Raw genomic sequence first — 45,586 nt, 5'->3', positions numbered from 1 at the left:
CACCCCAACCCCTCCCTTGAAAGGGAGGGGCTTTGAACAGTCAAAGCTTGCTCACGAAATCCTGGTACGCGGCCTCATCCATCAGCGCGTCGAGTTCGCCGGCGTCGGCGAGCGTCAGCTTGAAGAACCAGCCCTCGCCCTCGGGGTCCTCGTTGACCAGGGCCGGATTGTCGGCGAGCGCGGCATTGCCTTCGATCACCGTGCCGGCGACCGGCGCGTAGACGTCCGACGCGGCCTTGACGCTCTCGACCACCGCCGCGTCGTCGCCCTTGCTGACCGTCTTTCCCTCTTCGGGGGTCTCGACGAACACGATGTCGCCGAGCTGGCTCTGGGCATAGTCGGTGATGCCGACCGTCGCGGTCTCGCCGTCGACGTCAATCCACTCATGATCTTCGGTGAAATAGCGCATGTCAGGCTCCCTTTCTGACGTAACGATGGGGCACGAAGGGCATGGTTGCGACCTCCGCGTGATGAACCTTGCCGCGCTGGGCGAGCGTGATGCGCGTCCCCGGCACGGCGAGCGCGACCGGCACATAGGCCATCGCGATCGGCTTCTGGACGGAAGGCGCGAACCCGCCACTGGTGACCTTGCCGACTTCGCTGCCGTCGGCATCGACCACCGCGGCGCCTTCGCGCACCGGCTGGCGGCCTTCGACGATCAGTCCGACGCGCTTGACGATCGCGGCGCCCTCGCGCTCGGCGATGATCCGGGCGTGGCCGGGGAAGCCGCCTTCCTCGCGGCGGCGCTTCGACAGCGCGAAGCCGAGATCGGCGGCGACCGGGGTGGTCTCGAGATCGAGATCGTGCCCGTAGAGCGGCAACCCCGCTTCGAGCCGCAGCGAATCGCGCGCGCCGAGCCCGATCGGCTTGACCTCGGGCTGCGCGCACAGGGCCTCCGCGAACGCTTCGGCGGCCTCGCCTGGCAGCGAGATCTCGAACCCGTCCTCGCCAGTATAGCCCGAGCGGCTGATCCAGAGCGGATTGTCGTTCCACTCGAAAGCGGCGGCGGTCATGAACACCAGCGCGGAGACGCCCGGCACGACGCGCTCCAGCGCGGTCACAGCCTCGGGTCCCTGCAGCGCAAGCAGCGCCTGCTCGTCGAGATGGCTGATGCCGATCTCGTCGGGGAGCAGCTCGCGGAACACGCCGATATCATCCCATTTGCACGCGCCGTTGACGACCATGTAGAAATCGCCGGCTTCGCTCTCGAAGCCATTCTCGGCGGGGAGGCGCGTGACCATCAGGTCGTCGTGGATTCCGCCATTGTCGGCGAGGAGCAGCGAATAGCGCATCCGCCCCTCGCCCAGGCCCTTGATGTCGCCCGGCAGCAGGGTTTCGAGCTGCGCGTCGACCTCGGGGCCGGAGAACAGCAACTGCCCCATATGGCTGACGTCGAACAGCCCGGCATGGTCGCGCGTCCAGAGATGCTCGGCCATGATGCCTTCATACTGAACCGGCATCTCATAGCCCGCGAACGGCACCATCCGCCCGCCGCGCGCGCGGTGCCAGCTGTCGAGCGGAAGCTGCAGGATCTCCGGCGCTTCTTCGGTTTCGGGAACGTCCACGCTCATCAAAAGGCACTCCGCACGAAAGGAAACGAGAGTCGCAGCGCACCCGCGGCACGCCTGGTCCCTCGCCCCCTCTGTCACGGAACCTGAGAGCTTTCCTCCGGACGTGCCGGAGTTACCCCTTCGGTGGCCGCTTCCGGAGCGGCGCTTTCCAGAGTGTCACAGTGCGCGCGGTCCCTGTTGCCTGAGAGATTCCGGGGCGGTTGCTCCTTCGGCGGGCAGCCCTCGAAGGACCGCCACTCTCCCGCGCGTACCTATGGCGATTCCCCGCCATCGACGCCGCGAGCCTTGGCCGGGGCCGCGGATCGAGTCAATTGCGAAACGCTTCTCCCCTCCCGCTCGCCGGAGGGGAGAGCTTAGCGCGTGACGTTGTACTTCAGCTGGTCCTCGGTGAGCTGGAAGCCGACCAGCGCCTCGAAGGTCGAAGCGAGCACCGCCGAGCGGACCGCCGGATCGGCGAGCGGGTCCATCGCCGCGGCCTCGTCGCCGGCCTTGCGCTTTTCGGTGAGGCGCTTGCGCACTTCCTCGGGCAAGGTCGCCGCGGCGCGATCGATATTGGCGGTCCCCTGCCCGCTCGCCTGCGCGCGCAGCTGACCGTCGGCGAAGCGGACGGTGACCTGGCCGATGCGCTTGGCCGTGACGTTGGTGCCGCCGCGCACCACCGTGATGAAATAGGGCAAGGTCACGTCGCGCGCCGGCCCCGGCTGGTTGCGCCGCGCGAGCACGTCGAAGGTCACGTTGGTCAGGATCTGCGGGCCGGTCTCGTCGCAGGTCGACTGGACGTTGGTCATCGTCGCGGTCACGTCGATCGCGCTCGCATCACGGCTGTTCGCCGGATTGAACAGAGTCACGTCGCCGGTGCCGGCGGGAATGCCGATATGCGGGCAGGCCGAGCGCACCGCGGTGATACCGCCCTCGGCGATCTCGCCGGTGCGGGAGCAGCCGCCGGCGGCCAGTAGGATCATGGCAGGGACGGCGAACTTGGCGAGCGACACGGGCGGTACACCTTTCAGACGGAACAACGGGCCGCGCACGCGCGGCCCGGAAACGGCGGCACCATAGGAACCGCCTTTCGCCCGCGCAAGCAATCGCGTAGAGCGCGGGTGCCATGGACGTGACCGCCAAACCGCCGCTCGAACTGCTCATCGCCGCCCCGCGCGGCTTCTGCGCCGGGGTCGACCGCGCGATCCGCATCGTCGAGCTGGCGATCGAGAAATACGGCGCGCCGGTCTATGTCCGGCACGAGATCGTGCACAACAAATATGTCGTCGACACGCTGCGATCGAAGGGCGCGATCTTCGTAGAGGAGCTCGACCAGGTACCCGACGGCGTGCCGGTGGTGTTCTCCGCACACGGCGTTCCCAAGGCGGTGCCGGCCAAGGCGGCCGAGCGTGGCCTCTCCTATCTCGACGCCACCTGCCCGCTCGTCTCCAAGGTCCACCGCCAGGCCGAGCGCCTCGTCGCGGCCGGGCGGCACATCCTGTTCATCGGCCATGCCGGCCACCCCGAAGTGATCGGCACCTTCGGCCAGGTGCCCGCAGGCGCAATGACGCTGATCGAGACGGTGGAGGATGCGGAGGCGATCGCAGCCCCGGATCCGGACAACCTCGCCTTCTTGACGCAGACCACCTTGTCGGTGGACGACACGGCGGCGATCCTCGAGGTGCTCAAGCGGCGCTTCCCGGCGATCCTCGCGCCTGGTCCCGACGACATTTGCTACGCCACGTCGAACCGCCAGGGCGCAGTCAAAGCGCTCGCCGGGCAGGTCGACCTGGTGCTGGTAATCGGCTCGCCCAAATCGTCCAATTCGCTGCGGCTGGTCGAAGTCGCAGTGCGGGAGGGCACCTGCGCGACCCTGATCCAGCGCGCCGACGATATCGACTTCGCCTGGTTCGACGGGGTGACCAGGGTCGGGCTGACCGCCGGTGCCTCGGCGCCCGAATTGCTCGTGCGCGAAGTGGTCGAGCGGCTGGGCACGCGCTTCGCCGTGACCGAGCGCGAAGTCGAGACCGTGGCCGAGAACATCGCCTTCAAGCTGCCGCGCGGCCTCGAAGCGGCTTGACCGATTCCACTCCTCTCCCGAAAGCGGGGATGACGTTGGGGGACGAAGATGGCGGTCTACACACAGGTATCGGCGGAGGCGCTGGGCGACTTCCTGGCGCGGTTCGACGTTGGCGAGCTGGTCTCGGCCAAGGGTATTGCCGAGGGCGTCGAGAATTCGAACTATCTCGTCGACACCACCAAGAGCCGCTTCATCCTGACGCTCTACGAGAAGCGCGTCGCGGCGGACGACCTGCCCTATTTCATGGCGTTGCTCGACCACCTCGCCGCGAAGGGTTTGCCCGTCCCACCCGCGGTGCCCGACCGCGACGGCACACTGATCCACGAGCTGGAGGGCCGGCCCGCCTGCCTGATCCAGTTCCTGTCGGGCGTATCGGTGTCGCACCCCACCCCCATGCAGGCGCGCGCCGCCGGCGAGGCATTGGGCAAGCTGCACCAGGCCGCCGCTGATTTCGCCGAGGTTCGCGCTAATACGATGGGCGCGGACGCCTGGCCCGAACTGGTCGAGCGGATCGGATCGGACTTCGAGACAATCGCACCCGGGCTCACCGCCAAGGCGCAGCAGGCGCTGAACCGAATCCAGCGCCATTGGCCGCGCGACTTGCCGACGAGCGCGATCCACGCCGACCTCTTCCCCGACAATGTGCTGATGCTCGGCAACCGCGTCACCGGCCTGATCGACTTCTATTTCGCCTGCACCGACATCCGCGCCTACGACCTTGCAGTGATGCACGGCGCCTGGGCGTTCGACGGCAATGGCGAGAATTACGCGCCCGCGGTCGGCGATGCGCTGATCGAGGGCTATTCCGCGAGCTTCGGCCTGTCCGATGCCGAGCGCGCCGCGCTGCCGATCCTCGCCGAGGGTGCCGCGCTGCGCTTCTTCCTGACGCGCGCCTGGGACTGGCTCAACACGCCCGCCGACGCGATGGTCACGCGCAAGGACCCGCGCGCCTATATTCGCCGGCTGGACTTCTACGCCGCAAACGGCGACGCGCTCTTCGCATGACCGAGCTGCAACATGTCGAAATCGCCACCGACGGCGCCTGCAAGGGCAATCCCGGGCGCGGCGGCTGGGGCGCCGTGCTGCGGATGGGCGGAGTCGAGAAGGAATTGTCGGGCGGCGAGCCGCACACCACCAATAACCGCATGGAGCTGATGGCCGCGATCCAGGGGCTCAAAGCCCTCAAGCGCCCGTGCCGCGTCACGCTGTCGACCGACAGCCGCTATGTCATGGACGGGCTGACCAAGTGGATCCATGGCTGGATGAAGAACGGCTGGCGGACCGCCGACAAGAAGCCGGTCAAGAATGCCGAGCTCTGGCAGGAACTGCTAGCCGCGTCGAAGCCGCACCGCGTCGAATGGGTCTGGGTCAAGGGCCATGCCGGCCACCCTGACAATGAGCGCGCCGACAAACTGGCGAGCGACGCCGCACTGGCGCAGCGTTAGCCGGGCGGGAACCCTCACGGCATCGAAGCGGGCGGGAAGCTTTCAGCCGAAGAGCGGATAAGCGGACGTTCCCTTCAGCATCGCTTGAAGCATCTCAAGAGGAGAGGAGGACGCGCTCATCCAGCGTCACCCGAACACAGCATCCAGGGCCAGCATCCTCCCGCTCGACATTCCCCCCGAGCTGCTTTGCCAGCAAGCGGACCAATTTGGAGCCCAGGCCGGGATTTGCATCAGTGGGGCAACCCACTCCGTCATCGATCACCGTCGCGACGATATTCGTGCCATCCGCTGCGATATCCACTTTGATAATCCCGCCCCGCTCGGTGGGATAGGCATATTTCAGGCTGTTCGTCACGAGCTCATTGACGATCAATCCAACATGGACTGCGACGGAACTCGGCACGAAGATAGGAGCGCAATTCACGCGGACCGCTATCGGCCGAACGTCGCGCAGAAGGTCGCCGAGCCCGTGACATAGAGCCGTGACATAGTCCGACAGGCCAACCATCCCACCCCTGCCATCACCTCTGAGCCGCTCTTGCGCTTGTGCTACCACGAGCACGCGGGCGTTGGCAGCGGCGAGGGCCTCGCGGACGGCAGGCTCTTGGCTGGCATTCATCTGAAGAGTGATCGCCGAGCTTATGATCGCGAGATCGTTCTTGGTTCGGTGCGCCAGTTCTTCCAGGAGCAGCGCCTTGGCCGCTTCGCTCTCGTCCAGGTGCCGAATGGATTCCCGCAGAGCTTCGGTTACCCCGGACATAATGAAGCCGATCATCACGAACAGAAACAGAGCGAAGGCATTTTGCAGCCCGATGGCAAAGGAGAAAATTGGCTCGATGAAAAAATAGGCAGATATCGTCGCGCTCAACACCGTGGCGAAGATGCCTGACCCCCGGTCGAACAACAGGGCGCAGAGAAACACCGCGGGTATGAACAGCAACAACGGGAAATGCTGAAGCGGATCACTAAGGGAATAGCGAAGCAAGGCCGTGGTGGCGATGATCGCACCCGTCGCGCCGTACCGTAACGCCACACCAAACTTTCGCCGAGGCAGCAGACGAACGAGCATGTTTTCCATGGGTCTTGAACTTGATGCCATTCCCATGGTTCCCGCCGCTAAAGGCGCCTCGCGAACTGCCGGATAACACTAACTTATCTTGGCTTCGAAATGCTTCGGCCGTTCGCTCTAGGCCAATCGCGCGGCAAAGCGTCCTCCCCTCAGCTGTCCGCCCAGCTGCGCAGGAGGTTGTGGTACACGCCGGTCAGTTCGATCACCGAGCGGTCGGCGCCGCCGAGTTGGCCGGTCAGCCGCTGCACCGCTTGGTCGAGGTCGAAGAGGATGCGGCGATTGCCGTCGTCGCGGACCATCGATTGGAGCCAGAAGAACGACGCGACGCGCACCCCGCGGGTGACCGGCGTGACGTGATGCAGGCTCGACGAAGGATAGAGCACCGCGTGCCCGGCGGGCAGCTTGACGCGCTGTTCGCCGAAATGGCCCTCGATCACCAGCTCGCCGCCGTCATAGGCGGCGGGGTCCTCGAGGAACACTGTCATCGACAGGTCGCTGCGGATGCGGAATTCGGTGCTGCGTTGGATGCGTATGGCGTTGTCGACATGGGTGTCGAAGGCCTGGCCCTCGCCATAGCGATTGAACAAGGGCGGGAAGACCTTGAGCGGCAGCGCGGCGGCGAAGAACAGGGGCGAATTGCCGAGCGCGTCGAGCAGGATCGCGCCGGCCTCGCGGTGCGCGGCGCTGCCCTCGGGAAGCTGCTCGTTGCGCTTGGCCAGCGCCGATTGCGCACCCGAGGTAGCATTGCCGTCGATCCATTCGGCGGCGTCGATGATCGCGCGTACCCGCGCCAGCGTCTCCGGCGACAGCAGATCCGGGATCGCGATCAGCACAATGCCTCCTCCAGCGCCGGCCAGGACGCGCGCAGCCATAAGCGGGCTTTCTCGACAAAGGCCGGGGTCGCGGTCTCTCGGCACCGGGCGAGCCAGTGCCGTGCTTCGTCGACATGGCCGGCATCGAGCAGCAGACGGGCGTGATTGAACGCGCCGCGGAAATCGCCGCCTTCGGCCGCCCGCGCATAGCATTCGGCCGCCTTCTTCATGTCGCGCTCGACCACCCAGCCATCCTCGTGGAAGCTGCCGACATAGTTGATCGCCTTCGCATTGCCCATCGCCGCGGCCTTTTCGAACCAGGCGAATGCGGCGGGCCTGTCCTCGGCGACGCCCTCGCCCAGCGTCAGCGCAGTCGCGTAATTGTACATGCCCCAATCGAGCCCACGCGTCGCGGCGATGCGGAAACATTCGGCGGCGCGGACCTTGTCGACCGCGACGCCCCAGCCGAGATCGTAGCACCGCCCGACCATGTTGAGCGCCATCAGATGGCCCTGCGCCGCGGCCTTGTTGAACCAGGCGAAGCCGGCGCGGGCATCGCCCGCATCGAGCAGCATCTGGCCATGGACGGCCTGCGCCTCGGCGACGCCGGCCTCGGCGCCCTCGCGAATTAACGCCGCCCGCGCCTCCGGCGAACCGGAGAGGCGGGCGACGATCTCCTGGGGGGAGATTCGGTCTAGTGCTTCAGACAAATGTCAGAACTTGAACCCGATCGTCGCGAAGGCCGAGCGGCCCGGCGCGATCGCGGCATAATGCGAGGTATAGGCCTGGCTGAAATAGGTTTCGTCGGTGATATTGTTCACGTTGACGCTCAGATCCACTTGCTCGCTGATCTTGTAGCCCAGCCGGGCATCGAAGCGCCAATATTCGGGGATCGTGCGCAGGATAATTTTGGTCGCCGGGTTCACCGTGACGACGCCCGCGGCGTTTTGCGTCGCGCTGCGGTTGTCCTGATATCCGCCGAATACGCGGCTGGTGTAGAAGGCGCCGCCCCCGATGCTGAGACGGCTGGTCGGCTTGAGATCCGCCCAGAGGGTGAAGCTGTCGCGCGCGGTCTGGGTCGCCTGGCGGCCGGTGTTGACCGAGGGAACGAGCACGACCTTGGCCGGCTGGAGCGTCACGCCGCCGACCGTGATCGCCGGAGCGGTGAGCGCGGTGAACCCGCCGTCGATGATCTTGGGGTCTAGATGGGTGTAGCCGCCGAACACCGTCAGCCACTTCGTGACATTGCCGTTGAAGTTGAACTCGATACCGCGGATGCGGCGCTTGCCGATGAACTCGATATTGTTGTCGGGTCCGGTAACGCGGGCATTGTCGGTGTCGGTCTGGAAGGCGGCGAGCGTCAGCGACAATTGCTCGTCGAACAGATTCGCCTTGGCACCGACTTCGTACGACTTGGTCTTCTCGACCTTCAGCGCCTCAAGGATCGCCAGCGCCTGCGCGGTGTTGGTCGTGCCCAGGCCGTTGCCTTCCTGGCCTTCGCCCAGGACGCTGTTGGGCGGCGTAGCCGCGGTGGCATAGCTGGCGTACAGGCTGGTGTTCGCGGTCGGCTTGAAGACCAGACCGGCCTGCCAGTTGAACAGGTTATTGTCCTTCTCCAGCGTGAAGGTACCGGTCGCGCCGGCGACCAGCGGCGGCGTCACACGGCTTTCGAAACGATCGTAGCGTGCGCCCAGGTTGAGGATCAGCGACGGCAGCAGCGTGATCGAGTCGAACGCGTAAGCCGAGAGCGTATGCGCGTCGTTCTGGGTCTCGGACGTGGGCGCACCCTTGACGATCGGCACCACCGTGTTCGACGTGTCGCTGGCATAATTGACCCAGGGATCGTTCGGGTTCGGGTTGAACAGGCTGGTGCAGTAATAGCGGGCGATGGTCGCCGCGTTGCAGCGCGGGGAGATCGTCGAGCCGGAGGCCGAGACGAATGCGCCGCGGCGCGACTTTTCCCAGCTGATCTCCGTCCCGATCGCGAAGCTGTGCTTGATCGAGCCGGTATTGACCACGCCGTAAAGGTCGGTCTGGTTCGATAGCGCCTCGGTATAGCCGTAGCGCGTGTTGCCGCGCCGCCAGACATAGCCGCCGGTCAGCACGTCGCCGCGGGCGCCCGCTGCGCCGGTGGTCGGATTGGTCGGCGCGGTGCCGAATACATTGCCCTGGCTGTCGTCGGGCAGGAGGAAGATATAGGCTTGGTCGTTGCGGGTGTAGCGCGCGCTGTTGCGCAGCGTGACCCCGCCGAAATCGTGCTCGACGCGCAATGTCGCCTGATTGGTCGTGGCATCGCGGAAATCGCGCGCCTTGAGGCCGTAGAAGGTGCTGCGGTCGACATGGCCCTTGACCCCGCCGATCGTGGTGATGTCGCCGATCGCAGGCTCCGAATAGATCTCGCCGGTGCCCGGCGCGTTGGCCAGCGTGTAGAGGAACGGGATGCCGCTGTCGGGCAGCTCGTGGCTCTCGAGATAATAATAAGCGATCGTCAGCCGCGTGTCGGTGCCGAGGCCCAGCGTCAGCGAGGGCGCGAAGCCCCAGCGGCGCGACCAGATCGCGTCGCGTCCCGCGACGTCCTGATCGTGCCACATCGCCGCCAGCCGCACGCCGATAGTATCGGTGACCTGCTGATTCACGTCGAGCGTCGCGCGCTTGTAGTCGGCAGTGCCGACACTGCCCGTCGCCTGGACGAAATTGCCCGCGACCGGCAGCTTGGTGATGATGTTGATCGAGCCGCCAGCGCTGCCGCGCCCGCCGAGCGTCGAATCCGAACCGCGGACGATCTGGACCTGCTCGACCGCGAATACTTCGCGAGTCTGTGCCGCGACGTCGCGCACGCCGTCGACGAAGGTCGAGCCCTGGCTGTCGAAGCCGCGGATGAAGGGGCGGTCGCCGATCGGATTGCCGCCCTCGGCCGCGCCGAAGGTGATGCCGGGGACAGTGCGCAACGCGTCCGCCAGGGTGGTCGAGCCGGTCTGCTCAATCACGTCCTTGGGAAGCACCACCACCGAGCGCGGCGTGTCGACGACCCGCGCGGTGGCTTTGGGGCCGACCAGCTCGGCATTCTTGGCGCCGGTGACGATGACGTCGTCACGGTCCTGCGCCGTCCGCTCCTGGTCCGTATCGGTATCCGGCGCGTCGGTGGCGTGCGCTGGCGCCGAGCTGATGAACCCGACGCAGGCAAGCGCCAGGAATGCCGGCGACGCGGCGCTGTTCGAACGACTCACTGATTGGCCCCTTTGCTCTTAGCAGTGTCGGGCTGTCAGCTATTGCGAATGAGTCACAACGTCAATGCTATTGCGAATAAATCTCAAGTTGGTCTCGTCTCTGGCTAGGCGGGCGCGAGCGCGGGACAATAAGAGCGTATGAAATCCCGGTGGTTAGGCATTTTCGCGACCAAGGCCCGCACCTCGTTACGCATGCGATCGAGTTGGCCATGCAATTCCTCGGGCGGCATCAGCTGGGCGAGGCGGTGATAGCCCTGCGGGGCAAAACGCTGTCCGAGCAGCACCATCGCCCAGCTCTCGACGCGGAAGAGTTCGTGATCGAGCTTGTAAGCGCGCGCGTCCTGGCGCCACAATTGCAGCCGCTCCTTCAGCGAAGCGGGGATCTCCATCGTGCGGCAGCGGCGCCAGAATGCAGAATCGTCGCGTTCGGTGACGTGATAATGGAGGATGATGAAGTCGCGGATGCATTCGAACTCCAGCCGCGACTTCTCGTTGAAATGCGCGATCAGCGCGTCGTTGCAGCCGTTGAACGGAAAGTCTTGGATGAGGCGCGTCACGGCGGCCATCATCAAATGGATGCTGGTCGATTCCAGCGGCTCGATGAATCCGCCGGCGAGCCCCAGCCCCACGCAGTTTCGGCTCCACGTTTTGACCCGCATGCCGGTCTTGTAGCGCAGCAGCCAGGGCTCGACGGTTGGCTCGCCCTCGATCTCGGCCAGCAGCCGCGCACGCGCCTCGTCGTCGGACATGAACTCGTTGCAGAAGACGAAGCCATTGCCTTCGCGGCCCTGGAGCGGGATGCGCCAGCGCCACCCCGCCTCGTGTGCGATGGCCGATGTGTAGGGCTGAAACGAATCGGGCGAGCGCGACTGCACCGCGACCGCGCTGTTGGTGGAGATCCAATGGCCCCAATCCTCGAATTCCACGCCCAGCGCCTGGCCGAGGAGCAGCGAGCGAAACCCAGTGCAGTCGACGAACAGATCGCCTTCGATGCGCGCGCCCGATTCGAGCGCCAGCGCGTCGATGAAGCCGCTCTCAGGGTTGAGCTCGACCGTCTGGATCTTCCCCTCGATCCGCCGGACCCCGGCCGGCTCGGCGAGGCTGCGGAGGAAGCGCGCGTAGCGGGTCGCGTCGACATGATAGGCATAGCCGATATAGGGGGCCGCATCGAGCGCCATCCGGCCGGCCTCGCCCGCCACCCATTCGAGGCAATATTCGCCGAGATCGCCGCCGACGCCGAGCGCGCGGGCGTGCAACCAGAAATGATGGAAGTCCGCCATCCACGATGCGCGCGTGCCGATCGTGCCGAACGGGTGGATGTAGCGATCGCCGATCCGGCCCCAATTCTTGAACTCGATGCCCAACTTGAAGGTGGCCTGCGCCGCCGACATGAACCGGGCTTCGTTGATCCCCATCAGATCGTGGAAGCCCTTGAAGGTCGGCACGGTCGATTCCCCGACGCCGATCGTCGAGATCGCATCGGATTCGACCAGGGTCACGTCGATGAGCGGGCCGAGATGCCGTTTCAACGCAGTGGCGGTGACCCAGCCCGCGGTGCCGCCGCCGGCGACCACCACGCGCTTCACCCGCGGCTCGGACGACAAATCATGCTGCATTGTTCATTTCCTGAGATGGGGGGCGGTAGTCAGCGCGCGGGCGCCGCCACGGGCCGCACCGGTGCGCTCTCGTCTTCATCTTCGGCGAGATCGCCCAGCATGCCCGCGGCGCGCGCCCGGCGGCCATAGACCGCCTCGAACAGCGGGGTGGCCATCAGCGTCGTCACGATCGCCATCACCACCAGCATCGAGAACAAGGCCGGCCCGATGATCCCTTTCTGCAGGCCGATGTTGATGATGATCAGTTCCATCAGCCCGCGTGCGTTCATCAGCGCGCCGACCGCCATCGCCGTGGGATTGTCCTGACCGGTCGCGCGCGCGGCGGCCCAGCAGGCCACGCCCTTGGCAAGGATCGACCCGGCGACGACGACCGCGGCGATGCCGGCGATCTGCCAGCTGTTGATCATGGCGAGCTGCGTATTCAGCCCCGAGAAGGTAAAGAACATCGGGACCAGCAGCGCGGTGGTGAAGGGCTCGACCTGCTTCCGGATCTCGCGGCTCAGTACCCCGCGCGGCATGGCGACGCCGAGCAGGAAGCCGCCGAACACCGAGTGAAGCCCGGCCGCATCCATCGCCCAGGCGCTGAGCGCGAACAACATGAGGATTATGGCGAGCAGCTGCGGGGTGATGCGGCCTTCGCGCTCGGCGGCGCGGGCGAGCGGCGCAAGAAGCTTGGGACCGAGCAGCACCATGAACGCTGCGAACGCCGCGCCGCCGATTATGGCCTTGACCGCCACCAAGGGCCCCGCGCCGAAGCTGGCGAGCACGATCGCGAGCACGGTCCACGCCCCGGCATCGTCGATCGCGCCGGCCGAGAGCGACAGCGAGCCGAGCGGCGTGCTGGTGATGCCGCGCTCTTGGATGATGCGGGCGAGCACCGGGAATGCCGTGATCGAGATGCACGCGCCCATGAACAAGGTCGCCTGCACGTTCGTCACGCTCGGCCCGAACAGCTGAAGGCCGAACAGCCAGGGCGTGAGCGCGATCGCGACGAGGAAAGGCGCAGCCATGCCGGAAAACGAGACTGCCACCGCGCTCTTGGCGTTGAGGCGAAAGTGATCGGTGCGGAAACCCAAGCCGACCATGAACATGTAGAGTCCGACACCGAGCTGCGCGGCGACATAGAGGATCGATTTGGTTTCCTTGGGGAAGATCATCGCCTGGAGATCGGGAGCGAACAGCCCCAACAGCGACGGCCCCAGCACCACGCCCGCGATCATCTCGCCGATCACCTGCGGCTGGCCGAAGCGCTTCATGATCAACCCGGTCGCGCGGCACGCGGCGAGGATCACGAATACCTGCATGAAGAACGCGACGCTGAGCTCGCCTGGACTCATTTCCCTCTCCCCGTTCCGTCCGCCCACCGACAACGTTATCATCGCTGTCCGGCGCTGGCGTTCCGGCGGAGGCAAAATGGCCGTTTCGATCGGTGAAGCGCAAGGAAAATCGCGCGGGTCGGGGTCGCGGCTAGCGGCGGCCATCACGCGGGGGCATCGGTCGCTAGAGATGAGATCACCGATCGACGCAAATATCGAGCGCCCAGGCAAGTAAGCGTCAGAATTCGCAATTCATAAACCGGCGCACTGTAGTAGGTTTCCGCAAATAGGGGGCGAGCGGATGGCATTTGGCGACATCTTCAAGCGTGCGAGCTTCGGCAAAAAGGGAGTCGCGCCGCGCGAGGACATGTTTTCGCTCCATCCGGCGATGAGCGCCGAGTTGCGGCGGCTCGATCTCTTCAAGCCGGATCTGGGCGCGCAGGCCATCCGCTACGTCGCGCTGGGTAGCGACGCCGGCGTACTGGATACGATCGCTGCCAGCGGCAAGGCGACGCCGGTGCACACTACGCTATTTTACCGCGACTCCGAGGGGAAGTCCACGGCGGAACGCGCCACCAATCTCGCGCTGGCGCGCGGCGAGATCGATCCTGGCGCGCATGTCGCGCGGCTGATGATGGTGCGTTACACGGTGCAGCCGTCCTATCTGTATCGCTTCGGACAGACTATCGCGCCCGGGGAAGTGCCCGTGATCGCGCTGTGCGCAGCGCTGGACGTCGGAATCCACGCCTCGCAGGTTGGATATTCGACACCGTGGGAAACGATCGTCCCCGTCCACCGTCTGCTCGACCTGATGGTCGGTGTCGGGGGCGGCGTGCGCGACCTGTTCGCGTTCATCCTTCGTCGCACCGGCACGGAATTCATTGTGCCGGGCAGCTGGCAGGAGAGCGAAGCGTTGGCGGCGCTCGCACGCGCGCACCCGGCCGATTTCGCCGCGGCGTTGCTCGGCGAGTCGGAGCGCCGGCGCGCCGCCCTGAAGCTCACCGAGCACCACAAACTGGGTACCCTTCCCGAGGTCACCGCGGCGCTGCTCGCCTTGCTCACAAAGCCCTATCGCAAGGACGATCGCGAACTTGCCGCGATGACACTGGCGCGGATGGAAAGCGCGGCGCTGCTGCGCGTGCTGGAGAATGCGCTGCCGACCGCCGACATCGATACGCGCCTGGGCCTGGTGCAGGCGGCGGGGCGCAACGGCGCGCCCGAACTGGTCGCATTGCTCGGCGAGCGCGATAAGGTCGAGAAGGCGGCCAAGGTGAAAGCGGCGATCCAGGCACTGCGCGAGGCCGCAGGATCGCAGTCCGCGGCACCGGACCAAGGCGCCGGCTATGCCGCGATCGACGACAGCTTCGTCGCGATCCCGCCGGCACCCGAGCTCGGCGGAGTCGGGGCGCCTTCGCCCAGCGACGAAGACTGCGATGCGTTCATGGCGTGCATCGAAGCGATCTCCGCACGCCGCGCGGAGCAGCTGGCGAAGCATGGTTCGGCCAATCCCGAACATGTCAGCCACTTGCAGCCGCTGACCCGCGACGAGATCGAGGCGACGTTCGAGATGCTGACCGAGGGCACGCCCCTCCCCCGCGGGATCACCCGGCTGCTGGCCTGGGAGCTTCGTTCGCTGGCAGAATTCCGCACCTGGTATGACGGCCTACTCGACCGGCTGCCCTTCGCGGTGGCGCTGCGATCGATGCGCGGCGCCGGCTATGGCGAATTGAGCAAGATTGCCGGCTACCAATATTTCTACAATGACGGCGAGCGCTGGGCCACGACCAAGCTGCGCGAGTGGCTGGAAACGGGCCGATGCGGGATACGCGAGATCATCGCGGCCGATCGCTTCGTGCACGAGGCGCTTGTCGCCGGCGGAAATGAATTGCCCCCGTTCGATCCGGTCGCGCCGCTGCGCAAGGAATTTTCGCAGAGCATCTATGGCAACGGACCCGCAACGTACGAAAGCGCGTGGAAGGAGCTGCCGAGCGAAGCCGTATGGCCGTGGCTGGCGAACAATCTGCAGATTTTCGACGAGGCGCTCGGGCTGCGGCCGACCCAGATCGCGATCCCGCTGAACCGCGCGATCGCCGTGCTGGAACTGCTGCCGGCGGTGCCGCAGCGATATCTGGCGCGGCTGATCGAGCTCGCGGTCACCGAAAACCGCGCGTTGCGCCGCCGGATCCGCGCGGTGCTGCGTCCCGCAAAGGGTCTCGACCAGCGCATCGAGGCGTTGCTCGACGATGCGCGCCAACAGGTGCGGGCGAACGCCGCAAGCTGGCTCGCCGACATCCGCGCACCCGGCGGCGAGACGGCGATGCGCAAGCGGCTGAAGAAGGAGAAGTCCGATCCCGTGCGCACCGCGCTGATCGAGGCGTTGAAGCGCCTGGGCGCGGACCTGTCCGACGTGATCGGTCCGGCGTCGCTGATCGCCGAGGCCGCCAAGGCGGCGGAAAAGGGCGTGCCGGAGCTGCCGGAGTGGCTCGCCGGCGCGGGGCTGCCGATCGTCCGCTTCGCCGACGGCGCGACCCTGCCCGAAAGCGTGCTGCGCCATTGGTTGGCGCTGGCGATCCGCCTCAAGGATCCGGGCGCGACGGGGCAGTTCGGCATCTATCTCGACCAGCTCGATCCCGCCGACGCCGCCACGCTCTCCGGCTGGGTGCTGGAAAGCTGGATCAATTTCGACACCCAGACGGCGTCGCTGGAGGATGCCAATGCCTATGCGGCGGCGAACTACACGAAGGACTGGCGCTGGCTATACCAAGCGCAGACAACCGAGCTGCGCGACGAGATCATCGCCGACATGCGCCGCCAGAAACTAGGCGAAATGCTGAACTCGGGCTCGGACACCAAGGGCGTGTTGGCGCTCGCCTGCCGCGCCGATCCCGTCTGGGCGGCGAACCGGGTGCGCTGGTATCTCAAGAAGCACGGCCGGCGATCGAACCAGGCAATGGCGCTGCTCGATCTGCTCGCCGGAATCGGTGCGCCGGCCGCATTGCAGGTGGTGATCGCGGCGTCGGCCCGGCTCAAGCAGAAGAGCACCCAGGCGCGCGCCGCGGAGATCGCCGAGCGCTATGCCGAGGACCGCGGCTGGAGCTTCGACGAGCTCGCCGACCGGACGGTGCCCGCGGCCGGCTTCGATGACGACGGCGTGCTCGAACTGCCCTGCGGCCCCGAGGCCAAGCCCTATAGCGCCCGGCTCGACGCCGCACTGGCGATCCATCTCTTCAACCCCGAGGGCAAGCCGATCAAGGCGCTCCCCGCCGGTGACGACGACACCAGCAACGAATCGCAAAAGGCGCTGTCGGCGGCGAAGAAGGAATTGAAGCAGGTCGTCGAGCTGCAGGCGGCGCGGCTGTTCGAGGCGATGTGTGCCGAGCGCAGCTGGCCGGTGGCGGATTGGCGCGACGCCTTTCACGCGCATCCGGTGATGCGGCGGCTGGTCGAGCGGCTGGTCTGGCAGGGGCTCGACGCGGACGGCGCCCCGCTCGGGCTGTTCCGCCCGACCCAGGAGGGCGACTTCACCGATGCGGCGGACGAGGCCGTGGACGTGGATACCTTCGCGCGGCTGCGGCTGGCGCATGGCGCGCTGTGCGACGCGGCGACCTGCCAGGCGTGGATCGCGCATCTCAAGGACTATGCGGTCTCGCCTTTCCTGTCGCAGTTCGACGCCCTGCGCGCGCCGCTCCCGCGAGAGATGGCAAACGCGGAACAGATCGCCGACCGGCAGGGCTGGGTCGCAGAGAGCCTGACCTATCGCGGCGTTGTCGAGAAGCGCGGCTATGCGCGGGTGATGGGCGATGGCGGCGGGTGCCAGGAATATGTCAAATCCTTCCCGGTCCAGGGCATCTCGGCCACGATCCATCATAGCGGCAGCAACGCGCAGGACGAGAACAACCGGATCGCCTTGAAGCAGCTCAGCTTCACGCGCGTGCGGCACAACCGCTTCCTCGCGCTGCACGAAGTTCCGCCGGTGATCCGCGGCGAATGCTGGGCGGATTATCATGCGACCGCGGCCAAGGGCGCATTCGATCCCGAGTGGAAGAGCTTCTCGTGGTAAGCGGCTAGCGCAGCAGCGGCGCCGAAATCCGCTGCTGCCGCGCGACGAGCAGGCCGTATGCGGCGGCGAGCATGGCCGAGGGGCTCCCCGCCGCGCGCAGGCGCTCGGCGAGCGCCGGCAGCCCGTAATCGTCGAGCCGGCGCGCATGCACGGCGAGACCGCTGGTCTCCGCGCCGTCGAACGGCTGCACCGCTCCGCTTTCCATCTGGTCCAGCAGCTTGCGCCATGCTCCGGCGAGCGCGCGATCGGTGCCACCGCGCGGAACCCGGGCGAAGCGCCGCGCGCCATTGCCCCGCAGTCGAGCGAACCAGTCCTGGACGATCCCGCTCTGGCCGCGCCCGGGGGCGTAGGGACGCTGCCACAAGGTCAGGTCGATCGCCGCGCCGGCGCCGAACAAAGTGATCGGGCGCGCTTCGAGCGCATCGCCGGCGCGTATCAAGCGGACCAATACCATGCCGGTCCAGCCGCTGCGGACATTGGCCTCCAGCGCGTCGATCGCGCTCGCCCCCAATTCGTCGTGATCAAGAGTCAGCGCCAGCCATTCGCCCGTAGCGTCGCGCACCGGCCAGACCAGCTGCTGCGCGAGATCGTCGAACCATGGCAGCGCAGTCGCACTCGGCGCCAGCAGGCACCCGACCGGCGCCTCGGCAGCGTCGAGGCCGAGCCCGGCCTGATCGAGCCATGCCGCGCGCAGTCCCGACCAGTGCCGCACGACGCCAGGCCAGTTGAGATCGGGCCGGACATCGCGCGAGGTGATCGTCGCGCGCGCGCCTGCCGGCGCCGACAAGCGGTCGTCCTCGGAGCGCCCCGCGCCGTCCAGCGCGATCTCGGCATGGGCGAGCACCGCGAGCGGCTCGCTTTGCCACAGAGGTTGGGTCCGCCACGCCTCGCCCGGCTTGAAGCTGGGGTCTTGCCCGGCGCCGCGCGCGAGCGTCGTCGACAGCCAGCGGCCGGTCGCCGGCTCGACGAACCATGCGGTCACGCCCCGCGCGCCGGCATCGGTGCGCCACCGCTCACCGCCACATCCGACCAGGGCCAGCGGCGCGGACGGCGCGAAATCGCGGCGCACCTTGCCCGCGAGCCGAGTCAGTCGGTCGGGATCGCTACCGGCCAGCGCGCGAGTCAGCACAAAGGCAGTGGCGGCAAGCTCGAGCATTCGATCGGGATCGAAGCCGAGCGCACGCTGGCGACGCAACCGCAGCTGCGCAGCGATCGCGCGCAGCATCGCCGCCAGTCGCGGCAGGCTGTCGGCGCGCGAGGAGACCGATAGCGCGAACAACGATTCCTCGAGCGGCAGCGGCGCGAGGTTGAAGCCGAGCAGGGCGACTTCGCCCAGGCTGGCGGAAACGCGGTCGAGGAAAGCGGGGTCGACTTGAACCGCCTCCGCCGGGGCCTCGTCCTCAACGGATTGCGGCGGCGGCGCCCCGAAATGGCGGCGCGCGGCGAGCACCGCGGCGGCATGATAGGCCTTGGCGCGGGTCTTGGGCGCCTTGGAGACGATGCCGTCGAAGCCCTGGCCGCGCAGGATGCGGACGGGCTCGTCGAGATCTGCAAACTGCACCGCAATCACGTTGGAGGACGGCTCGACCATCGCCGCTTCGGCCAGCTCGAGCGCGGCGCGCCAATTGGCCTTGCCTGACCAGCGTTCGAGCGCGGCCGGATTAAGCGCGGTGACGATATCCTCGGCCGCGCCGGCGGGCTCCTCCGCCGTGGCGCTGTCGTCGAGGCTGCGCAGAAACAGGGTGGCGGCGATGCGGTGCCGGCAGACCGCGACCGACTTGCAGGCGCAGTCCGCCGCGCGCGGGCCACGCATGTCGATCGCGACCAATTGGCCGTCGGCCTCGACCGCGGCCTTGCCTTCCCCCGCCGAAAACAGCCGCAATTTGCCTTCGTCGAGGTCGCGATGCGCGCGCCGGACGAGCCCGGGATTGGCGAGCGTCGCCAGCGCGTCGTCGTCAAAAGCGGCGAGGCTCGCCAGAAGCGCCGCGTCGATCATGCGATCACCCCGCCGATCCACTCGGCAAATCGATCGGGGGTGAGCGCCGCGACCTGCATGCCGCAGCCTGCCAGCCGCTCGGCCATGCGCCGATCATAGACTGGCGCGGCATCGTCGCTGAGCGCGCCTAGCCCGAGCATCGTGACTCGCGCCGATGCCATCCGCCGCGCCGCCGCAAGCATGTGCGCGACCGATCCGCCCTCCTCGAAGTCGCTGACCAGCACGAAGACGGTGCGGGTCGGCTGGGTGATCAGTGTCTCGCAATATTCCATCGCGCCCGCGATATCGGTGCCGCCGCCGAGCTGGACCGACATCAGTACCTCGACCGGGTCGTGCGCCTCGCTGCTGAGATCGACGATCGACGTGTCGAACACGATCAGCTTGACGTCGACGGCGGGCAGCGCCGTGAGGATCGACGCCATGACCGCGGCATAGATGGTCGAGGCGAGCATCGAGCCCGACTGGTCGACGCAGAGGATGATCGTCCAGGGAAGGCGGCGCCGGCTGCGCCCGAAGAAGCGCAGGCGATCGGCGACGATCACGCCGCGCTCGGCATCCCAATTCTTGAGATTGTCGCGGATCGTCGCGCGCCAGTCGAAATTCTGCATCGACTTGAGCTGGCTGCGGCGGAAGCGGTTGGGCCGCCCGGCGAGCGCCGCCTCGACCCGCGGGCACAGTCGGCGGACGATGTCGTCGACGATTCTGCGAGTCACTTCGCGGATCTTCTCGCGCATCGCCGGATCGGCGGTGCCCTTGAAGGCGATCAGCGCCTTTAGCAGGTCCTTGTTGGGCTCCAGCGCGTCGAGCACCGTGGGATCGGACAGCAATTCGCGCATCCCGAGATTGTCGATCGCATGCGCCTGGACGGTCTCGCACACCGATTGCGGGAACAGGTCGCGAAGTTCGCCGAGCCAGCCGAGCGGGGTGAGCTGGGTGGGATCGAGCGAGCCCGACCGGTCTTTCGCGTCCTTGCCGCGCCGGAGGCCGCGCCGCTCCATCTCACGGGTATAGAGATAGTCGAGCGCACGGTCGGCGCGGCGTTCGGCCCCGCTCATTCCCTCGGCCGGGAGCGAGCGCTCGGCATAACGCCCAAGCGCCAGCCGCCAGCGGCGCAGGAGGACGGGATCGCTCACGCCACCCTGTCCCGCGTCAGCACCTCGGCCAGCGCGCGATCGAGCGCGAGATTGGCGGCGAACTCGGCTTCGGGAATGTCGATCTGCGCGGCGAGCCCTTCGGGGCGCGCGCCGATATGCGTCGCGACTTCCTCGGCCAGCCGATCGACCTGCCGCGGATCGAGCGGCATCAGCGCGAGGCGCAAATGCGGCAGCAGCGCGTGAAAGCCCGCATCGTCGAGCCCCGCGACGATGTCGTTGAGCGCGGTGATGATCTCGGGCGTGGTCCATAGCAACTCGCGCGCGACCGCGATCACGCCGCCGAGAAAGGCCAGCCGCTCGCCGGGATCGACATAGCCGCTCGCCAGCTCGCCGCGGAGCCGCGCGCCGAGCGCGTCGGGATCGCCCTGGCCGTCGATCAGCGCAAAGGCGGTCACTGCGCCTGCCAGCATCGGCGCGAGCGGCTGTGCCTGCAGCCGGGCGAGCGCTTCGTCGAACAATGCGATCTCGATCGCCGCGTCGGACGCCCGCGCCAGCTCGATCAGCCCGCGCAGGTCCGCCAGCGCGTTGACGGCGTCGCGCAATTGGTCTTCGCCGCTATCCGCCAGCTCGGGCAGCAGGATCATCACGCGCCGCCACGCCGCGCCTATCAGATGGTCGAGCGGGCCCGCGTCGGCGATTCCCAGCGCCTCGCGCCCGCGGCGGAGCAACAGGAGATCGACGAGCGCGGCGACGACGGAACTCAGTTGGGGGTCTTCGATGACCTGGGTTTCGACCAAGGCGAGCACGGCATTGGCGCCCTCGCCGAGCCCGGCGCGGCACGCCGCCGAGAACAGGTCGATCGCGGCCAGCGCGCTGCGCCCCCTGCCCTGTTCGGACAGCGCCGCGAGCTTCTGCGCGAGCACGAAGGCCAGCGCTTCGGGCAAAGTGTCCGCCGCCTCGGACAGCTCGATCAGCCGCGATTCGACGAGCGGCGACCAGCATACCGACCAGACTTCATGCAGCCGATCGAGCGCGACGTCGTTTCGGAAATCGGGGCCGGCGGTGCGCTGGCTGAACGGCGTATCGATCAGCGCCATGGCGTGGCAGAAACGGCTCGCGGCACGGTGGCGCGGCTTGCGGTAGATATCGAGCTCGCGGCTGCGGCGCTCGCCGTCCGCGACGGCGAAACCCAGCGACCGCGCTTCGGCACGCACTGCCTCGACCAAGGGTGGCGAACCCGCCGAGGGTGGCACTTCGCCGATCGCCGATCCGGTGAGCCAGGTGCGCAGCGCATCGAGAAGCGGCACCTGCTCGACCGGGATCTCGTCCTTGATGAAGCTCGATCGGATCGCATCGAGGATGTCGTCGCGGGCGGGAAACGGCCGTCCGCGCAGCGCCGCAAGCCGCTCGGCCTGTTCGACGGCATTGACAATCACCGGGAAGGACGGCGCTTCGATCCCGCTCGTGGCCCTGAGATGCGCCGCGAAGCCGGTGATCAGCGCCAGCGCCAGTCCGGCGCCGCCTTCTGCGCGCGCCTGCCACAGCCGATCGTAGAAGCCCGGCAGCGGCAGCCCGGCGCCATAGCCGCGCAGCGCGTCGAGCTGCCGCATGCCGTAGCGGATCATGTACGACCGGCCCGCGCCCGCTTTTGCCGCGACGGGCTTGGCCAAAGCGGGTTCGAACAACGCAGGCGCATGAAAACCCCCGACCACCGCGACGATCGGCCCGGCGACCGCCGCGCGCGTCTCGGCGAGGATCGCGCGCATCTGCGCCTCGCGCGCCAGGGTGCCGTCGCGCTCCATTTCCGCGGGGTCGGTGGCGGCGCGGATGCAGGCGCAATAGCGCGCGAGATCGGCGAAGAAGCCGCGCCAGTCCGCTTCGGCGATCCGCGCCTCGAACAACTGGTCCCACACTTCATTGCCGTCGCGGCAGCCGAGCGCCTGGGCCAGCGCGGTGACATAGCTGCCGGCATCGAACGGCCGCTCGTCGCCGAGCAGCGAGCGCGCGGGCTCGCCGGTCTCGTCGGACAACATCTCGCGCGATGTCGATGGCAGGTCGATGAAGCGGACCGGCAATTGCCGCGCCGTCGCTGCCTGCAGCGCGATCAGCTCGGGACTATGCGCGCAGAAGGGGAAATAGGCCGCGACGCGCCGCGTGGCGTGGCCGGGCTCGGCGTCGCGCAGCGACACGATCGCGACCGGCGCGCGCGTCCGGGGATCGCAGAGCAGGTCGATCAAGGTGTCGAAGTCACACGGCCCCTCGACCAGGATCGCCGCCGGCTGGACCGCCGCGATCAGCCGATCGAGCTGCGCAGCGCAGGCCGGGCTGTGGTGGCGGACCGGCACCACCCAGAGATCGCGCGCGGGATCGTGGAGCGGAACGTCCTCCACGCTTCAGCCGAGCTTGAGCGACCGCGCCGCCTGGTAGAATTCCTTCCACGCGCCCGAGCGGCCGGCGCGTTCCTTGACGATATGGTCGACATAGGCGCGCAGGCGCTTGCCGTCCTCGGGCGAATCCTTGAGCACGACGCCCTGGATCTGCCGCGCGACATGCGCGCCCGAGAGCCTGCCGTCGTCGAGATAGGCGGCCTCGAGCGCGGCGGCATGGAGCACGTTCACGGCCTCCGCCGTCGACATGACCGCGTCGGGCCGATTGAGGCTGGCGCCCTCGGCGGTGCGGCCGGTGCGCAGGTCCTGGAAGGTCCGCACCAGCACCTCCGCAACGTCGCGTTCACCCGACACCGCGACGCCGGCATGTCCCAGCCGCTCGCCGAGCTGCTTGAGCACCAGTTCGCGCTCGAATTCGGGATCGGCGATCGGGTGGACGGTCTCGAAGTTGAACCGCCGCTTGAGCGCGCTCGACATTTCGTGGACGCCGCGATCGCGCAGATTGGCCGTGGCGATGACGTTGAAGCCGGGCGCCGCGCTGGCCACCGCATCGGGGCGAAGCTCAGGAAGCGCGAGCGCCTTTTCGGAGAGGATCGAGATCAATGCGTCCTGCACTTCGGGCGGGCAGCGGGTGATCTCCTCGAAGCGGACGATCCGGCCGCTGCGCATCGCGTTGAGCACCGGCGAGGGCACCAGCGCACGCTCGCTCGGCCCCTCGGCGAGGAGCAGCGCATAGTTCCAGCCATAGCGGATATGGTCCTCGGTGGTGCCGGCCGAGCCCTGCACGACCAGCGCCGACGTGCCGCAGATCGCGGCGGCGAGGAGCTCGGAAAGCAGGGACTTGGCCGTCCCCGGCTCGCCCACCAGCATCAGTCCCTGCTGGCTCATCAGGCTGACGATCGCCCGGTCGGCCAGCGGATCGTCGCCATAGAATTTGCGCGATATCCCGGCCTTGGCATCGCCGAGCAGGAAGCGGCGCACCGCGCGCGGCGACAGCCGCCAGCCGGCCGGCCGGGGGAAAGTGTCGTCGGCCGCGAGCGTCGCCAGCTCGGCCGCGTAGCGCTGCTCCGCCGGCGGGCGGATCGCGTTGGTATCAGCCATCAGACATAGGCCTTTTTCTGCCACTCGGGATCGAAGCCCGTCCCCTTCTCGGCAATGTCATGCAGGTCGCGCCAGCACTCCGCAAGCAGGACCGGGGGCACGTCGCCCAGCGCGACCTGCCCCACGCCCGTGCCACCGCGCAGCTTGCGGAAGTGCATCGATTGCAGCGCGGTCGGCCGGTTCTCCTCGGGCAGCGGACTGCCGGTGAATTCGATCTCGGCAACCAGCCCCGCTTCGCGATGGGTCTTCTCATAGGTCAGGAACCAGCCGCCGTCCTGCGCCTGGCCGCGCTGATATCCGAGCTTCGTCGCAGCGCCGCGCAGCTTGAAGCTCTCGATCATCCAGCCTTCGCGATCGGCGATCGCGCGCGCCTCGGCCTGCCCGTCCGCCAGTTGCGGCAAGTCGCGGCCGAGCTGGTCGAACGGTGTTGCCACCGCATAATCGGCGAGATGCGTGCGCCACGCCGCGATCGTCGCCGCATCGAGCAGCGAGGAGTGTGCGAGCCGGATCTCGGCGAAGGCGCCAAGATCGACATCGGCGTCGGCGGCGTCGCTATGGCTGCCGTCGCCGAGCGGACGAAAACTGGCGACGGGCTGGCCCTCGGCATCGATTCCCTGCCACACCAGCCGCGCCGCGATCCGCCCGACGATCGGATGCCCGACGACGAAGGTCTCCCATTCGCCGCGGCTCCAGCTGCGCTGCAGACACATCGCCTCGTGCAGCCGCTCGATCTGCGCGGCGAGAACTTGCTTCACTTCCTTGCGCGCATTGGCGAGCTGCTTCTTCGCCGCTTCCACCGCGGGGCGCTCCTCGTCGACGCGCGGCCCCGGCAGCGCCTTCACTTCGCGGCCCTCGGCATTGAGGATCACGACGGCATCCTGTGCGTCGAGCTGGAGACGGTAGCTGCGATTCTCGCCGCAATCGAGTTCCTGCATGCCGTCGGCATCGAAGCCCGCGGTCGGGATGGTGCGGTCGGCGAGCTGGGCCGGACTCCAGCCATTGCGCTCGGCGACCTGCTCGACCAGCGCGGCGGCATGCGCCTGGACGCTGCGCTGCTTGGAGCGATTGGCAGCCGAGAGCAGCAATTGCAGTGCCGAGCCGGTCCCGATCGCGGCCAGCAGATCGAGCAGTGCCTTGGCCTGCGACGTGCGCGCGCCATGATCCTTGAGGAAGCCGCGGATGCGCTGGGCGGCGTCGGCGCCGTTGACCCGCGTCGCCAGCGCGAGCACGCCCTTGCTGTCGGCGGCGCTGCCCAGATAGGTCCCGGCCTTGGCGCGCTTGAGCTGCGCGAACAGCGCCGCGCGGTCGGTCGGCCAATAATCCGCGCTCTGCGGATATTGCCGCACATAGCTCAGATTCTGCCGCAGCGTCGCATCGACATGCTGCGCCGCATAGGCATTGGCCTCCTCGTCGGTCGGCGTGCGGGTGTCCTCCTCGATCCAGCCAGTCAGGATCATCCAGCCGAGCCGATGCGCATCCTCGGGCGACAAGCGATCGAGCCACAGATTGATCAGCGCATTGCCGCCCGGCTGCTTGAGCCGCGCAGCCAGCACCACCCACCATTCGGGCAGGATCGAGTCGACCGGCGTGCCGTCCTGCCAAGCGAGCGCCGGCAGGCGATCGAAGGGCAGCCAGTCGAGCCCCTTGGGCCGCGGCTTGGCGAGGCCCGTTCTCGCTTCCTTCACCAGCGTCGCATGGTCGAAATATTCGGAGACGTCCTCGCCAAGCCGATCGAGCGCAGTGATCATCGCGGCGCGGGCGAGATCGCTGCGCTCCTTGGCCAGCATCTTGCGGATCGCCGGGGCCTGGTCGCGCTCGCCGCGCGCCGCCAGCCAGTCCGCCGCCAGCGCGCGCGTTTCCTGACGTCCGTCCTGAAGTTGGAGCGCGATCGCGTCGCCGAGACCGGGCGTCTGCTGGAGCAGTGCCCGCGCCGTCTGGCGGAGCCGCGCCGAACTGTCGCTGGCGAGCAGCATCAGCGCGCCGCGATAGCGCTCCGGAAGCTTGGGAAACATCGCGAGCAGATCGAGCGCCGGCATGCGCTGCATCGTCTCGGCACCGCTTTGCGGCACCAGGCCCAGCGCCTCGTCGAGCTGGTCGAAACGCTGGCACAATACCGGCCAGAGCGAGATCTCGAGGTCGGGCAGCGGCCAATACCAAGTGCGCGTGAGATGCTCCTTGATATGGTCGTGCCCGCCGGCATCGCGCCATAGTTCGAGGACGGTCCGGATATCCGCGCCGTTGGCGAGGCGGTGCTGCACGGCCGCGCCGATCGGGCCGCTCCAATCGCCGAACAGCCCCTGGATGTGCCCGTTGCTCATCACCACCGCAATGCGGACGAGCTGGTACAGCGACAGACGCGGATCGTGCAGGAACGCGCTCAAGCCCGGGTCCTTGAGCTGGGGGAAGCGCAGCCAATCGACGGCGCGCGTATCGCGGTCGAGCTTGATCGGCTGCGACCCGCCGGCCAGTTGCGCCAGCCGATCGAGGTCGCCCGAATCCTTGGTGCTGTACTGCCGACTCCAGTGCCAGTGCTTCACTTGCTTGGCCTCGGCCCGCCCGGCGGAGAGCAGGTGATTGAACTCCGCAAGCACCGGTGCCAGCAGCTGCAATGCCTCGCGCGACACCGGGCTCGGCTGGGGCAGCGGCTCGGGAGGCGGGAGCGCGACCCAGCTGCCGTCGACCGCGGTATAGCCCTGCGGGCCGTCGATCTGCCAGGGCGACGGCTTGTCCGCGCCGGCACCCGATGCGGGTGCCACGGCCATCGATATTCGGTCGAGCGCGGCCAGCACCTTGGGCGCGCTTTCCGCCGCACGCCACTCGGCCATCAGCGGCGCGGCCGCGTCGCCCATTGCTGCCGCCGCGACCTCGACCAGCATGGCCTTGCGCGCGGGCGGCGCCGTGTCGAACTGCGCGCGAAACGCCGCGACGAGCATTTCCCGATCGGCACCGGTGAGCGCCTGCCGCGCGGCGGTGCGTGCCTTCTTGGAAGGTCCCGTCGCGCCATCGAGCAGCAGGTCGAGATAGGCAGCGTGAAGCTCGAACCGGCCGATCGCCGCGGCGAGCTCCGCTCGCACCTCGGCGGCGAGGCCGGGAAGCGCTGCGTGGATCGCGTCGCGCGCCTCCGCCAGCCATTCGGCGACGCCTGCGAACCGGTCCACGCTGTTGGTCGAAGTATAATTCGCCGGATCGCGCGAGAAAAGGATGTCGAGCATCGCGGCGGTTTTGTCACCGCTCTGCTCCGCCAGGGCGCTTAGCGTTGCGATCGGCTGGTCCTTGCGGCCATAGCCGAGCCAGATCGTCACCACATGGCGGAGCCAATCGGGCGACTTGGCGGTACCGAAATAGCCGTAATTGTAGGTGATCGGCTGAAGCGCCGCGACCGCATCGCCCATCCTCCGCATCTGATCGATGCGCCAGTTTGCGAGCGTCGTGAATACTTTGGCATCGTCGCGGGGAGGATAGCTTTGGGCGCGTTGTTGCCACGCGGTGCGCGCCGCATTGCCCTGCAGCGTCGAGAGCACCGACGAATTGTCGCCCTGGATGACGAAGCGCGCGATTTGCGCGGCCAGCGCCGGCGTTGCCTTGTCGAGCGCCTTGAAGTGATCGGTGATCCTGCCGGCCGGCGGCCCGGAATCGCCCGCTATGCTTTCCGGAAGGCCGAGGCCCTGTCGCAGCCTGCTCAGAAACCCCGCCATCGATCCCCCCTGCTTCGCCTCTTAGCTAGCGGGGTTTCGCGCGCGCAGCCACCGCCGTTCTTCCCGAGAACAAGGCGGCGTATCGCTCAGGTGCGACATGCGTGTGAACATCGGCGAGCTGGTGGCCAGACCGCCCGTAGGCGCGTGTGGACTAGTCGTCGGTCTTGGCGAAGAAATGATCGATGACGTTCTGCGCCAGCCGCGCAGGCCGCAGCGTCTCGGCATCGAGGCAGCACCAGCTCGACTTGACCTCGGCCAGCACTTCGGTGCCGCGCTTGATCACGGTCTCATAAAAGGCACGCGCGCCCTGCACCTTTTCGAGCAGGACCGTCGCGACGACATCGTCGTCAAGAAACGCCGGGCGGCGATAGGTGATCTCGTGCTTGAGCGCGACCCAGAGATGCTGCGCGACTGCATCGGGCGGGGCAATGCCGCGCCAGTGGCTGATCACCGCTTCCTGCACCCATTTCAAATAGCTGGCATTGTTGACGTGCCCCATGAAATCGATGTCCTCGTGAGCGACGTCGATCGGGAATTGATAGGGGCGCGCAGTACCTTGCATGGGCAGTGAAGCTATCATCGGACGCGATTCGCAGCGAGGGAAATCGGCTCGAAGCCGCAGAAATCCTCGGCTTTGCCGCAGAACGCGCTTTCCGTAGCGGAAGGCGGCCTAGGCGGCGAACCGCTCGGGCGAATAGCGTGCCGGATCGATATGCGCGACTTCCGCGCCGGGCGAACGGCCCAGCAGCGCGGCCGCGGCCAGCTTCGCCGCGGCGGGCGCAGTCTGGATGCCGAAGCCGCCCTGCCCCGCGCACCAAAACAGGCCGTCGACCACCGGATCGAAGCCATAAACCGGCAGCCGATCGGGCGCGAAGCTGCGCAGTCCCGCCCATTTGTGCTCCAGCCCGGCGACGCGCCAGTCGACGACGTGCTCGAAGCGGTCGATCGCGAGCGCGACGTCGAGCTCCTCGGGCGCGGCATCGCACGGGTCGCTTGGCGTCTCGTCATGCGGACTCAGCCACAGCCGCCCGCTCCCCTCGGGCTTGAAGTAGAAGCTGCCGCCGATATGCGCCACGTGCGGACAGTGCGGCGGCGGCGCAGGGTCGGTCCGCAACTGGAGCATAGTTCGGCGATAGGGCTGGATGCCGAGCGGCGTCGCCCCCGCCAGCGCCGCGACGCGATCGGCCCAGGCGCCGGCGGCGTTGACCAGGATGTCGGCCTCGAAGGGCCCGGCGCGGGTGTCGAGCAGCCAACGACCTTCGGCGCGAACCGCACGCTCCAGCCCGGCCGACGTGACGAGTTCCGCGCCCGCGCGTCGCGCTGCGGCGAGATAGGCCGCGTGGAGGCCGCCGACATCGATATATTCGCAGCTCGGCTCGAAGACGCCGAGCGTCCATACGGGACGCAGCCCCGGCAGCGTCTCGCGCGGATCGACTGCGCTGAGCACGACCCCCGAACCTTCGAATTTCGCGAGAAAGCCCTGGATCTGCCGCTCCTCACTCACGCGACCGATGTGCAGCGAGCCGAGCGGTTCGAGAAAGCCCCCCTCTTTGAGGAACGGCCCCGACGCAGTGGTCAGCGGCTGCACGTCGGGCCCGCCATAGGTCTCCGACCAAAAGGCCGCCGATCGCCCGGTGGCGTGATAGCCCGGCGCGTCCTCGGCTTCGAGCAGCAGCACGCGCGCGTGGGGCGCGAGCTCGGCGGCGAGGCTCGCCCCGGCAATCCCCGCACCGACGATCGCGACGTCCCAGCGGGTCACGCCTGCGGCGCTCGCTTCGCCAGGAATGCGTCGATTTCGGTCAAAGCGCGATCGCGGACGGGATCGACTTCGCGGAGGATCTCGTGCGCGCTTTCCTTGCCGAAGCGGACGAGCTGGGCATCGGGCAGCCGCGGCGCGAGCGCGAGCGCGGCCCGCCCGTCGATCAGCCCGTCGCGCTCGGCGACAAGCATCAGCGTCGGCACGCGCATCGCCTCCAGCCGCGGATCGGCGGCGAGTTCGCGGATCGAGCGGAAGCCTTCGATCACCCAGCGCCAGCTCGGCGGGCCGGTGAGGATCGACGGATCGTGGGTCTGCCACCAGATCTCGTCGGCGTAGCGATCGGGATCATGGGTCAGCAACGAGGCCCGGGTCTCGGTGGTATAGGGCTTCTCGTTCCCCTTCCACGCCGGACGCGACGGATCGCCGAGGCCGCCGAGCAGGTTCGCGGCGCGCTCCGCGAACGGGCCGAAGATTCCGGGCCTGAACCCCAGCATCGGCGCGACGAGAACCGCGGCATCAGGCGCGATTACGCCCTCGACGAGCGCGCGCAGCACCAGATGCCCGCCCATCGAATGGCCCATCGCGATGCGGGGGCCGGGATTGGTCGCTGACCAGGCAGTCCAGAAGTCGCGGAGGTCCTGGATGTAATGGGCATAATTCTCGATATGCCCGCAATTCCCGGCCTGGGTCAGCCGCCCGGAGCCGCCCTGCCCGCGCCAGTCGAACGACGTGATGTTCCAGCCCGCTGCATGCCAGTGCGCGAAGGTCTCGATATATTTCTCAAAGACGTCGCCGCGCCCGCCCTGGAAGAGGATCGAGCCGCGCGCCGGCGCCTGTTCGGCCCGCCATTCGAACACCCGGTGCTCCCAACCGTCCGGGGCGGCCCAACGATCGATACGCGCTCCGTCGGGATAGGCGCGACGGTCTATACGGGAAGTTGCCATACGGCGTGGTTACGTTTTGATAAGCCATCCCGTCTAGGTCTGAGGCGGGATGGGGAACGTCTTTCTTACCTTGCTGCTGGGCGCGCTCGGCCTGCTCCTGGTCTCGGCCGGGATTGAGGATGCGCGTTCGCGCAACATCGCCAATTGGAAGAATGCCGTCATCGCGCTGCTCGCGCCGCTCTGGTGGTGGGCCAACGGACTGGCTTTGTGGCCGGACATCGCGGTCCAGCTCGGCATCGCCAGCCTGGTCTTCGCCTTCTTCGTCGGCGCGTTCGCGATCGGGCAGATGGGCGGGGGTGACGTCAAATTGATCGGCGCGCTGGCGCTGTGGCTCCCCGGACAGCCGCTGGTCTGGATGCTGATGCTGATGTCGCTCGTCGGCGGCGTGCTGACCGCGGTGATGGTGGCGGAACGCTGGACGCAGCTTCGCGGCGGCCTTCGCGGCCTGCCATGGCGGACGATCGTCCCGCTCGTTGTCGGCGTCGCTGCTTTGGTCGCGCTTGGCTGGGCCGGCTGGCCGCATGTGCTGACACTTCTGGCCGGGCGCCCGCTGACCGCCGCATGCATCCTGCTCGGATTGCTCACTGCGATCGGAATCGGACTGGTCTTCGGGATGCGTGCGGCACGGCGCGGCGGCATCTTGCCGGAGACGCCGTACGGCGTGGCGATCGCGATTTCGACGCTGCTCGTTCTTCGCGAACCGATTTTTAACCAGTTTACGTGATGCTTAACGCCGGCGCTCTTAACCGGCCATGTTATTGAAAAGGCTTGAAGCGAAATGGATGCACGCAAGCTCATTCTGCTCGTAGGCGCGCTCGTCGTGGCCGCGGTGACCGCATTCATGGCGCGCAGCCTCGTGCTCGGCACGCCCGCGCCCACCGCGGCGGCGATCCCGGCTGCCGTGCAGCCGCAGAACACCACCGAGGTGATGGTCGCGACGCGCGAACTCCCCGTGGGGACGATCCTCGATGCCACGTCGTTCAAGTACGTCGCCTGGCCGAAGGAGCTCGTCGAAGGCGCCTATTACATCAAGGGCGAGTCGGAGCCGGCCAAGCTGCAGGGCACCGTCGTCCGTTTCGCGATTCCCGCCGGCCAGCCGATCACCCAGGGTGCGCTGGTCAAGCCGGGCGACCGCGGCTTCCTCGCCGCTGCGCTCGGGCCCGGCATGCGTGCCGTCACGGTTCCGGTGTCGGCGCAGGGCGCCAACGTTTCGGGCTTCGTCTTCCCGGGCGATCGCATCGACCTGGTCCTGACCCAGACGGTCACCGGCGGCGGCGATGGTCCCCCGCTCAAGGCTTCGGAGACGATCATGCGCAACCTGCGCGTGCTCGCCACCGACCAGAAGACCGACAAGCAGACCGACGACAAGGGCAACACCGTCGTCAGCACCTTCTCGACCGTCACCGTCGAGGCGACTCCCAAGATCGCCGAGAAGCTCGCCGTCGCGCAGACGCTCGGTTCGCTCTCGCTGTCGCTGCGCTCGATCGCCGACAATCAGGGCGAGCTCGAGGAAGCGATCGCCAGCGGCGAAGTCGACGTGCCCGCCGACGGCGATCCGAAAAAGGAAAAGGAAATGCTGGCCCGCGCCGCCGCGCGTCCGACGGAAGGCCGTGGCGGCTTCGCCACCGGCGCCGACGTTTCGCGCTTCCAGCGCAGCACGGTGCCCGGCCGCGCCGAGGATCACATGCCGAAGGTCACGACCGACGGCACGGGGGCAGTCGTCGCAGTGGTCCAGAAAAAGGGGCCCGTGGTCAATGTTGCTCGCGGCAACAGCGTGACCGAAGTCGAGGTCGGGGGTAAGAACTAAGATGCGCACCAAGACACTCCTCAACCGGGCGCTCGGCGCCACGGTGATGGCGGCGATGGCGATGAGCCTGCCTGCCGAAGTGATTGCCCAATCGCGCCAGAAGGCGCGCGTGGCGAACCTGCCGGTCGGCGCTCAGCGCCCGACCAGCGAGGTCCTGCTGTCGATCGGCCAGGGCGAGCTGGTCACCCTGCCCGCCAATGTCACCAACGTGTGGACGTCGAACCCGTCGGTGGCCGACGTCTATGTTGCCAATCCGCGCCAGATCCACTTGTTCGGCAAGGATTTCGGCGAAGCGACCGTCTTCGCCACCACCGCGAGCGGCAGCGTGGTCTATTCGACCAACGTTCGCGTCGCGCAGAACATCACGTCGATCGACCGCATGATGAAGGCGGCAATGCCCGACGCGGACATCAAGGTCACCACCGTGGGGCAGCTCGCGGTGCTGACCGGGACCGTCGCCTCGCCCGACGATAGCGAGCAGGCCCAGCGCCTCGTGCTCGCCGCGCTCAACCCGGGGGTCAACATCTCCGATCCGGCGGCGCAGCTGAAGATCCCGGTTATCAACCGCCTCAAGACGGCGACGCCGCTCCAGGTCAATCTGCAGGTGCGCTTCGCCGAGGTGAGCCGCAGCTTCGTCAAGGATGTCGGCGTCAACCTCGCCACCCGCGACCAGACCAGTGGCTTCAACTTCGGCGTTGCATCGGGCGCGCGCGTGCCCGGTACGATCGGCACGCCCAATCTCGCCAATCTGCCGATCCTCGACGCCTCGTCGCGTTTCGGCTTCCCGGCGGGCACGATCCGGCTGCCGTTCGATCCGCAGCGCGGCGACTTCGTCTATCCGGGTACCGGCTCGACCTACAATGTCACCAAGGGCGACAAGTTCAGCACGCTCGGCCTGGCCGGCAAGCTGCTCGGGCTCGACATTCTCGGCGCGCTCGATCTCGGCGAGCGGATCGGCCAGGTGACGACGCTCACTAACCCCAATCTTACCGCGCTCTCGGGCGAGACCAGCACTTTCCTTGCCGGCGGCGAGATCCCGATCCTGGTGAGCCAGGGCCTCGGCGCGATCTCGGTCGAGTACAAGCCCTACGGCGTCAGTCTCGCCTACACGCCGACGGTATTGTCCGACGGCCGTATCTCGCTGCGGGTGCGCCCTGAAGTTTCGTCGCTGAGCACTGCGGGCGCGGTCACGCTGGGCGGCAACACCGTCTTCGCGCTGTCGACGCGACGCGCGGAGACCACGGTCGAGCTCGGCTCTGGCGAGAGCATGGTGATCGGCGGCCTGCTGCAGAACAGCCACGACAATTCGATCGACAAGACCCCCGGGCTCGGCGACGTGCCCGTCCTCGGCGCACTGTTCCGCTCGAACAGCTTCCGCCGCAACGAGACCGAACTGGTGATCGTGATCACCCCGTATCTGGTCAAGCCGGTCAACGCGAACCAGATCGTGCTACCGACCGACGGCTATAAGGCGCCGGACGATTTCGAGCGGCTGATCGGCGGCGACCTCGTCGGCAACAAGTCGAGCGGCGAACGTCCCAAGCCGATGATGGCACCGTCGGGCAGCGCGACGCCGACCGTGGGCGCCTTCGCGCCCGGGCCCGCCGCGCCGTTCACTCCCGCTCCGCCGCCCGCAAAGGCTGCGCCCGTAGCTTCGCGGCCGAAAAAGGGTGGCACCGCCGCCCCCGGCTTCGGCTTCTGATGTCCTGAGGAGATCGCAATGTTGTCGCGCTTCACTCCCCTCCTCCTCGCTCCCGCGCTGCTGCTCAGCGCGTGCGGGACCTATAATGGCGGCGTCGAATCGGTCTATCAGCCGGTCGTCGAGCGGAACGACTATGTGTTCGACGTCCAGACGGCAGGCTATGCCCTCGCGCCCGGCGAAGGCCAAAGGCTCGCCGGCTGGCTGAGCTCGATGGGCCTGCGCTACGGCGACCGCATCGCGATCGACGATGGCGGCCGCGGTACCGGCGGGCGCGACGAGATCGCTGCCCAGGCCAATCGCTACGGGATCATGCTCTCCGACCAGGCGCCGGTCACCGTCGGCCAGATCGCGCCCGGCACCGTACGCGTCGTGGTCACGCGGATGACCGCCAGCGTGCCCAACTGTCCCGACCATTCGCGCGACTACACGCCCGATTGGTCGCAGAGCACCACTTCCAATTACGGCTGCGCGATCAACAGCAACCTCGCCGCTATGGTCGCCGATCCGGCCGATCTCGTCCGCGGCGTCAGCGGCTCGCCGCTGAGCGATCCGGCCAGCGGCAACAAGGCGATCAACGCATTCCGCGGCGCGAAGCCGAGCGGCAGCGGCGGCACCGAAGTGAAGTCGGGAGGCAATAAGTGAACGCGCCCTTCAATCCCTCGCGGACCGCGCATCGCGAGCCGTTCATCGCGTTCGTCTGCGACGAGGCCACCGCCGAGGCGCTGCGCCCGATCGCCGTCGAGCTCGGCTGGTCGCCCGAAAAGGTCAACAAGGGGGGCTTGCGCAACGCGGTCCAGACCCTGTCGGTCTCGGCGAGCCCGAACGTCCTGTTCGTCGATCTCTCGGAGTCGGGCGATCCGCTCAATGACATCAACGCGCTGGCCGAAGTCTGCGAGCCCGGCACGATCGTGATCGCATCGGGCCAGGTCAACGACGTCCGCCTCTATCGCGACCTCGTCGCGAGCGGCATCCACGACTATCTGCTCAAGCCGCTCAACCCAGACGCGCTACGCGACACCTTTGCGCACGCCCAGTCGGCGCTCAACGCTCCCAAGCAGGCGGAAGCCGGCAGCGATGTGCCGCATTGCGCGGTCGCCGTCATCGGCACCCGTGGCGGCTGCGGTGCTTCGACCATCGCGACGTCGCTCGCCTGGTCGCTCAGCGAGAAGCATGTCCGCACCACCGCTTTGCTCGACCTCGATGTCCATTTCGGCACCGGCGCACTGGCGCTCGACCTCGAGCCGGGCCGCGGCCTGACCGACGCGATCGAGAATCCGAGCCGCATCGACGGACTGTTCATCGAACGCGCGATGGTCAAGGCATCCGACCGCCTCGCCGTGCTCTCGGCCGAGGCACCGATCAACGCGCCGGTTCTCACCGACGGCGCCGCTTTCTACCAGCTGCAGGAGGAGATGCGCAGTGCGTTCGAATGCACTGTCGTCGATCTGCCCCGCAACATGCTGGTCAACCATCCGCATCTGATCACCGATATCCAGGTGGCGGTGCTGGTGACCGAGCTGACGCTCGCCGCTGCGCGCGACGCGATCCGCATCCTCAGCTGGTTCAAGTCGAATGCGCCGCAGACACAGGTCATCGTCGTCGCCAACAAGGTCCAGCCCCAGGCGGTGCTCGAGATCAGCCGCAAGGACTTCGAAGGCTCGATCGAACGCAAGATCGACGTGCTGATTCCGTTCGAGCAGAAAGTCGCCGCGCAGGCCGCCAAGCTCGGCAAGCCGCTAGCCGAGGCGGGGAAGTCGACCAAGTCGCTGGCGCCGTTGGGCGATCTCGCGCGCCGGATCACCGCGATCACCGACTCGGGCGAGCGCGACGACAAGTCCGCGACGCCGGCCAAGGGATCGAAGGGCAGCTCATTGCTCGACAAGATCAAGGTCAAGATGCCGTCAAAGGCGAAGAAGTAACCCATCCGCGCCTGACGGGCGCGGGTTTATGTTCGGAGGCGGGTCGGCGTGGAATTGCTGCCGGTTTTGATGCTTGGTGGGGGCACCTTCCTGGTGCTCGCGCTGATGGTGCTCGCTTTCTCGGGCCCGTCGACGGCGCGTGCTAGCTCGCGCCGCCTCGCCGGCGTGCGCGAGCGTCATGCCGCCAGCGGCGCAGTGGCGATGGAGGCGCAAATCCGCCGCGTCACGACCAAGAACGCGACCGGCATGGACCTTGCGGCCTCGCGCTTCCTGCCCAATCCCGCCTTGCTCCAGAAGCGCCTCAACATGACCGGCAAGAACTGGACGCTGAGCCAGTATACGATGGTCTCGCTCGGCCTCATCATCGTCCCCGCCGCTCTGCTCTATCTCAAGGGCGCACCGGTCTGGCTGGCGCTGTTCCTCGGACTGTTCGTCGGCGTCGGCCTTCCGCATAAGGCGGTGAGCTTCTTCATCAAGCGGCGCATCACCAAGTTCACGGCGAAATTCCCGGACGCGATCGAGTTGCTCGTCCGCGGCCTGCGCTCTGGCCTGCCGATCACCGAGACGATGGGCGTGGTCGGCCAGGAAGTCGCCGGGCCGGTCGGCGAGGAATTCCGCGCGGTTTCGGACAAGATGAAGATCGGCCGCACGCTCGACGCCGCGCTGCAGGAGACTGCGGACCGCCTCGGCACGCCCGAATTCCAGTTCTTCACGATCACCATCGCGATCCAGCGAGAGACCGGCGGCAATCTGGCCGAGACGCTGTCCAACCTCGCCGAGGTGCTGCGCAAGCGCGCGCAGATGAAGCTCAAGATCAAGGCGATGTCGTCGGAATCCAAGGCGTCGGCGCTGATCGTCGGCTCGCTGCCCTTCATCGTGTTCGGTCTCGTCTGGTTCATCAACAACAATTACATGCTCAACTTCTTCAAGGATGAGCGGTTGATGGTCGCCGGCGGTGGCGGGCTGATCTGGATGAGCCTCGGCGCCTTCATCATGGCCAAGATGGTCAATTTCGAGATCTGATGCGATGACCACGCCCACCGGCCCCACTCTGCTCGGCGTCGACGTCCTTTACGTCGCAACTTTCCTCAGCGCGATAGCCGCTGCGGCGGTGATCTTCGCAATCTATACCGCGACCACGGTGCGCGATCCGATGGCCAAGCGCGTCAAGGCGCTCAACGATCGCCGCGAACAGCTCAAGGCAGGCATCACTGCCTCGACCTCGAAGCGCCGCGCCAAGCTCGTCCAGAAGAACGAGACGACCGATCGGATCCGCTCGCTGCTCTCCTCGATGAAGGTGCTGCAGGAGAGCCAGATCAAGGTCGCGCAAACCAAGCTGCTCCAGGCCGGCATCCGCTCGAAGGAATGGGCGGTCGCGGTGATCTTCGGGCGGCTGGTGCTGCCGATCGTGATCGGCATGCCGATCCTGTACATGGTCTACGGCACCGATGCGGTCGCCGAATGGGGCCCGATGAAGAAATATGGCCTCGTCGCGATGGGCTTCATCCTGAGCTACAAGGCGCCCGACATCTATCTCAAGAACAAGATCACCAAGCGCAGCCACGCGATCCGCAAGGGCCTTCCCGACGCGCTCGACCTGCTGGTGATCTGCGCCGAGGCGGGCCTGACCGTCGACGCGGCCTTCGCCCGCGTGTCGCGCGAGCTGGGCAAGGCCTATCCCGAGCTCGGCGAGGAATTCTCGCTGACCGCGATCGAACTGGGCTTCCTCACCGATCGCCGCCAGGCGTTCGAGAACCTCGCCAACCGCATCGATCTCGACGCGATCCGCGGCGTGGTGACGACGATGATCCAGACCGAGAAATACGGCACGCCGCTCGCCTCGGCGCTGCGCGTGCTCTCGGCCGAATTCCGCAACGAGCGGATGATGCGCGCGGAGGAAAAGGCCGCCCGCCTGCCCGCGATCATGACCGTGCCGCTGATCCTGTTCATCCTGCCGGTGCTGTTCATCGTCATCCTCGGCCCCGCGGCCTGCTCGATCAATGACGCGCTGTTGAAATAAATCGCGGTTCGATCGTTACGGTGGCATCGGCCACTGGAGATCGTGCGATGCAGGGACTGCCTTTCGACACCACCACGCAACTCGTTGCCTTGGCAATCACGCTCGTGGCCGGGTTCTTCTTCGGGCTCGCCGCCCGATCGGGCCGCAGCAAGTGGCGCGACCGGTACCACGACGAGGAACTGCGCCACCGCACCTATCGCGACGAGACCGGCGCCGAACTCCGCGAAGCCCAGCGCCGGCTGCGCGAGCTCGAGACCGAGAATGCTCGCCTACGCGCCGCGACGGGCACGGTGGTGGCGCCGCCGCGCGTCGTCGATCCGTATTGATCCGCCATGCGTGCCCCTGCGGAAGCAGGAGCACTAGATTGTACCGACGCCGCCAACTCGTTAGCTGTTCCCCGGCGAAGGCCGGGGCCCAGTTGCACGGTCGTCGAGAGGGTGTCCGACCGCACCGGGTTCGCCGATACTGGGCCCCGGCCTTCGCCGGGGAACAGCTCTATTTTGCCCGCAAAGCCGCCTGCGCCGCGGCCAGCCGGGCGATCGGCACGCGGTATGGCGAGGCCGAGACGTAATCGAGCCCGGTCTCCTCGCAGAACGCGATCGACGCCGGATCGCCGCCATGCTCGCCGCAAATGCCGAGCTTGATGCCCGAACGCGTCGCCCTGCCCCGCTCGGCCGCCAGCGCGATCAGCTCGCCGACGCCCTCGACATCCAGGCTGACGAAGGGGTCGCGCGCGTAGATGCCCTTTTCGACATAGGTCGTAAGGAAGCGCGCCGCATCGTCCCGCGAGACGCCGAGCGTGGTCTGGGTCAGGTCGTTGGTGCCGAAGCTGAAGAACTCGCCGACCTCGGCGATCTCGCCCGCACGCAGCGCGGCGCGTGGCAGCTCGATCATCGTGCCAACGAGATATTCGATCCGGCGGCCCTTCTCGGCGAACACGGCCTCGGCCGCCTTGTCGACGACGACCTTCATCAGCTCGAGCTCGCGCCGCGTGGCGACCAGCGGGATCATCACTTCGGGGATCGGCGCCGCGCCCGACTTCTCCGCGACGAGCACCGCCGCCTCGAAGATCGCGCGCGCCTGCATCTCGTAGATTTCGGGATAGGTCACCCCGAGCCGGCAGCCGCGATGGCCGAGCATCGGGTTGAACTCGTGGAGTTCGGCGGCGCGGCGGCGCAAGGTCTCGACGTCGATATCGGCTGCCTTGGCGACTTCCTCGAACTCGGCTTCCTCGTGCGGCAGGAATTCGTGGAGCGGCGGATCGAGCAGGCGGATCGTGCAGGGCAGCCCGGCCATGGCCTCGAAGATCTCGACGAAATCGCTGCGCTGCTCGGGGAGGAGCTTGTCGAGCGCGGCGCGGCGGCCCTTCTCGTCGCTGGCGAGGATCATCTGGCGCACCGCGGTGATCCGCGCGCCGTCAAAGAACATATGCTCGGTGCGGCACAGCCCGATGCCCTCGGCGCCGAACTCGCGCGCGGTGCGGCAGTCGAGCGGGGTCTCGGCATTGGCGCGGACCTTCAAGCGGCGCTTGGCGTCGGCCCATTCCATCAAGGTGCCGAAATCGCCCGACAGCTCGGGCTGGACCGTCGGCACCGCGCCGAACATCACTTCGCCGGTGGTGCCGTCGATTGTGATCGTGTCGCCCTCGCGGACTTCGCGTCCGCCGACGCGCATCACCTTCTCGCGGGCAACGATCGCGAGCGTCCCCGCCCCCGACACGCATGGGCGGCCCATGCCGCGCGCGACCACCGCGGCGTGGCTGGTCATCCCGCCGCGCGCGGTCAGGATGCCCTTGGCGGCGTGCATGCCGTGAATATCCTCGGGGCTGGTCTCGACGCGGATCAGGATCACGCTGTCACCCGCCGCGGCGCGCTTCTCGGCAGTGTCGCTGTCGAACACCGCCTTGCCCGAAGCGGCGCCCGGCGAGGCGGGCAGCCCCTTGGTCAGCACGTCACGCGCCGCCTTGGGATCGAGCGTCGGGTGGAGCAACTGATCGAGCGCCATCGGATCGACGCGAAGGATCGCCTCCTCCTGGCTGATCAGCCCTTCGTTCGCCATGTCGACCGCGATCTTGAGCGCCGCCTTGGCGGTGCGCTTGCCGCTGCGCGTCTGGAGCATCCAAAGCTTGCCGCGCTCGACGGTGAACTCGATGTCCTGCATGTCGCGGTAATGCGTCTCGAGCGTCTCGAACACGCTGGCGAGCTGGGCATAGACCTCGGGCATCGCCTCTTCCATCGACAGCGGCTTGGCGCCCGCCGCCTCGCGCGCCGCGCGGGTGAGATATTGCGGGGTGCGGATTCCGGCGACGACGTCCTCGCCCTGCGCGTTGATCAGGAACTCGCCATAATAGGCATTGTCGCCCTTGGCCGGATCGCGGGTGAACGCCACCCCCGTCGCCGACGTCTCGCCCATATTGCCGAACACCATCGCCTGGACGTTGACCGCGGTGCCCCAATCGCCGGGGATGTCGTTGAGGCGGCGATAGACCTTGGCGCGCTCGGATTGCCAGGAGCCGAACACCGCGCCGATCGCGCCCCAGAGCTGGTCGTGGACGTCCTGCGGAAAGGGCTTGGACCACAATTCCTCGACGATGCTCTTGTATTCGGCGACGAGCTTCTGCCAGTCCTTGGCGCTCAGCTCGGTGTCGAGATTATAGCCGTTGTCTTCCTTGGCGATCTCGAGCGCTTCCTCGAAGCGGCCGTGATCGAGCCCGAGCACGACGTCCGAATACATCTGGATGAAGCGGCGATAGCTGTCCCAGGCGAAGCGATCGTCGCCGCTGACCTGGGCGAGCCCCTGCACGGTCTCGTCGTTGAGGCCGAGATTGAGCACGGTATCCATCATGCCCGGCATCGACACGCGCGCGCCGCTGCGCACCGAGACGAGAAGCGGATCGGCGGCATCGCCGAATTTCTTGCCGGTGACGGCTTCGATATGCGCGACGCCGGTGGCGACTTCGGCCTTGAGGCTGTCGGGGAAGCTCTCGCCCTGTTCGTAATAGAGCGCGCAGACCGGAGTGCTGATCGTGAAGCCGGGGGGGACCGGCAGGCCGATGCCGGCCATGCCGTCGAGATTGGCGCCCTTGCCGCCGAGCAAATTCTTGTCGCCGTTGCCGCCGTCCGAAACCCCGCCGCCGAAGCGGTACACGTACTGCGTCATCCCTGATCCTTATGCTGGAGGCGGCGCCCCGGGACGAAACGCGCCTATCGCGACTGCGAACAACGCGGAAGTGCTGATCGCGTTGTCACATTTTCGTGCGTCAGCATTGCCAACTTTGGGGTTGGGTTTCGGCGCACGTCGCAACTTCGAGCCAAGATGCTCAATTCGGGCCGAAAAACATGCCGGCATTGGCGTTATGACCGCAATTTCGGCCGGCTGAAGTTGCGAAAGTTGCGGCTTCGGATGCGACGATCAGCCCTCAATTTGCGAGAAGTCGGCGACCTTGTGCACTGCATCACGCATGCGCGCGAGCAGATCGAGGCGGGACTCTCGCTTGGCCGGGTCGGGATCATTGACCGTCACCTTGTCGAAGAACGCATCGATCGGCGCGCGCAACGTGGCGAGCGCCGCCATCGCGCCTTCGAAATCCTCGCGCACGATCGCGGCCGCGGCAATGGGTTCGGCCGAATCGAGCGCCTCGATCAGCGACTGTTCCTCAGGAAGGGGCGTGTAGGAAAGTTCTTTTTTCGTTCTCCCGTTCTCCTCCGAAAGCAGGAGCCCAGCGCCACTGGATCCCGACCCATGCTGGGCTCCTGCTTTCGCAGGAGCACCGGTGGGCCAGCCTTCCTTCTTGAGGATGTTCGCGGCGCGCTTGTAGCCGGCGAGGAGGTTCTTGCCGTCCTCGGTGGTGACGAAGGCCTGGAGCGCGTGGACGCGGGCGAGGAGGCGGACGAGATCGTCCTCGCCGCCGAGCGCGAAGACCGCGTCGATCAGGTCGTGGCGGACTCCGGCCTCGCGCTGCTGGACCTTGAGGCGGTCGGCGAAAAAGTCGAGCAAATGAGCATGGAGCGCGCCGTCACCCTCAATCACCTTGCCGAGGTTTGGAACCATGGCATGGGTGACGATGTCATGCTCGAAGTTTGATCTGTTCAAGATCGCCAGAGCGACTTGAGGATCTGCAGCCTCATCCGCAGCGGCGAGCCTCACTTCGATTGCAGCCGTCTCGCCCTTCATCGCCACAGAATCAGCCTTAATTCGCGTGCTTAAGGTCTCGATCGCGATACTTGCCCAGGCCCTAACTAGCGGCTGGAACGAGTAGCGAAGGTTTGCGCTGTGCTGGATCGTCAGCGTCCCAAGCGCTGCTCGCCGCAAAGCGAATGGGTCACGAGACCCGCTTGGGAACTGTTCGATGAGGAAAAAAGCGAAAAGCGTATCCAGCTTATCCGCCAAACTCACCGCCACTGTCACTGGCGCAGTGGGGACCGCATCCCCCTGCCCGACCGGCTTGTAGTGATCGCGCACCGCCTCGGCGACCTGCGGGTCCTCACCCTGCGCGGCGGCGTAATAGCCGCCGATCAGGCCCTGGAGCTCGGGGAACTCGCCGACCATGCCGGTGACGAGATCGGCCTTGGCGAGGCGCGCGGCGCGTTCGGCGAGGGCGGCGAGCTTTTCCCGATCCTCCCCGGAACGGGGAGGGGGACCGTCCGCAGGACGGTGGAGGGGGCTATCCGCAGAGGATGTCGCTTGTGGCGCTCCCCCTCCACCATCGCTTCGCGATGGTCCCCCTCCCCGTTCCGGGGAGGATCTTACAATCCCCTCCTCCACCAGCCACCGCGCGAGCTTCGCCACGCGGTCGACCTTGTCGGCCACCGTCCCCAATTTCTCGTGGAAGACGATCTTTTCGAGCTTGGGCTGCAGGTCCTCGAGCCGCGTCTTGAGATCGGTATCGTAGAAGAAGCGCGCATCGCTCAGCCGCGCGGCGAGGACCTTCTGGTTGCCCTCGACGATCTTGGCGCCGCCATCGGCCGCGTCCACGTTGGCGGTGCAGACGAAGGCGTTGGCGAGCTTGCCCGCGCTGTCGCGGCAGACGAAGTATTTCTGGTTTACCCGCGCAGTCAGCTGAATGACCTCGGGCGGCACTTCCAGAAACGCTTCGTCGAACCGCCCGAGCAAAGGCACCGGCCATTCGGTGAGCCCGGCATTCTCGAACAGCAGGCCCTCGTCCTCGACCAGGCTGAACCCGGCCTTCTGCGCGGCGAGCTTGGCGCCGACCGCGATGATCGCGCGGCGCTCGGCGCCGTCGACCACGACGTGGCAGGCGCGGAGCTTCTCGACATAGTCGTTGGCCGAGCCGATGGTGATCACGCCCGGATGGTGGAAGCGGTGGCCGACGGTCTGCGCGCCGCTTTGCAGCCCGGCGACTTCGACCGGCACGAGCTTGTCGCCGAGCAAGGCGACGATCCCCTGCAGCGGACGGACCCAGCGCAGGCTTTCGGTCGAGGTCGAGGCCGCGCCCCAGCGCATCGACTTGGGCCAGGCGAAGCTGTGAACCGCATGGGTGACCGCGCTGGCGAGCACCGAGCCGGCGGCGATCCCGGGGCGCTCGATGACCGCGAACAGCACCTGATTGCCCTTGCCGTCGTCGCGCGCGACGAGCTGGTCGCGGGTGAGACCGGTCGAGCGGAGGAAACCCTGGAGCGCGGCGTCGGGCGCATCGGCGCGCGGGCCCTTGCGCTCCTCGGTCGCCGCGGTGGTGGTCTCGGCGACGCCGCGGACGATCAGCGCCAGGCGGCGCGGGGTGGCGAAGCTCTCGATGCGCTCGAACGGCAGGTTGAGCGCCTTGAGCCGCGTCTCGAACAACGCCGCGAGATCGGTGCGCGCCTTTTCCTGCATCCGCGCGGGGATTTCTTCGGAGCGCAGCTCGAGGAGGAAGTCTTCGGTCATTTCGATTCACGCAAAGGCGCAAAGGCGCGAAGAGAAGAAGGCGTTTGCGCGCAGAGGCGCAGAGGACGCAGAGACGTCGCCCGCCGCACCGGCTCGCGCCAGCGAGACGCCGGATTTCTGTCGAAGCTGAATGGAAGCCGCTCCGCGGCATTCGAGGACCGCACCCTCTGCGTCCTCTGCGCCTCTGCGCGAACCATCTTCGCGTCTTCGCGGCTTTGCGTGCACGGCATCATACCGTCCACTCCGGATATTTCTCGGCCCAGGCGGGCGCCATGTGTTCGATCCACGCGGCGCAACTGCCCTTGGCGAGGTCGCGGACGCGGCCGATATAGGCCTGGCGCTCGGCGACCGAGATGACGCCGCGGGCCTGGAGCAGGTTGAACAAATGGCTCGCCTCGATCGCCTGCTCGTAGGCGGCGATGGGGACGCCCTGGCCGAGGCAGTTCTCGCATTCGGCCATCGCCTTGCGGAAGCCCTCGAACAAGGTCTCGGTGTCGGCGATCTCGAAATTGTATTTGGACATCTGCTTCTCGTTCTCGAGAAACACGTCGCCGTAGGTCACGCCACTGTCGTTGAAGGCGAGATCGTACACGCTGTCCTTGTTCTGGATGTACATCGCCAACCGCTCGAGCCCGTAGGTCAGCTCGCCGGCGACGGGTTTGCAGTCGAACCCGCCCATCTGCTGGAAATAGGTGAACTGGGTGACTTCCATGCCATCGCACCAGACTTCCCAGCCCAGGCCCCAGGCGCCGAGCGTCGGGCTCTCCCAATCGTCCTCGACGAAGCGGATGTCGTGGCGGGTGAAGTCGACGCCGATCGCGGCGAGGCTGCCGAGATAGAGCGCCTGCAGGTCGGGCGGGCTCGGCTTCAGGATGACCTGATACTGGTAATAATGCTGGAGGCGGTTGGGGTTCTCGCCATAGCGGCCGTCGGTGGGGCGGCGGCAGGGCTGGACGAAGGCGGCGTTCCACGGCTCGGGGCCGAGCGCGCGCAGCGTCGTCGCCGGGTGGAAGGTGCCCGCGCCCATCCGCATGTCATAGGGCTGGAGGATCACGCAGCCGCGCTCGCTCCAATAGTCATGGAGCTTCAGGATCATTCGCTGGAAGCTGAGAGGTTCGGCCATATGCGCGGTGCTTTGGCGCGCCCTGCTTGCATTGACAAGGTGCCTGCGATCGCCTCTGTCGCGGCGATGCGGAAGATCGGGCTCGGATTGGCGCTGCTGGCGCTTTGCGGTTGTCAGGCGAAGCCGGCGGCGAACGATGCCGATCCGGCTTTGTGGGTGGTCAGGGACGCCGACACGACGATCTACCTGTTCGGCACGGTCCACATGCTCAAGCCGGGGGTCGCCTGGTTCGACGACGGCGTCAAAAAGGCGTTCGACGCGAGCGACGAACTCGTGCTCGAGCTGGTGATGCCGCCCGACTCTGAGATGCAGGCGCTGGTGAGCGAGCTCGGCATGACCGCCGACGGCCCGGCGCTGCCCGATCAATTGCCCGCCGCCGAGGCCGCGAAGTTCCGCGCGGCGCTTCCCGAGATGGGGCTGGCGCCCGACGCGCTCGACCATGCCGAGCCCTGGCTGGCGGCAACTCTGCTCTCCTCGGCGCCGCTGCGCCGGCTCGGTTATGACGACAAGGACGGTGCCGAGGCGGTGCTGAGCGCGGCGGCAAAGGCCGCGGGCAAGAAGGTAGAGGGGCTCGAGACTGCGCGCGAGCAGCTCGGCTATTTCGATCGCCTGCCGATGGCGGCGCAGCGCACGATGCTGATCGACACGCTCGACGATTTGCCCGAAGCCGGCGCGACGATCGACAAGATGGTGGCGCGGTGGAGCGCGGGCGATGCCGACGGGATCGCGCGGCTGATGAACGAGGATCTCAGCCGCTCGCCCGAGCTCGCCGACGCGCTGCTCGCCCAGCGCAACAAGAAGTGGGCCGACTGGCTGGCGCAGCGGATGCAGGCGCCGGGCACGGTGTTCGTCGCGGTCGGTGCCGGCCACCTCGCCGGAAGCGCCGCGGTGCAGGCAGAGCTGGCCAAGCGCGGGCTCAAGGCTGAGCGGGTGAAGTACTAACTCTTCGAACACCCCTCCCTGCAAGGGAGGGGCTGGGGG

General features: G+C 67.3%; 32 protein-coding genes, 1 pseudogene and 1 riboswitch. Of the genes and pseudogenes, 13 read left to right on the top strand and 20 right to left on the bottom strand.

The genetic code is table 11. From position 1 onward, the window contains the following. Positions 1 to 40 precede the first annotated feature (40 nt). The 3 genes from gcvH to AC3WJI_RS15270 form a co-directional block, all read right to left on the bottom strand. Positions 41 to 409: a glycine cleavage system protein GcvH gene (gene gcvH / locus AC3WJI_RS15280; protein ID WP_404334263.1), complete on the bottom strand. Its 369-nt coding sequence runs from the start codon at positions 407 to 409 to the stop codon at positions 41 to 43. A 1-nt stretch (position 410) separates the two neighbouring features. Next, positions 411 to 1,571: a glycine cleavage system aminomethyltransferase GcvT gene (gene gcvT, locus AC3WJI_RS15275; RefSeq protein WP_492758140.1), complete on the bottom strand. Its 1,161-nt coding sequence runs from the start codon at positions 1,569 to 1,571 to the stop codon at positions 411 to 413. 158 nt (positions 1,572 to 1,729) lie between these two features. Beyond that, a riboswitch (glycine riboswitch) is annotated at positions 1,730 to 1,825 on the bottom strand. A gap of 99 nt (positions 1,826 to 1,924) precedes the next feature. Further along, positions 1,925 to 2,533 (bottom strand): hypothetical protein, encoded by a 609-nt coding sequence (locus AC3WJI_RS15270; RefSeq protein WP_492758139.1) that lies wholly within the window; start codon positions 2,531 to 2,533, stop codon positions 1,925 to 1,927. Between the two features lie 143 nt (positions 2,534 to 2,676). Between AC3WJI_RS15270 and ispH the strand changes: the two genes are divergently transcribed. The 3 genes from ispH to rnhA are packed head-to-tail and all read left to right on the top strand — an operon-like array spanning position 2,677 to position 5,075. After that, the gene (gene ispH, locus AC3WJI_RS15265; protein WP_492758138.1) at positions 2,677 to 3,630 is read left to right on the top strand and encodes a 4-hydroxy-3-methylbut-2-enyl diphosphate reductase; all 954 of its coding nucleotides are present in this window, start codon (positions 2,677 to 2,679) and stop codon (positions 3,628 to 3,630) included. Positions 3,631 to 3,678: 48 nt separating this feature from the next. Then, positions 3,679 to 4,635 carry a homoserine kinase gene (gene thrB / locus AC3WJI_RS15260; RefSeq protein WP_492758137.1) on the top strand — a complete coding sequence of 319 codons (957 nt, stop codon included), beginning with the start codon at positions 3,679 to 3,681 and terminating at the stop codon, positions 4,633 to 4,635. Continuing rightward, positions 4,632 to 5,075, top strand: a complete 444-nt coding sequence (gene rnhA / locus AC3WJI_RS15255; RefSeq protein ID WP_492758136.1) for a ribonuclease HI — start codon at positions 4,632 to 4,634, stop codon at positions 5,073 to 5,075. Before thrB ends, rnhA begins: the two co-directional genes overlap by 4 nt. Before the next feature lie 94 nt (positions 5,076 to 5,169). On the opposite strand, the gene AC3WJI_RS15250 is transcribed toward rnhA, so the two are convergent. The 6 genes from AC3WJI_RS15250 to AC3WJI_RS15225 form a co-directional block, all read right to left on the bottom strand. Next, the gene (locus tag AC3WJI_RS15250; protein WP_492758135.1) at positions 5,170 to 6,153 is read right to left on the bottom strand and encodes a sensor histidine kinase; all 984 of its coding nucleotides are present in this window, start codon (positions 6,151 to 6,153) and stop codon (positions 5,170 to 5,172) included. 140 nt (positions 6,154 to 6,293) lie between these two features. Next, positions 6,294 to 6,977, bottom strand: a complete 684-nt coding sequence (locus AC3WJI_RS15245; RefSeq protein ID WP_492758134.1) for a Fe2+-dependent dioxygenase — start codon at positions 6,975 to 6,977, stop codon at positions 6,294 to 6,296. Continuing rightward, positions 6,971 to 7,666, bottom strand: a complete 696-nt coding sequence (locus AC3WJI_RS15240) for a tetratricopeptide repeat protein (RefSeq protein WP_492758133.1) — start codon at positions 7,664 to 7,666, stop codon at positions 6,971 to 6,973. Before AC3WJI_RS15240 ends, AC3WJI_RS15245 begins: the two co-directional genes overlap by 7 nt. Positions 7,667 to 7,669: 3 nt before the next feature. Continuing rightward, positions 7,670 to 10,183, bottom strand: a complete 2,514-nt coding sequence (locus tag AC3WJI_RS15235; RefSeq protein ID WP_492758132.1) for a TonB-dependent receptor — start codon at positions 10,181 to 10,183, stop codon at positions 7,670 to 7,672. A gap of 104 nt (positions 10,184 to 10,287) precedes the next feature. Next, complete coding sequence (locus AC3WJI_RS15230) at positions 10,288 to 11,799, bottom strand: tryptophan halogenase family protein (RefSeq protein ID WP_492758131.1); 1,512 nt, start codon at positions 11,797 to 11,799, stop codon at positions 10,288 to 10,290. A gap of 29 nt (positions 11,800 to 11,828) precedes the next feature. After that, on the bottom strand, positions 11,829 to 13,136 hold the full coding sequence (locus tag AC3WJI_RS15225) for a cation:proton antiporter (protein ID WP_492758130.1): 1,308 nt from the start codon (positions 13,134 to 13,136) through the stop codon (positions 11,829 to 11,831). A 280-nt stretch (positions 13,137 to 13,416) separates the two neighbouring features. Here AC3WJI_RS15225 and AC3WJI_RS15220 point away from each other — a divergent pair, with 280 nt between their 5' ends. Next, a complete protein-coding gene (locus AC3WJI_RS15220; RefSeq protein WP_492758129.1) occupies positions 13,417 to 17,175 on the top strand; it encodes a DUF4132 domain-containing protein in 3,759 nt (1,252 codons plus the stop codon). Between the two features lie 4 nt (positions 17,176 to 17,179). Here the strand turns inward: AC3WJI_RS15220 and AC3WJI_RS15215 are convergent, their stop codons facing one another. The 8 genes from AC3WJI_RS15215 to AC3WJI_RS15180 all read right to left on the bottom strand — a co-directional run bounded on the left by AC3WJI_RS15215 (position 17,180) and on the right by AC3WJI_RS15180 (position 30,151). Beyond that, positions 17,180 to 19,171, bottom strand: a complete 1,992-nt coding sequence (locus AC3WJI_RS15215; RefSeq protein ID WP_492758128.1) for a YehQ C-terminal OB-fold domain-containing protein — start codon at positions 19,169 to 19,171, stop codon at positions 17,180 to 17,182. Next, positions 19,168 to 20,304, bottom strand: coding sequence for a VWA domain-containing protein (locus AC3WJI_RS15210; protein WP_492758127.1), 1,137 nt, complete (start codon positions 20,302 to 20,304; stop codon positions 19,168 to 19,170). Before AC3WJI_RS15210 ends, AC3WJI_RS15215 begins: the two co-directional genes overlap by 4 nt. Next, complete coding sequence (locus tag AC3WJI_RS15205) at positions 20,301 to 22,655, bottom strand: DUF5682 family protein (protein ID WP_492758126.1); 2,355 nt, start codon at positions 22,653 to 22,655, stop codon at positions 20,301 to 20,303. Before AC3WJI_RS15205 ends, AC3WJI_RS15210 begins: the two co-directional genes overlap by 4 nt. Before the next feature lie 3 nt (positions 22,656 to 22,658). Continuing rightward, complete coding sequence (locus AC3WJI_RS15200) at positions 22,659 to 23,753, bottom strand: ATP-binding protein (RefSeq protein ID WP_492758125.1); 1,095 nt, start codon at positions 23,751 to 23,753, stop codon at positions 22,659 to 22,661. Continuing rightward, positions 23,753 to 27,448 (bottom strand): DUF4132 domain-containing protein, encoded by a 3,696-nt coding sequence (locus AC3WJI_RS15195; RefSeq protein WP_492758124.1) that lies wholly within the window; start codon positions 27,446 to 27,448, stop codon positions 23,753 to 23,755. Before AC3WJI_RS15195 ends, AC3WJI_RS15200 begins: the two co-directional genes overlap by 1 nt. A gap of 151 nt (positions 27,449 to 27,599) precedes the next feature. Beyond that, positions 27,600 to 28,010: an acyl-CoA thioesterase gene (locus AC3WJI_RS15190; protein WP_492758123.1), complete on the bottom strand. Its 411-nt coding sequence runs from the start codon at positions 28,008 to 28,010 to the stop codon at positions 27,600 to 27,602. A gap of 108 nt (positions 28,011 to 28,118) precedes the next feature. After that, positions 28,119 to 29,207 (bottom strand): NAD(P)/FAD-dependent oxidoreductase, encoded by a 1,089-nt coding sequence (locus AC3WJI_RS15185; RefSeq protein WP_492758122.1) that lies wholly within the window; start codon positions 29,205 to 29,207, stop codon positions 28,119 to 28,121. After that, on the bottom strand, positions 29,204 to 30,151 hold the full coding sequence (locus AC3WJI_RS15180) for an alpha/beta fold hydrolase (protein WP_492758121.1): 948 nt from the start codon (positions 30,149 to 30,151) through the stop codon (positions 29,204 to 29,206). Before AC3WJI_RS15180 ends, AC3WJI_RS15185 begins: the two co-directional genes overlap by 4 nt. A gap of 49 nt (positions 30,152 to 30,200) precedes the next feature. Here AC3WJI_RS15180 and AC3WJI_RS15175 point away from each other — a divergent pair. The 8 genes and pseudogenes from AC3WJI_RS15175 to AC3WJI_RS15140 all read left to right on the top strand — a co-directional run. Then, positions 30,201 to 30,549: pseudogene (locus AC3WJI_RS15175) on the top strand (A24 family peptidase); the annotation flags it as partial. Positions 30,550 to 30,929: 380 nt separating this feature from the next. After that, a complete protein-coding gene (gene cpaB, locus AC3WJI_RS15170) occupies positions 30,930 to 31,958 on the top strand; it encodes a Flp pilus assembly protein CpaB (protein ID WP_492758120.1) in 1,029 nt (342 codons plus the stop codon). A 1-nt stretch (position 31,959) separates the two neighbouring features. Further along, complete coding sequence (locus tag AC3WJI_RS15165; RefSeq protein ID WP_492758119.1) at positions 31,960 to 33,660, top strand: type II and III secretion system protein family protein; 1,701 nt, start codon at positions 31,960 to 31,962, stop codon at positions 33,658 to 33,660. A gap of 18 nt (positions 33,661 to 33,678) precedes the next feature. Then, entirely contained in the window at positions 33,679 to 34,302 is a 624-nt protein-coding gene (locus AC3WJI_RS15160) for a CpaD family pilus assembly lipoprotein (RefSeq protein ID WP_492758118.1), read from the top strand. Continuing rightward, positions 34,299 to 35,579 (top strand): CpaE/TadZ family protein, encoded by a 1,281-nt coding sequence (locus AC3WJI_RS15155; protein WP_492758117.1) that lies wholly within the window; start codon positions 34,299 to 34,301, stop codon positions 35,577 to 35,579. The genes AC3WJI_RS15160 and AC3WJI_RS15155 overlap by 4 nt, the downstream gene beginning before the upstream one ends. 48 nt (positions 35,580 to 35,627) lie before the next feature. Further along, positions 35,628 to 36,602 carry a type II secretion system F family protein gene (locus AC3WJI_RS15150; protein WP_492758116.1) on the top strand — a complete coding sequence of 325 codons (975 nt, stop codon included), beginning with the start codon at positions 35,628 to 35,630 and terminating at the stop codon, positions 36,600 to 36,602. A gap of 4 nt (positions 36,603 to 36,606) precedes the next feature. After that, on the top strand, positions 36,607 to 37,599 hold the full coding sequence (locus AC3WJI_RS15145; RefSeq protein ID WP_492758115.1) for a type II secretion system F family protein: 993 nt from the start codon (positions 36,607 to 36,609) through the stop codon (positions 37,597 to 37,599). A gap of 47 nt (positions 37,600 to 37,646) precedes the next feature. Further along, positions 37,647 to 37,925, top strand: a complete 279-nt coding sequence (locus AC3WJI_RS15140) for a hypothetical protein (RefSeq protein ID WP_492758114.1) — start codon at positions 37,647 to 37,649, stop codon at positions 37,923 to 37,925. Positions 37,926 to 38,094: 169 nt separating this feature from the next. Here AC3WJI_RS15140 and ppdK read toward each other — a convergent pair whose 3' ends face one another. From ppdK to AC3WJI_RS15125, 3 genes are all read right to left on the bottom strand, one after another. Beyond that, the gene (gene ppdK, locus AC3WJI_RS15135; protein WP_492758113.1) at positions 38,095 to 40,758 is read right to left on the bottom strand and encodes a pyruvate, phosphate dikinase; all 2,664 of its coding nucleotides are present in this window, start codon (positions 40,756 to 40,758) and stop codon (positions 38,095 to 38,097) included. A gap of 252 nt (positions 40,759 to 41,010) precedes the next feature. Further along, complete coding sequence (gene glyS / locus AC3WJI_RS15130; protein ID WP_492758112.1) at positions 41,011 to 43,482, bottom strand: glycine--tRNA ligase subunit beta; 2,472 nt, start codon at positions 43,480 to 43,482, stop codon at positions 41,011 to 41,013. A gap of 229 nt (positions 43,483 to 43,711) precedes the next feature. Then, entirely contained in the window at positions 43,712 to 44,605 is an 894-nt protein-coding gene (locus tag AC3WJI_RS15125; protein WP_492758111.1) for a glycine--tRNA ligase subunit alpha, read from the bottom strand. A gap of 66 nt (positions 44,606 to 44,671) precedes the next feature. Here AC3WJI_RS15125 and AC3WJI_RS15120 point away from each other — a divergent pair, with 66 nt between their 5' ends. Further along, positions 44,672 to 45,547, top strand: a complete 876-nt coding sequence (locus tag AC3WJI_RS15120) for a TraB/GumN family protein (protein WP_492758110.1) — start codon at positions 44,672 to 44,674, stop codon at positions 45,545 to 45,547. Positions 45,548 to 45,586 lie beyond the last annotated feature (39 nt).

The sequence above is a fragment of the Sphingomonas sp. FW306-1B-B10E genome (assembly GCF_058782005.1).
This window is presented reverse-complemented; position numbering and strand designations above follow the sequence as displayed.

Bases quoted from the DNA above. Each gene is read 5' to 3' on its own strand.
- AC3WJI_RS15195 (WP_492758124.1), bottom strand. From the start codon at position 27,448: ATGGCGGGGTTTCTGAGCAGGCTGCGACAGGGCCTCGGCCTTCCGGAA.
- AC3WJI_RS15180 (WP_492758121.1), bottom strand. From the start codon at position 30,151: ATGGCAACTTCCCGTATAGACCGTCGCGCCTATCCCGACGGAGCGCGT.
- ppdK (WP_492758113.1), bottom strand. From the start codon at position 40,758: ATGACGCAGTACGTGTACCGCTTCGGCGGCGGGGTTTCGGACGGCGGC.
- thrB (WP_492758137.1), top strand. From the start codon at position 3,679: ATGGCGGTCTACACACAGGTATCGGCGGAGGCGCTGGGCGACTTCCTG.
- AC3WJI_RS15160 (WP_492758118.1), top strand. From the start codon at position 33,679: ATGTTGTCGCGCTTCACTCCCCTCCTCCTCGCTCCCGCGCTGCTGCTC.
- AC3WJI_RS15165 (WP_492758119.1), top strand. From the start codon at position 31,960: ATGCGCACCAAGACACTCCTCAACCGGGCGCTCGGCGCCACGGTGATG.
- AC3WJI_RS15145 (WP_492758115.1), top strand. From the start codon at position 36,607: ATGACCACGCCCACCGGCCCCACTCTGCTCGGCGTCGACGTCCTTTAC.
- AC3WJI_RS15220 (WP_492758129.1), top strand. From the start codon at position 13,417: ATGGCATTTGGCGACATCTTCAAGCGTGCGAGCTTCGGCAAAAAGGGA.
- glyS (WP_492758112.1), bottom strand. From the start codon at position 43,482: ATGACCGAAGACTTCCTCCTCGAGCTGCGCTCCGAAGAAATCCCCGCG.
- gcvH (WP_404334263.1), bottom strand. From the start codon at position 409: ATGCGCTATTTCACCGAAGATCATGAGTGGATTGACGTCGACGGCGAG.
- AC3WJI_RS15200 (WP_492758125.1), bottom strand. From the start codon at position 23,753: ATGGCTGATACCAACGCGATCCGCCCGCCGGCGGAGCAGCGCTACGCG.
- AC3WJI_RS15215 (WP_492758128.1), bottom strand. From the start codon at position 19,171: ATGATCGACGCGGCGCTTCTGGCGAGCCTCGCCGCTTTTGACGACGAC.
- AC3WJI_RS15190 (WP_492758123.1), bottom strand. From the start codon at position 28,010: ATGCAAGGTACTGCGCGCCCCTATCAATTCCCGATCGACGTCGCTCAC.
- AC3WJI_RS15140 (WP_492758114.1), top strand. From the start codon at position 37,647: ATGCAGGGACTGCCTTTCGACACCACCACGCAACTCGTTGCCTTGGCA.
- cpaB (WP_492758120.1), top strand. From the start codon at position 30,930: ATGGATGCACGCAAGCTCATTCTGCTCGTAGGCGCGCTCGTCGTGGCC.
- gcvT (WP_492758140.1), bottom strand. From the start codon at position 1,571: ATGAGCGTGGACGTTCCCGAAACCGAAGAAGCGCCGGAGATCCTGCAG.
- AC3WJI_RS15230 (WP_492758131.1), bottom strand. From the start codon at position 11,799: ATGCAGCATGATTTGTCGTCCGAGCCGCGGGTGAAGCGCGTGGTGGTC.
- AC3WJI_RS15125 (WP_492758111.1), bottom strand. From the start codon at position 44,605: ATGGCCGAACCTCTCAGCTTCCAGCGAATGATCCTGAAGCTCCATGAC.
- AC3WJI_RS15250 (WP_492758135.1), bottom strand. From the start codon at position 6,153: ATGGAAAACATGCTCGTTCGTCTGCTGCCTCGGCGAAAGTTTGGTGTG.
- ispH (WP_492758138.1), top strand. From the start codon at position 2,677: ATGGACGTGACCGCCAAACCGCCGCTCGAACTGCTCATCGCCGCCCCG.
- AC3WJI_RS15270 (WP_492758139.1), bottom strand. From the start codon at position 2,533: ATGATCCTACTGGCCGCCGGCGGCTGCTCCCGCACCGGCGAGATCGCC.
- AC3WJI_RS15225 (WP_492758130.1), bottom strand. From the start codon at position 13,136: ATGAGTCCAGGCGAGCTCAGCGTCGCGTTCTTCATGCAGGTATTCGTG.
- rnhA (WP_492758136.1), top strand. From the start codon at position 4,632: ATGACCGAGCTGCAACATGTCGAAATCGCCACCGACGGCGCCTGCAAG.
- AC3WJI_RS15120 (WP_492758110.1), top strand. From the start codon at position 44,672: ATGCGGAAGATCGGGCTCGGATTGGCGCTGCTGGCGCTTTGCGGTTGT.